This window comes from Bacteroides sp. CAG:633 (assembly GCF_000435115.1).
In the GTDB taxonomy this organism is placed as follows: domain Bacteria; phylum Bacteroidota; class Bacteroidia; order Bacteroidales; family Bacteroidaceae; genus Bacteroides; species Bacteroides ndongoniae.
This window is the reverse complement of sequence record NZ_FR883057.1, coordinates 1-56417: the sequence shown is the minus strand read 5'-3', so window position 1 is coordinate 56417 and position 56417 is coordinate 1. Positions and strand designations below refer to the sequence as shown.

Annotated in this window: 36 protein-coding genes, 3 tRNA genes and 1 pseudogene; 25 read left to right on the top strand and 15 right to left on the bottom strand. The window is 46.7% G+C overall.

Going from position 1 to position 56417, the window contains the following annotated elements; translation table 11 throughout:
• Window positions 1–337: pseudogene (locus QVP67_RS07095) on the top strand (hybrid sensor histidine kinase/response regulator); the annotation flags it as partial.
• 45 nt (window positions 338–382) lie between these two features.
• On the opposite strand, the gene QVP67_RS07090 reads toward QVP67_RS07095, so the two are convergent.
• Entirely contained in the window at window positions 383–1165 is a 783-nt protein-coding gene (locus QVP67_RS07090) for a response regulator transcription factor (protein ID WP_288179997.1), read from the bottom strand.
• A gap of 120 nt (window positions 1166–1285) precedes the next feature.
• Here QVP67_RS07090 and QVP67_RS07085 point away from each other — a divergent pair, with 120 nt between their 5' ends.
• The 10 genes from QVP67_RS07085 (at window position 1286) to QVP67_RS07040 (ending at window position 23135) form a co-directional block, all read left to right on the top strand.
• Window positions 1286–1939, top strand: coding sequence for a DUF1349 domain-containing protein (locus QVP67_RS07085; RefSeq protein WP_022162871.1), 654 nt, complete (start codon window positions 1286–1288; stop codon window positions 1937–1939).
• Between the two features lie 562 nt (window positions 1940–2501).
• A complete protein-coding gene (locus tag QVP67_RS07080; protein WP_288179996.1) occupies window positions 2502–7058 on the top strand; it encodes a translocation/assembly module TamB domain-containing protein in 4557 nt (1518 codons plus the stop codon).
• A 23-nt stretch (window positions 7059–7081) separates the two neighbouring features.
• Window positions 7082–9436 carry a translocation and assembly module lipoprotein TamL gene (tamL, locus tag QVP67_RS07075; RefSeq protein ID WP_288179995.1) on the top strand — a complete coding sequence of 785 codons (2355 nt, stop codon included), beginning with the start codon at window positions 7082–7084 and terminating at the stop codon, window positions 9434–9436.
• Window positions 9437–9587: 151 nt separating this feature from the next.
• Entirely contained in the window at window positions 9588–10499 is a 912-nt protein-coding gene (locus QVP67_RS07070; RefSeq protein WP_022162868.1) for a nucleotidyltransferase, read from the top strand.
• 221 nt (window positions 10500–10720) lie between these two features.
• Entirely contained in the window at window positions 10721–13609 is a 2889-nt protein-coding gene (locus tag QVP67_RS07065; protein ID WP_288179994.1) for a ligand-binding sensor domain-containing protein, read from the top strand.
• 219 nt (window positions 13610–13828) lie between these two features.
• The gene (locus QVP67_RS07060; protein WP_022162866.1) at window positions 13829–16303 is read left to right on the top strand and encodes a glycoside hydrolase family 31 protein; all 2475 of its coding nucleotides are present in this window, start codon (window positions 13829–13831) and stop codon (window positions 16301–16303) included.
• A gap of 38 nt (window positions 16304–16341) precedes the next feature.
• Entirely contained in the window at window positions 16342–19479 is a 3138-nt protein-coding gene (locus tag QVP67_RS07055; RefSeq protein WP_022162865.1) for a SusC/RagA family TonB-linked outer membrane protein, read from the top strand.
• A gap of 87 nt (window positions 19480–19566) precedes the next feature.
• Window positions 19567–21336: a RagB/SusD family nutrient uptake outer membrane protein gene (locus QVP67_RS07050; RefSeq protein WP_288179993.1), complete on the top strand. Its 1770-nt coding sequence runs from the start codon at window positions 19567–19569 to the stop codon at window positions 21334–21336.
• Window positions 21337–21364: 28 nt separating this feature from the next.
• Window positions 21365–22045, top strand: coding sequence for a DUF3823 domain-containing protein (locus QVP67_RS07045; RefSeq protein ID WP_022162863.1), 681 nt, complete (start codon window positions 21365–21367; stop codon window positions 22043–22045).
• Window positions 22046–22121: 76 nt separating this feature from the next.
• Window positions 22122–23135: a glycoside hydrolase family 43 protein gene (locus QVP67_RS07040; RefSeq protein WP_022162862.1), complete on the top strand. Its 1014-nt coding sequence runs from the start codon at window positions 22122–22124 to the stop codon at window positions 23133–23135.
• A gap of 361 nt (window positions 23136–23496) precedes the next feature.
• On the opposite strand, the gene QVP67_RS07035 is transcribed toward QVP67_RS07040, so the two are convergent.
• The 3 genes from QVP67_RS07035 to QVP67_RS07025 all read right to left on the bottom strand — a co-directional run bounded on the left by QVP67_RS07035 (window position 23497) and on the right by QVP67_RS07025 (window position 24840).
• Window positions 23497–23569 (bottom strand) — tRNA-Pro (locus QVP67_RS07035).
• Between the two features lie 19 nt (window positions 23570–23588).
• Window positions 23589–23661 (bottom strand) — tRNA-Phe (locus QVP67_RS07030).
• Between the two features lie 177 nt (window positions 23662–23838).
• Window positions 23839–24840, bottom strand: coding sequence for a malate dehydrogenase (locus QVP67_RS07025; RefSeq protein WP_022162861.1), 1002 nt, complete (start codon window positions 24838–24840; stop codon window positions 23839–23841).
• Between the two features lie 259 nt (window positions 24841–25099).
• Here QVP67_RS07025 and QVP67_RS07020 point away from each other — a divergent pair, with 259 nt between their 5' ends.
• Window positions 25100–25939, top strand: a complete 840-nt coding sequence (locus QVP67_RS07020) for a CvfB family protein (RefSeq protein ID WP_022162860.1) — start codon at window positions 25100–25102, stop codon at window positions 25937–25939.
• Window positions 25940–26135: 196 nt separating this feature from the next.
• Window positions 26136–26915, top strand: a complete 780-nt coding sequence (locus QVP67_RS07015) for a hypothetical protein (RefSeq protein ID WP_022162859.1) — start codon at window positions 26136–26138, stop codon at window positions 26913–26915.
• A 548-nt stretch (window positions 26916–27463) separates the two neighbouring features.
• On the opposite strand, the gene QVP67_RS07010 is transcribed toward QVP67_RS07015, so the two are convergent.
• The 6 genes from QVP67_RS07010 to QVP67_RS06985 all read right to left on the bottom strand — a co-directional run bounded on the left by QVP67_RS07010 (window position 27464) and on the right by QVP67_RS06985 (window position 35529).
• Complete coding sequence (locus QVP67_RS07010) at window positions 27464–29431, bottom strand: biosynthetic peptidoglycan transglycosylase (RefSeq protein ID WP_022162858.1); 1968 nt, start codon at window positions 29429–29431, stop codon at window positions 27464–27466.
• A gap of 61 nt (window positions 29432–29492) precedes the next feature.
• A complete protein-coding gene (locus tag QVP67_RS07005) occupies window positions 29493–30821 on the bottom strand; it encodes a TolC family protein (RefSeq protein WP_022162857.1) in 1329 nt (442 codons plus the stop codon).
• Between the two features lie 30 nt (window positions 30822–30851).
• On the bottom strand, window positions 30852–31967 hold the full coding sequence (locus tag QVP67_RS07000) for an efflux RND transporter periplasmic adaptor subunit (RefSeq protein WP_022162856.1): 1116 nt from the start codon (window positions 31965–31967) through the stop codon (window positions 30852–30854).
• A 148-nt stretch (window positions 31968–32115) separates the two neighbouring features.
• Entirely contained in the window at window positions 32116–33357 is a 1242-nt protein-coding gene (locus tag QVP67_RS06995; RefSeq protein WP_022162855.1) for an ABC transporter permease, read from the bottom strand.
• A gap of 167 nt (window positions 33358–33524) precedes the next feature.
• A complete protein-coding gene (locus QVP67_RS06990; protein WP_022162854.1) occupies window positions 33525–34784 on the bottom strand; it encodes an ABC transporter permease in 1260 nt (419 codons plus the stop codon).
• Window positions 34785–34812: 28 nt separating this feature from the next.
• Window positions 34813–35529 (bottom strand): ABC transporter ATP-binding protein, encoded by a 717-nt coding sequence (locus QVP67_RS06985; protein ID WP_022162853.1) that lies wholly within the window; start codon window positions 35527–35529, stop codon window positions 34813–34815.
• 177 nt (window positions 35530–35706) lie between these two features.
• Between QVP67_RS06985 and QVP67_RS06980 the strand changes: the two genes are divergently transcribed.
• Window positions 35707–36687, top strand: a complete 981-nt coding sequence (locus tag QVP67_RS06980; RefSeq protein WP_022162852.1) for an ROK family protein — start codon at window positions 35707–35709, stop codon at window positions 36685–36687.
• A 232-nt stretch (window positions 36688–36919) separates the two neighbouring features.
• Here QVP67_RS06980 and rplS read toward each other — a convergent pair whose 3' ends face one another.
• Window positions 36920–37273: a 50S ribosomal protein L19 gene (gene rplS, locus QVP67_RS06975; RefSeq protein ID WP_022162851.1), complete on the bottom strand. Its 354-nt coding sequence runs from the start codon at window positions 37271–37273 to the stop codon at window positions 36920–36922.
• A gap of 353 nt (window positions 37274–37626) precedes the next feature.
• Between rplS and QVP67_RS06970 the strand changes: the two genes are divergently transcribed.
• The 4 genes from QVP67_RS06970 to QVP67_RS06955 all read left to right on the top strand — a co-directional run bounded on the left by QVP67_RS06970 (window position 37627) and on the right by QVP67_RS06955 (window position 44976).
• Complete coding sequence (locus tag QVP67_RS06970; protein ID WP_071149340.1) at window positions 37627–38394, top strand: 5'-nucleotidase C-terminal domain-containing protein; 768 nt, start codon at window positions 37627–37629, stop codon at window positions 38392–38394.
• Between the two features lie 52 nt (window positions 38395–38446).
• A complete protein-coding gene (locus QVP67_RS06965) occupies window positions 38447–39298 on the top strand; it encodes a bifunctional metallophosphatase/5'-nucleotidase (RefSeq protein WP_022162849.1) in 852 nt (283 codons plus the stop codon).
• A 117-nt stretch (window positions 39299–39415) separates the two neighbouring features.
• Window positions 39416–41911: a serine hydrolase gene (locus tag QVP67_RS06960; RefSeq protein WP_441293831.1), complete on the top strand. Its 2496-nt coding sequence runs from the start codon at window positions 39416–39418 to the stop codon at window positions 41909–41911.
• A 23-nt stretch (window positions 41912–41934) separates the two neighbouring features.
• Window positions 41935–44976, top strand: coding sequence for a glycoside hydrolase family 3 N-terminal domain-containing protein (locus tag QVP67_RS06955; RefSeq protein WP_441293832.1), 3042 nt, complete (start codon window positions 41935–41937; stop codon window positions 44974–44976).
• 46 nt (window positions 44977–45022) lie between these two features.
• On the opposite strand, the gene QVP67_RS06950 is transcribed toward QVP67_RS06955, so the two are convergent.
• Both QVP67_RS06950 and QVP67_RS06945 read right to left on the bottom strand, forming a co-directional pair.
• Window positions 45023–46024, bottom strand: coding sequence for an aldo/keto reductase (locus QVP67_RS06950; protein WP_022162846.1), 1002 nt, complete (start codon window positions 46022–46024; stop codon window positions 45023–45025).
• Between the two features lie 470 nt (window positions 46025–46494).
• Window positions 46495–46568: transfer RNA gene (locus QVP67_RS06945), tRNA-Met, on the bottom strand.
• A gap of 257 nt (window positions 46569–46825) precedes the next feature.
• Here QVP67_RS06945 and QVP67_RS06940 point away from each other — a divergent pair.
• From QVP67_RS06940 to QVP67_RS06920, 5 genes are all read left to right on the top strand, one after another.
• Window positions 46826–47212: an START-like domain-containing protein gene (locus QVP67_RS06940; RefSeq protein WP_071149343.1), complete on the top strand. Its 387-nt coding sequence runs from the start codon at window positions 46826–46828 to the stop codon at window positions 47210–47212.
• Between the two features lie 76 nt (window positions 47213–47288).
• Window positions 47289–49190, top strand: a complete 1902-nt coding sequence (locus tag QVP67_RS06935) for an LptF/LptG family permease (protein ID WP_287642395.1) — start codon at window positions 47289–47291, stop codon at window positions 49188–49190.
• A gap of 11 nt (window positions 49191–49201) precedes the next feature.
• Complete coding sequence (locus QVP67_RS06930; protein ID WP_022162843.1) at window positions 49202–50416, top strand: bifunctional 3,4-dihydroxy-2-butanone-4-phosphate synthase/GTP cyclohydrolase II; 1215 nt, start codon at window positions 49202–49204, stop codon at window positions 50414–50416.
• A gap of 82 nt (window positions 50417–50498) precedes the next feature.
• Window positions 50499–51692 carry a pyridoxal phosphate-dependent aminotransferase gene (locus QVP67_RS06925; RefSeq protein ID WP_022162842.1) on the top strand — a complete coding sequence of 398 codons (1194 nt, stop codon included), beginning with the start codon at window positions 50499–50501 and terminating at the stop codon, window positions 51690–51692.
• 208 nt (window positions 51693–51900) lie between these two features.
• Entirely contained in the window at window positions 51901–52746 is an 846-nt protein-coding gene (locus QVP67_RS06920; RefSeq protein WP_022162841.1) for an MBL fold metallo-hydrolase, read from the top strand.
• A 76-nt stretch (window positions 52747–52822) separates the two neighbouring features.
• Here QVP67_RS06920 and QVP67_RS06915 read toward each other — a convergent pair whose 3' ends face one another.
• Entirely contained in the window at window positions 52823–52993 is a 171-nt protein-coding gene (locus tag QVP67_RS06915; protein WP_021846942.1) for a DUF362 domain-containing protein, read from the bottom strand.
• A gap of 275 nt (window positions 52994–53268) precedes the next feature.
• Window positions 53269–55107 (bottom strand): DNA polymerase III subunit gamma/tau, encoded by a 1839-nt coding sequence (locus QVP67_RS06910; RefSeq protein WP_022162840.1) that lies wholly within the window; start codon window positions 55105–55107, stop codon window positions 53269–53271.
• Between the two features lie 287 nt (window positions 55108–55394).
• Between QVP67_RS06910 and QVP67_RS06905 the strand changes: the two genes are divergently transcribed.
• The gene (locus QVP67_RS06905) at window positions 55395–55712 is read left to right on the top strand and encodes an FtsB family cell division protein (protein ID WP_022162839.1); all 318 of its coding nucleotides are present in this window, start codon (window positions 55395–55397) and stop codon (window positions 55710–55712) included.
• Window positions 55712–56053 (top strand): hypothetical protein, encoded by a 342-nt coding sequence (locus QVP67_RS06900; protein WP_022162838.1) that lies wholly within the window; start codon window positions 55712–55714, stop codon window positions 56051–56053. Before QVP67_RS06905 ends, QVP67_RS06900 begins: the two co-directional genes overlap by 1 nt.
• Window positions 56054–56417 lie beyond the last annotated feature (364 nt).

The following is a 56417-nucleotide window of genomic DNA, read 5'->3' as shown; positions in this document are numbered from 1 at the left end:
TTCACCGCATGGTTATAACTTCTCGGCACTGACCGCCTTTTCGGGTAACGATGCCGAGGCTTCGAAGTCCATCCTCGAAAGTTTTGCTACCGAGACCGGGCTGAATAGAGAACGCTTGAAGAAAGGCCTTGATGACGGTAATCTGAAAGAGGTTTCGGCCGTAGCGCATAAGATGATACCGCTGTTCACCCTGATTGGTGCGACGGAACTGGTCGTACGTTTGCGCGAGTTGGAGGCAGCCCGCGATGTACCTTTCACCGACCACCTGAAACAATGCACGGGAGAGGTACTCGCCAAGGTCGATGAGGTGTTGGAGCAGTTGAAGAAAGAATTCTGACGTCTTCCGGAAATTCTGTTGCAGGCTGACAGATTGGAAACGGGGCTATATAATTTTCATTTCTTTGGCTATTCTGCAGGCTTCGATGGAGTTCCTCACTTGCAGTTTGTTTAATATCTCCTGCCGGTGCCGGTTCACGGTGTTGATGCTTATGTACAGTTCGTCGGCGATGTCTTTGCTTGTTCTTCCCTGGCTGATCAGCTGAAGGACTTGCCTTTCGCGTCGGGAGAGGATATTGAGGTCGTTGTCGTCTTTCAGCTCGATTGTCTGTCCGCTGACGGCGTTGGCTACGATTCCTTTTGCCGATATGTCAAACAGAAGAGGGTTGTACAGACATAATGCCAGCCATAAGTTGTTGCTGGTAGGAGACATAGCGATGTAGAACAGTCTGTGCAGTACCCAGATATAGTTTCCGGCGAGATTTTTCATACGCAACTTGTTCATCAGAAAGAAGGACGATTGCTTGTCCTTGGGTTGTTTCCTTACGAAATGGAAAAAGCGGAGTTCTTGCAGGTATTTGCTGTTCAGGTCGTCCGGATGGATAAGCTGGAGGATTTTTTCTTCCCAGATGGAGTAGATCCGTTCGACTTTGCTGTCTTCTTTAAGGCCGAGGGTTTCCGCAAACTTGCCATAGTAAATGTAGCTAGTGTCTGTATGCATGTCGCTCAGTACGGCAATGGCCTGTTCGGTACAGGCGTAGCTTCGGGCAATGTCTTTGAAGTAGTTCAGTTCGTCGGGACACACTGGCATGCCGTCGGACGCTGGTTTGAGTAGTTCGTTGTTCAGCTGATGGATGATTTCCATGGCAAAATGGTTATTAATAGTCATTGTACAGTTGGATGCGAGACTGTATTTTTGCAAAAATAATCAATTTGTACAAAGACCGATCAGAAAAGTGCCGGAAAAGCTACAATCGGCCTTTGGCAATAGTTTTAAAACAAGTTCAAGATGAAAAAACGGGTATTATCAATTTTATTTGTTGCAATGTCTTTACAGTCGGCTATGGCACAGTCTTTGGAAAAAATGCAGTGGTTCAACGAACCGGAAGAATGGGAAATAGAGGGGCGTACATTGTCCATGTTTGTGACGCCTCAGAGTGACTATTGGCGTATTTCGCACTACGGATTTACAGTGGACGATGCGCCTTTCTACTACGCCACGTATGGAGGCGAGTTCGAAGCCAAGGTGAAGGTGACGGGAGACTATAAAGCGCGTTTTGACCAGGCAGGCCTCATGCTGCGCATCGATCACGAGAACTATATCAAGGCCGGTATTGAGTTTGTGGACGGAAAATTCAATTTGAGTACGGTAGTCACTCACAAAACTTCCGACTGGAGCGTCATTGCTCTGGATCAAAAAGTGGATTGTGTCTGGATAAAGGCCGTTAGACGACTTGATGCTGTCGAAGTGTTTTATTCTTTCGACGACAAGGAATATATACTGATGCGCAATGCCTGGATGCAGGATAATATCCCCATGCAGGTCGGACTGATGGGAGCCAGTCCCGATGGCGAGGGGTTCAAGGCTACCTTCGAGCACTTCAAGGTGAAACACTTGCCCGACCAGCGCAGACTGGAGTGGCTTAAGAAAAATGCCGAGTAAGTTTGCCTGTTTTTCCGATTAGGCTGCAGACACTACGATACGTGTATTTGCAGCCTTTCTACCACACTTGTGTCGCTCGTGTGGGACACTTGCACGGCTCGCGAGCAACACTTGTACGGCTCACGAGCAACACTTGCGAGCAACACTTGTACGGCTCGCGAGCCGTGCAAGTGTTGTATATCGGGGTTGCTGGGCTGTTGTAGGGAGTACTGTAAAAGGCTTTAATACAGAGTCTTGTATTTTGTATTGTTTTTGTTCCGGAGAGAACAATGTTTCTTTTATGCCGTACGCATGTTTGGAAGGTGTTCCGGTAGAGGCGTATGGGCATACTTTTTTCTTTCACAAGCGTTTCTATGGCGGTTGCTATGTTTCACGTTTCACCGTAAACGGCTATTTACCAGTTGGTTGCTGTGAAAGGTGAAATACTTTTCTGCCTCAGAGCAACAAATGTCGAAATTAATTGTTTACTTTGTGAATGTTTGTGAGGGAGGGATGTGGCTTGTGTAGTTTGGCATAGGTATGATTCGCCGTCCTTTACAGAAAAACACTTCGTATCTTGTGTATGGAAAAGAAAAAGAAATGGTTGAAATGGGTGGCCTGGATATTGCTCACGCCGGTCCTGCTGTTCGTTCTGCTGATGATATTGCTTTATGTGCCTCCGGTTCAGAATTTTCTGCGGAAGCAGATAACGTCTATTGCATCCGAATCAACGGGTATGGACATCTCCGTGGAGCGTATCGACCTGCGTTTTCCACTGAATCTGCTGGTACGTGGAGTGCAGGTGATACAGCCTGCTGACGTTTCGGCGGGAGTGATGAAGCCTGATACGTTGCTTACCCTGGAAAGTCTGAATGTGCATGTGCAGGCCTGGCCTTTGCTACGTGGGCAGGTCGAGGTGGACGACATTACGCTGAATCAGGCTACAGTCAATACTTCCAATCTGGTAGACGGAATGCTTGTCAAGGGGGTACTTGGAAACTTTTCGCTTAAAAGTCACGGTATCAACCTGATGAACGAAACTGTCGTACTGAACGATGTGGAACTGGCCGATACTCACTTGCAGGTGATGCTGGCCGACACAACCGAGGCTGTGCCCGATACGACTTCGACGCCTGTCAATTGGAAGGTGAAACTGAACACCATGCGGTTGAAAAACATATCGGTCGGCCTCGACATGCCGCTCGACTCGATGCAGCTGGCTGCCCGTCTTGAAGAAGTGGGATTGGAAGATGCCACTGTCGACTTGGGACGTCAGCTTTATGGCTGGCGCCGCTTTCAGCTTGCTGGAGCCACACTTACGTATGATTCCGGTTCGGCTCAGCCAGCCGAAGGTTTCGACGCATCGCACATAGCCTTGCGCGACATACGGATAGGAGTTGACTCGGTGTTGTATCATGGCAGAGATATGAGTGCTGTGATACGCGAATTTTCGATGAACGAGCGTTCCGGACTGAGTGTTACGTCGTTGACCGGACGCTTGCTGTCTGATTCGACTGTGATACGGGTGCCTTCCCTGCAACTGCAGACGCCCAACAGCGAAATGAACCTGACGGCGCAAACCTATTGGGAGTTGGTCGATATACCCACTACCGGACGCTTGTCGGCCCGCTTCAATGCCTTTATCGGTAAACAGGATGTATTGCTCTTTGCCGGTGGCCTGCCCGACAGTTTCAAGGAATCTTATCCCTTCCGCCCGTTGGTGATTCATGCCGGTACAGAAGGTAACCTGAAACAGATGCAGATTTCACGCTTTACGGCCGATCTGCCGGGAGCCTTCTCGCTGAGCGGCGGGGGCGAATTGTGGAACCTGACTGATAGCCTGACACGCACAGGAACGCTGGACTTCGAGATGCAGACGCACGACCTGAACTTTCTGGCCGACTTGGCCGGAACAGCTTCCGACGGTTCTTTTATCATCCCTGACAGTATGAACTTGGGAGCACGTCTCGATCTGGAAGGCTCACGCTATACAGCCCAGCTGAAACTGAACGAAGGACACGGGCTTCTCGATCTGAATGCTTTTTATGATACGTCTGCCGAGACTTACGAAGCTGATTTGGTGATAGACTCTCTGCAACTGCATCACTTCCTGCCGAAAGACTCCCTTTATCTGCTATCAGCTAAAGTACGTGCCAAGGGGCAGGGAACCGACTTTACTTCATATCGGACAAAGGCTACCGTACAGGCATCACTGGATAGACTGCAGTATGGCCCTTGGAACGTGTCGGGTGTACATCTGGATGCCGGGCTGAAGTCTCAGCTTGCTACGGTCAGCCTGACCAGTGACAATGCTTTGTTGCAGATGCAGGCCGATGCCGATATGCGCCTCGACCGTCGCTATTTGGACGGTAAACTGAAAATGGATGTGGCTCAACTCGATTTGCATAAATTGGGCATCGCCCCCCAGCCTCTGAAGCGTCCTTTTGCCTTTGCGGTAGGAGCGGAGGCCCGTCGAGACTCCATCAAACTGAATATGAATGCGGGCGATTTGAAGCTGAATTTCCGTGCCGAGAATACGCTGAAACATTTGCTTGATCAGTCCGATCGCTTCATGAAAGAGCTGACAGCCCAGATAGACAACCGTAAGCTGGATCATGCTGCCCTGCGCGAGTTGCTTCCATCGGCAGGCATGTATCTGACGGCAGGAAAGGAAAATCCTGTCAGCTATTATCTGGCAACGAAAAACATTTCTTACAATGATTTCAGTTTAGGCTTTGGGTTTACTCCCGAAATAGGTATCAACGGACGAACAGCGCTACACGGACTGCACGTCGACTCGTTGCAGCTCGATACGCTGTTCTTTGCCATCGCACAAGACACGACCCGCATGAAGCTGCAAGGAGGTGTCGTCAATGCTCCCGGCAACCCTCAGTTTGTATTCCGCAGCACGCTGACGGGCGAGATACGCAGCGAGGATGCCGAACTGACCGCTGACTTTGTGGATGGTGAAGGCCGTACAGGACTGTTGTTCGGCATTAATGCCCGTCCGCTGACAGAGGGAAATGGCAAAGGCAATGGAGTATTATTCCGCCTTACTCCGTCGGAACCTGTCATTGCTTTCCGTAAGTTTCATTTTGCCGATGAGGCCAACTGGCTGTATCTGCACAAGGACATGCGTCTGTACGCCAATGTGGATATGGATAGCGACGATGGTATGTGTTTCCGTATGCAGTCGGCCAGGGACGATACAGTGTCGTTGCAGAACATGAATATCGAACTCGATCGTTTCCGGCTGAGCGAGCTGACTGCTATCATGCCTTATATGCCTCGCATAACAGGACTGTTCTCGGCTGAGGCACACTATGTACAGACTGCAACTTCCCTGCAACTGTCGGCCGAGGCAAACATCAAGCAACTGACGTACGAGAAACAGCCGGTAGGCGATGTGGGATTGGGTGCTACCTGGCTGCCCGGTGAAACGGGGCAACACTACCTCAACTCTTATCTGATGGTGGACGATGAGGAAGTAATGACTGCCGACGGAACCCTTACTCAGAAAGGCGAGAAGGAATCGCTGGACGTAATGGCTACGTTGGAACGTTTCCCTCTGCAAATAGCCAATGCTTTTGTGCCCGACCGTATGGTACAGCTTAGCGGACATGTGGGCGGCGGATTGCATCTGGAAGGCTCGTTGGATACACCTGTGCTTAATGGTGACATTTCTTTGGATAGTGTGTCGGTATATGCCCGTCAGGCGGGAGCAAAGTTCTGGTTTGACAACCGCCCGATACGTTTCGAAAACAATCGGTTGTTGTTCAATCAGTTTGCCATTTATACGACCAGCCGCAATCCTTTCACGATAGACGGTAATGTTGATTTCCGCGATATGAACCGGCCTACTGCTGACTTGAATCTGCGGGCAAAGAATTATACATTGCTCGATGCTCCGCGCACCCGCGAAAGTCTGGTGTACGGCAAGGTATGTGTCGACCTGATGGCCACCGTACGCGGTCCGCTGGATGCGTTGGTGATGCGAGGCAATATGAATCTGTTGAGCAACACCGATGTGACATACGTCATGACCGATTCGCCGCTGACGGTACAGGACCGTCTGGAGGGTCTGGTAACCTTTACCTCGTTTTCCGACACGACCACTGTCCGGCAGGCCGAGGTACCGACGTTGTCGCTGGGCGGAATGGATATGGTTGTATCGGTTCACATAGACAACTCTGTGCAGTTGCGGGCCGACCTCAATCCCGACCGCAGTAATTACGTAGTGCTGGAAGGCGGCGGCGACCTTACGCTGCAATATACCCCGATGGGTGATATGAATCTGAACGGGCGCTATACGCTGTCGGGAGGAAGACTGAAGTATTCGCTTCCTGTCATTCCGTTGGAAGAATTCCAGCTGACAAATGGCAGTTATGTGGAGTGGAGAGGCGATCTGATGAATCCTATCCTGAACCTGAAGGCAACAGAGCGTAAACGTGCTTCGGTGGCCAGCGATGATAACGGCGGGTCGAGGATGGTCAGCTTCGATGTTTCCATCTCTATCAAGAACCGCTTGGAAGCACCCGATCTGGTGTTCGACATTACGGCTCCTGAAGATGCAACGGTCGAGAACGAACTGCAGGCTATGGGAGCCGAGGAGCGTAGTACGCAGGCCATTGCCATGCTTGCTACGGGTGTCTACATGAAGAACGGCGGCAAAGGAGGCGGCCTGAATATGGGTGCCGCGCTGAACAGTGTGCTGCAGAGCCAGATCAATGCTCTTGCCGGTTCGGCGTTCGAGAAGATGGATGCCAGCTTCAGCGTAGGCATTGAGGACCGGACGGCAGCCGAAACTGGCGAGAAACAGACCGATGTAAGTTTCCGCTATTCGCAACGCTTCTTCAACGACCGCGTACAAATTGTGATTGGCGGCAAGGTATCGACCGGAGCCAATGCCACCAATGATGTAGAATCGTTCATTGACAACATCTCGCTGGAGTATCGGTTGGATGCTTCAGGTACCCGTTATGTGCGTGTGTTCCACAACAAGAACTACGAGAGTATTCTGGACGGTGAAATTACAGAAACAGGTGTCGGTCTTGTACTTCGCCGGAAAATGGACCGCTTGGGCGAGCTTTTCATCTTCAAGCGTAATAAGAAGAAGGACGAAAAACTGGTAGAAGAGTGACAAGAAGAATGAGGAGAAAAGATATGAAACGACTGATATTATATATAATAGGTGTGGCTTTTCTGTCGGCATGTTCTACAACGAAACATCTGCCCGAAGGAGAAATACTCTATACGGGACAGAAGCCGATGATCGTGGAAAACCGCAGCACTACGCCGGTAGGCGAGACGGCTATGGAAGAGATTGAAGCTGCCCTTGCCACTGCTCCGAACAATTCCTTTTTCGGCAGTTCGACCGTGCGCATTCCGTTTCCTTTTGGCCTGTGGGTATACAATGGGTTTGTGAAGTACGAGAAAGGCATCGGCCGCTGGATATTCAATAAGTTTGCAGCCAAGCCGGTATTGCTTTCCTCAGTCAATCCCGATATCCGTCAGAAAGCGGCGAGCAATCTGTTGCGCGATTATGGTTATTTCAATGGTACGGTGAGTTATCAGACTTTTATCGACCCGAAGGATTCGCTGAAGGCCAAGTTGCAGTATACGGTCGACATGCGCAATCCTTATGTGATTGATACGGTGACCTATCACGGTTTCAGTGAACGTACGCTGCGCATCATGGAGGCGAGCCGTCGCCGGTCGCTCATCAGTCCGGGCGAGCAGTTTAATGTACTCGATCTGGATGGTGAACGTACTCGCATCAGTGATTTGCTTCGCAACGTAGGATGTTATTATTTCCGTCCCGATTATCTGGTATACCAGGCCGATACTACGCTGATGCCCGGTGGGCATGTGGCTATGCGTATGGTACCGGTTGCTGGCATGTCGAAACAGGCAGAACGGCCTTTCTATGTGGGGCGGAAATCATTTTTCCTGATGGGAAGACAAGGAGAAATGCCCAATGATAGTGTGGAGTACAAAGGTCTGAAGATTTATTATCATGACAAGTTAAAACTTCGTCCCAATATGGTGTACCGATGGACGAACTATCAGGGTTATCGCATGAAGCGTCAGGTGCAGGACAGTACCGGTATCACACGTCGTCGCTCTTTCGAAGGACTGTATAGCGCTTACCGTCAGAGCCGTGTGCAAAGTCGTTTGTCCAACGTTGGCATTTTCCGTTATGCCGATATTCAATATGTGCCTCGCGATACGGCACTTGTTTCCGATACGCTCGATGTTAAGATTGTGGCTATGCTCGACAAGCCTTACGATGCTGAGTTCGACTTCAATGTAAAGATGAAAAGTAACAACCAGACTGGTCCGGGAGCATCGTTTACGTTGACGAAGAACAATGTGTTTGGTGGTGGCGAGACGTGGAATGTGAAGTTGAGCGGGTCTTACGAATGGCAGACGGGTAAAGACCGTTCTTCGCTGATGAACAGTTACGAAATGGGCCTATCCACGTCGTTGATGTTTCCGCGTGTTGTTTTTCCCCGGATGGGCGATCGTGAGTATGACTTTCCGGCTACGACAACTTTCCGTCTGTATGTTGATCAGCTGAATCGTGCCAAGTACTATAAATTGCTGGCTTTTGGCGGAAACGCTACGTATGATTTTCAACCCAAGCCTACCAGCAAGCATAGCTTTACACCTTTCCGGCTAACCTTTAATGTGCTGCGTAATCCTACAGAGGCGTTTCAGAATCTGCAGGCAGAAAATCCGGCTCTGTATGTCAGCTTGCGCGACCAGTTTGTTCCGGCCATAGAGTATACTTATACATACGACAACGCTTCATTGCGTTCGGTACGTAACCCCATCTGGTGGCAGACAACCGTAGCATCGGCAGGTAACCTGACTTCTGCGATTTACCGAATGTTTGGTGAACCTTTCAGTAAAAGGGATAAAACGCTGTTGGGGGTACCTTTTGCCCAATTCCTGAAGTTGAATACGGAGTTTCGTTATCATTTCCGGATAGACAGAAATCAGATGATTGCTTCACGTATAGCTGCCGGTGCCATTTGGTCGTATGGCAATGCTATTACGGCACCTTATACCGAACAGTTCTATATCGGTGGTGCCAACAGTGTACGTGCTTTTACGGCGCGTAATATCGGTCCTGGTGGCTATCCGCCCGATGAAGACAATAAGTACTCGTTCATCAATCATGTGGGTGATATCCGTTTCGAAGCCAATGTGGAGTATCGTTTCCGTATTATCAGTGATTTACACGGAGCTTTGTTCCTCGATGCGGGTAACGTGTGGCTGATGCGTAAGGACGATTCCCGACCCGGTGGTGAACTGACTCTGAAAGATTTTGCCAACCAGATAGCTTTGGGCACGGGAGTCGGTTTGCGTTACGATTTGGATTTTCTTGTTTTCCGTGTCGACTGTGGTGTCGGACTTCATAATCCTTACGACACTGGCAAGTCGGGTTATTATAATATTCCGAAGTTCCGCGATAGCTTGGCTGTACATTTTGCCATTGGTTATCCGTTCTGATAGTTTGTTACAATAAGTAGGTCTGTTTGTGGGGTGTAGGTTATTTTGGTTGTATTCCGGCAATTTTATTGGATTATTCCAGCAAAATTCTTTAACTTTGTCGCATTATCTATGCAAAACGATATACTAACCTATTTTTAATATAACTGATATGAAACCAACTTTATTTTTGCTGGCTGCTGGTATGGGTAGCCGTTACGGAGGCTTGAAACAATTGGACGGACTGGGTCCGAATGGTGAAACCATTATGGATTATTCTATCTACGATGCAATCAAGGCCGGATTTGGCAAGCTTGTTTTTGTTATCCGTAAGGATTTTGAACAAGATTTCCGTGATAAGATTCTGTCTAAATACGAAAATCATATTCCGTGTGAATTGGTATTCCAGTCATTGGACGCACTGCCCGAAGGTTTTACTTGCCCTGAAGGCCGTACGAAACCGTGGGGTACAAACCATGCAGTAATGATGGGCGCCGACGTTATTAAGGAACCTTTTGCTGTAATCAACTGCGACGACTTCTACGGACGTGATTCTTTCCAAGTAATGGGTAAATTCCTTGCTAACTTGCCGGAAGGTTCCAAGAATGTATATTCAATGGTTGGTTTCCGTGTAGGTAACACACTGAGCGAAAGTGGAACTGTATCACGTGGTATTTGTACTACAGACGACAAGCATCTGTTGACTTCTGTAGTAGAACGTACTAAGATCCAACGCATTGACGGTGAAGTGAAGTATATTGATGACAACGGTGAATGGACAGCTACAGCCGACACAACTCCGGTCAGCATGAACTTCTGGGGCTTTACTCCCGATTACTTTGCTTATAGCGCAGAGTTCTTCAAGACTTTCCTGAGCGATCCGAAAAACATGGAAAATCTGAAGAGCGAGTTCTTTATTCCGTTGATGGTAGATAAACTGATCAACGAAGGCACTGCTACTGTAGAGGTATTGGATACTACCAGCAAATGGTTTGGCGTTACCTATCCGGAAGATCGTCAAAGCGTAGTTGACAAGATCAAGGCATTAGTTGATGCCGGTGAATATCCAGCTAAGTTGTTCTGATCATATAGTTAGACAAAATGATATAAAAGCGTGAACCTGTAGAGGCTTCACGCTTTTTTTGTTGTCCTTTTGCTTGCTAATATCAGAAAATCTTGCGAATATTGCAGTAATTTATACTTGAAAAACGCCAAATTTCCATACAGAATGCAGCATGCTGCTGAAGTTCCATATATGATGTATAGCGCAGCTTTAGCTGATATTAAAATGAAGTTGAGATTGATATGAAAAAGCAGATGAAAGTTTTCTCTTTATTAGGTTGGATGCTACTTTGTTGTTTTGGTTTATATGCGCAAAACATTAAAATGACTAGAATTCCCTCTGTTCCTCAATTGCCGGTGAGTGCTTTACATCGTATTTTTCAAGATAGTGAAGGATATATGTGGTATGGTACTGTTGATGGATTATGCAGGGATGATGGTTATCAGATAAAGGTTTTCCGTTCGGACTTTGAGACTCCTAATTTATTGAATGATAATACAGTGCAATGCATCGCTGAGGCAGATGATGGTAGGATTTGGTTTGGAACCGATCATGGTGCTTATATTTTGGATAAGAAAGGATACAGTATCGTACCTTTGGATACAACGCATCTTTCGTCTTCTTTCATTATGTCAATTTGGAATTCGGATGGATTTATGTGGGTATCAAAAACAGGGATGCTTTTAAAGTATGATATGAAAGGTACTTTTGTAAAATCTTATCCGATAACCAATGATGATGGTTTTCCATCTCATGTCAACGGATTCTGTAAGACACGTCAGAAAGATATTTGGGTGACAATCTCGAATAATGGAGTTGCCAGATATGATAAAACAAACGATACTTTTGTCATTTTTAAGCGTTCGTATTTATCGTATACAGTAACTTCGATTATTCAGGACGTAAAGAACGACTTCTTTTGGTTGGGAACGTGGGCGCATGGGGTGGTGAAATTTGATCCTTGGGCTTCGGAGGAGGAAATGTATAAAAGCTCTCCCTTACCGGTTAACTCTCAGGGACAGCAGGAAACAAGAGTGCTGTATCTCGCTCAAGATGAGGAAAATGGTGATCTTTGGTTTACGACCATGTCCGATCTGATTTCAATGAGGTATAATAAGCAGACAGGAACTTTAGAACAGATGCATCCCCAAAATATGTTGTCTCCATTCAATAAAATGTTGAATGACATTATACGTGATAAAAATGGGAATATTTGGGTGGCAGCTTTTGATATGCCTAGTTTTATTATCAGTTTTGTGAATAAACAGCCGATTGAATATTCGCTTGATGCACTGCGCAACAGGGTTGGATTTAATCCGGCAATCATGGCTGTCTGCGATGCTGGTGAAAATTACGTGTGGCTATCGCAGGAAAGAACAGGATTGTGTCTTTATAACTTAAAGAGTAATGATGTATCTTTATTTGTCGATTATCCGGATATTGCCCGGGTTCCGCTTTGGGCAGTGAAACAGATGGCTCCTTCACAACGGAAAGGAAATGTATGGGTAATACAGGAAAACTCTTCCATGTTATTCGAACTTTCTCATTCTGGTCAATCGATGAGGCTTGATAAGAAAATATCATTGCCAAGCGATTCTTATTCGTATTTCACGAAAGTATACGAGGATAATAACAATTTGTTGTGGATAGGAACGGACAAAGGTTTAATAGGTTATTCGCTGTCGGAAGATACGATACGCTACAGCTTTCCCCAACTAGGGTATGTCTCTGCTATTTTATCGGATAAGAAAGGGGGAATATGGGTAAGTACATTGAAAGATGGAGTATATAAGATAAAGGAAGACAAAGTATTGAAATGTTGGAATGAGGTAAAGTCGGTTTCGTGTATGGATCTCTCTGGGGATGGAAACCTATGGATTGGTACCACTGAGGGAAGCGTACTGTTGTACGACGGTGTAGCAGATACTTGCGAGGACTATACAATTGTATGCGGGCTAAACGGAGATGCGGTCAATCAGATTGTTGCTGATGTTTATGGCCATTTGTGGGTGTCAACTAATCAACGGTTGATAGAATATAACCCTCGGAATAATGCGCAAGATTCGTATTTAACCAGAGATAAATCATTCTTGCTTGACCGGTTTATTCCTACTACGATGTGCAGGATGCTGGACGGTAAACTGGCATTTGGCGGTATTCCGGGATTGTGTCTGTTTACTCCCTCTGATAAATTGGACAAAGTGGGAGAAAATGTGAAAACTGTTATTACCGATGTAGTTGTCAAAGACCGTTCATTGTTGTTTCAGGAACCGGGAACCCGACTCGAAAAAGGGATTACTTTGACAAGAAATAGCAATAACATCAAATTTAATTTCTCTTCTTTGGATATTCTGAATGCTAAAAAAATAAGATATGCATATCGGATGGCAGGTCTGGAAAAAGAATGGAGCTATACGGGTATTGGAGAAAATGCAGTTTCTTATAAGCATCTGCCCAAAGGTGATTATATTTTTGAGGTAAAAGCCACGGATAAGTATGGCGTATGGAGCCAGAATGTGACTTCTGTCCGTGTAACTTGTCTTCCTGCTTTTTATGAGACGTGGTGGGCTAAAATGTTTTATGTCCTGTTTGGATTATCGCTGATTTTGCTTTGGGCAAGATACGATATAAAGCGGCGTAACTCGAAGAATGAGGAACTGTATGCCGATAGTGTCGAATTGGCGAAGATGCGCGATTATTTGAGAATGCCGGGAAATGACAAAGTCAAAGCTGAGATAGAAATTTCGGATATGGAGGTTGTGCAGCTTGATGAATTATTACTTCAGAAAATTCTGAAAGCTGTAGAAGATAATATTTCAGAACCAGATTTTGATGTGTCGATACTTGCAGAGAAGGTTGGTATGTCCAGATCCTCTTTGACAAGAAAATTGAAATCCATTACCGGACTTACTCCGCTTGAATATATCAAGAAGGTTAAAATGAAGCATGCCAAGATTCTGTTGGAAGACCGTAATAAAAACGTGTCTGATGTTTCCTTGTTCTTAGGCTATTTTAACCGGAAACATTTTACAAAATGCTTTAAGGATGAATTCGGAATGACTCCAAGCGAATACCAGAAAAGTATCTTTGATAGGGTAGAATCCGTTCAAAATAGCGGTGGAAATGAGTAAAACCACCCTCTGAAGCAATAGAGTCCTGTTATTGATTCAAAAAAACAGATTACTTACTTTTTGCATTGTTTCCTTTGCATCCAGAGAATTGGCAGGAAAGAATCGGTTAGCGTTATTGATATTTCTGCAAAGAAATACGAGGCTTATGCCCTGTAGCGTTATCAGATTTGTTTCTGTTTGGATTCTTTTTTTGGAAACCTAAATAAAGTAAGTTAATCTATGAATCGTAACTATTTTTTAGTAGCTGCCTTTCTGGCTGCAACTTCTCTTACGGCACAAACCGTTGAAAAGACCGCTACAGGAGTCAAGTTCTCGACAGCACAGCCTGTGCTTAATGGAGAAGTCGTTTTTTATTCTCCTTCTATTGTACGTGTGGTCAAGTATCCTTCGGCCGAAATGCCGGAAAAGAAAAGTTATCCTGTGATAATGACTCCGCAGGAAGTGAATATCTCTTTCGAACAGAAAGGGGAAGATATGGTGATGAAGACGGCCAATATGGAGGTGGCTCTTGATACGAAAACCGGTCAGGTAGAGTATCGTAACCTGAAAGGAGAGACTCTTCTGGCAGAAAAGCCTTTTGGTACCAACTTCCTGCCGCGTAAGGATGTCAATAAAGACTCGTATACGATAAGTCAGTCGTTTTTGCTGCAGCCCGATGAGGTTATCTATGGACTGGGGCAGCGTCAGACTGGGGCAATGAATCATCGTAACCAGCAGATTGAGTTGCGTAACGTCAATACCAACATCTGCATTCCTTATTTCACTTCTCACAAAGGTTACGGAGTATATTGGGATAATCCGGGTATCTCACAATTCAACGATACACCTTATGAAACTTCGTTTTCATCGCAGGTAGGACTGATTTCCGATTATTATTTCCTTTATGAGGACGGAACGATGGATGGAGTGATATCTTCGTTGCGCGATTTGACCGGAAAGGCTACCATGTTTCCGCTTTGGACAATGGGTTATTGGCAATGTCGCGAGCGCTATAAAAGTCCGGATGAGCTTTGTGGCGTTCTCGATAAATATCGTGAGCTCAAAGTTCCTCTCGACGGTATTGTGCAGGACTGGCAGTACTGGGGATGTGACTCGAACTGGAATGCCATGAAGTTCATGAATCCCAATTATATAAATAAGATTGGTGATGAAAAATGGATGAAGTATATGCCGAATGGCGAACAGCCTAAAAAATTGGCAAAAGAACCTCGCATCAAAAGCCCGCAGGAAATGGTAGATTATGTGCACAAGCAGAATGCTCATCTGATGATTTCTATTTGGGCCAGTTTCGGACCATGGACCGACCAATATAAGGAATTGAAAGAGATGAACGCTTTGATTCCTTTTGATACGTGGCCGGCTAATTCTGGTACAGCTCCTTACGATCCGTTTAATGAAAAGGCACGTGATCTCTATTGGAAGTATCTTACACCGATGTATAACATGGGAATGGATGCCTGGTGGACGGATTCGACTGAACCGGATCATTTTAATGTGAAAGAAAGCGATTTCGATATGATGACGGCCGATGGTTCGTTCCGTTCAGTCCATAATGCTTTTCCGTTGGTGACAAATAAGGGTATTTACGAACATCAGCGTGAAGTATCCGATGACAAACGTCTGTTCCTGATGACTCGTTCCTCTTACTTGGGACAACATCATTACGGTTCGTTCAGTTGGAGCGGTGACGTTGTGTCGAGCTGGCATACGATGCGTCAGCAGATTCCGGCCGGTCTGAATTATATGCTTTGTGGTATTCCTTTCTGGACTACTGACCTTGCAGGATTCTTCGGTTGGGAGTATAATAACGATTGGAACAATGTAGCTTATCAGGAATTGCATGTACGCTGGTTCCAGTGGGGATGTTTCCAGCCCATGATGCGTAACCATTGTTCTTCTCCTATGTTGAACGAGATATGGTTGTTTGGCAAAGAAGGCGACTGGGCGTACGATGCTCAGAAACGTATCATCGAACTCCGTTACCGTCTGTTACCTTATATATATAGTACGGCAGGTGAGTCTGTTCACAAAGACGGCGTGATGATGCGTCCGCTGGTGATGGATTTCGCTTCGGACCGCAAGGCTATTCTGCTTGACGATGAATATCTGTTCGGACGTAATATTCTGGCTTGTCCTGTTACCGAGCCTCTTTATACTAAGAAAGTCGAGAACAACAAGGGTGTGACTACTGTTCCCGATGTGGCTAAGGCCAGCAAACCTTTCGAAGTCTATTTGCCTAAGGGTACGAAATGGATTGATTTCTGGACCAATGAGGTATTGGAAGGAGGACGTGATGTGAAGCGTGAATGCCCCATTTCTATCATGCCAGTTTACATCAAGGCCGGAAGTATCATGCCTTTAGGCCCTGCAGTGCAGTATGCCGAAGAAAAGAAGTGGGACAATCTGGATATCTGCGTCTATCCGGGTGCCGACGGTGAGTTTACACTTTACGAAGACGAGTTCGACAACTACAACTATGAGAAAGGCATGTATTCTACTATCAAGTTTGTCTGGAATGATGCAGAACGTACACTTACGATTTCTGACCGTCAGGGCGAATATCCCGGTATGCTGAAAAAACGCAATTTCAACATCACTATTATGGAGCCTGGCAAACCGTCAGCCGAGAAAGTCATTAAAGCGGCCGACAAGAAAGTACGCTATACAGGCAAGCAGGTGGTTGTGAATTTATAAATCGGAAAGAGAGTTAACTGTTTAAATCAAATAATTTTATGAGGAATAATGAACATTACAAAAGCGCGTTGCTTTTGTGCAAAAGATGGTTATACCTGTTTTTTGCATTATTTGTAGGGATTGACCTTTGTGCCCAAAACATAAATGTTAAGGGTAAGGTGGTCGATGAAAATAGTTTGGCTATTATCGGAGCAAATATCGTTTCGAAAGAAACCAAGAAAGGAACGATATCGGATATTGATGGTAATTTTGAGTTGTCTGTTCCTGTAGGTGATAAACTGGTCATTTCTTTTATTGGTTATGAGACAAAAGAGATAGCTGTGAAATCTGCGATGACAGATCTGACAATCGTTCTTAAGGAGAATCTGTCTATGCTGGACGAGGTTGTTGTGACAGGTTTTGGTTTGGCACAGAAAAAGGCTACCGTTACGGGTGCAATTTCTTCAGTAGGTTCGGAAGAAATTGCCCACTCTAAAAGTGTGACGGCTACAGGAGCCCTTGTCGGTAAGTTGCCGGGTATTAACTTCCGTCAGGATAATGGTCGGCCAGGTGCTGCACCTAATATCCAGATTCGTAATATGGGTACTCCGATGGTGATCATCGACGGTGTGCAGAAAGATGTTGCCACGCTGAATCAACTGAATTTTAACGATATCGAATCGGTGTCTGTTCTTAAGGATGCTACAGCAGCCATTTATGGTATGCAGGCTGCAAACGGAGTTGTTGTGGTTACCACGAAAAAGGGGGCCAAGAATCAGAAACTCACAGTTAATCTGAACGGTTACTATGGCTGGCAGTTGCCCTCCAATTATCCGAAACCGGCGTCTGCACAGGATTATCTGGCTGCCATCATCCAGACTGAGACAATCAATGGTACACCCCGTACAGTGACAAAAGAAGAGTATGACAAGTGGGTGAATCAGGTAGACCCTGAACACACTTCTTTTGACTGGTACAAATACATTTGGGTGAAAGCACCTCAGGCCTATATCAATGCCAATATATCGGGTGGTACCGAAAAGGCAAGATATTATGTCAGTGTAGGTCACATCAGTCAGGAAGGTACGATACGTGGTTTCAACGGATTTGACCGTACGAATATACAGTCGAATATCGATTTTGATATTAACGATAAGTTAAGAGTCGGTATGTCTATCAACGGACGTTTAGAGACTACTGATAATCCCGGTTTGCCTGGCGACGACTACAACCTGCCTATTAATGCGGCTTATAATAACTTGCCTACATTGAAGCCTTATGCCAACGATAATCCCAATTATCCGGCCATTTCGGCACCGTGGGCACAAGACAGCTTCGGTTGGATGAACTATCAGCATGCCGGAAAAATGACTGACCAATGGGCAGTAATGCAGGTGAATGGAACAATTGAATATGAAATTATCAAAGGATTGAAAGCCAGAGGATTGTTCAGCTATTCATTAGCCAACAGAAGACTGGAAAACAGAGAATATTCTTATAAATTCTATGAATATGATGAAGAGAATGATTCTTATAATGTAGTAGAAGCTGGAACTGGGCGTTACATTGAGCGTAATATGACGATGAATCATGAAATGACTTCCAATATTCAGTTGTCCTACGAGAACACTTTCGATCAGCATCACATCAATGCTGTGCTTGGTTTCGAAGCCAAAAAAGCCAGGTATCCTTATATGTATATGTTGGGTAATCCGGAGGCCAACGGTATTCCTTTCCTTGATTTGACAAGTTTGTCCAACATTACTGATGGTATCGGTAATCCTCAAACCAGAATGGGATACATCGGAAGGTTGAATTATGACTATGCCAATAAGTATATAATAGAACTTTCCGGCAGATATGACGGATCGTATCGCTACAAAGAAGGAAAACGTTGGGGATTCTTCCCTTCCGGTTCTGTCGGTTACCGTATTTCGGAAGAAAACTTCTGGAAAGAGAATGATTTCCTGTCGAATTATATCGACAACTTCAAGATTCGTGCTTCGTATGGTGTACTGGGTGAGGAATTAGGTACAGCCTTGAGCCATATTGTAGGTTATAATTATAACAGTGGTGGTGCAGTTCTGGATGGAGCGCTGGTTACAGGAAGTCAGGTTACAGGATTGGCTACCGACAATATTTCTTGGGGACGTTCGAAGATTTTGAATATCGGTTTTGATTTGGGATTGATGAACAACAGACTGAATGCTTCTATCGATGTATTCCGCAGAGACCAGACCGGTTTGTTGGCGAGTCGATATGATGTGAAGATTCCAGATGAAGTTGGATTTACTCTTCCACAGGAGAATTTGAATTCTAATTACGCTAAGGGTATTGATGCCTCTGTCAACTGGAGAGACCGTGTGAATGATTTGAATTACTTCTTCAGTGGAAATATTTCTTATTCAAGATGGTATGTGGGCGACAGATACAAACCCCGTTTCTCAAGCCAATGGGATATGTACAGATATCAGGCAGGAAACATTACCGGACGATATACCGATGTGGCCTTTTCGCTTGTTTCGGACGGACAGTTCCAAAGCTGGGAGGAAATTGCCAACCATCCGGTCGATCAGGATCATCAGGGTAACAAGACACTGAAACCCGGTGATGCGAAATACAAGGATATGAATGGCGATGGTTTGATCAATGATGCCGACTGGCGTCCTATCGGTTATCGTCAGGGTGGTACTCCGTGGGTAAACTTTGCTTTCAATTTAGGCTTTGACTGGAAAGGCATCGATTTCCGTGCAGAGTTTGTGGGCGCAACAGCTTATACTTACGAACAGCAGGGTTTCTTGCGCTACTTCGACCAGAATAAGAACATTTCACAATATTTGTGGGATCATTCTACAAGACTGGCCGATATATGGGATCCTAACAGCGAATATATCATCGGTGATTATCCTATCGCTTTGCGAACACGTAACAGCAGTGATTGTACGCAATGGCCCAGCGACTTCTGGTATACCAATGTTACTTATCTGAAAATGCGTAATATCGAACTTGGCTATACCCTTCCTAAGCAGTGGACCTCTAAGGTTGGTATTTCTAAATTCAGAGTTTATGTAGCCGGACAGAATTTGCTTTCGTTCGATAACATTAATTTTGATATTGATCCTGAAATTACAGCAACCAACGGTATGGCTTATCCTAATATGAAAGTTGTGAATGTAGGCTTTTCTATGGACTTTTAATTTATTGCGAATATGAAATTTAGATCATTAAAATACGCATCCATGTGCTTGCTTTTAGCAGGTATGTGCAGTTGTTCAGAATCTTTTTTGAATCAGGAACCCGAAAATGTTATTCCTGAAAGTGAAATTTATAACGACCCTCAGCTGGTTCTGTCGGTTTTGTCCAATCTTTACGGCAAGGTGAATTGGGGACAGAATAATGGTGATTATGGAAGTTACAATCAGTTGGATGAGGCCAATACCTGTTATGGCAGTCCGTGGATTATCTTTACCGAGTATGACCGCAATTCCTGGCGGGTACGCGATTATGGTTTTGTAAGATCTGTCAATCTGTTCCTTCAGGGTATTAGAGGCAGTCAGAACATTCCAGAGAGCGATAAGATGTCTTTCGAGGCCGAAGCCCGTTTCCTTAGAGCATGGTATTACTTCTGCTCCGCCCGTTCGTTGGGTGGCATGCCGATAGTAGAGGACAATGTGTATACGTATGACCCGAATGTGCCTATCGAAACGTACCAGTTGCCACGGTCTACCGAAAGCGGAATCTACGACTACATTATCGACGAATGTACTCAGATTGCGTCTTATCTGTCTGACGAGCCTACTGTGAATGCTGCCCGTGCCAACAAATGGGCTGCTTTGATGCTGAAAGCACGTGCTGCTGTCTATGCGGCTTCCATTGCTAATTATGGAAACTCGAAAACTCCCGATCTGAAGACCGATGGAGGTGAAGTCGGAATTCCTGCTGACAAAGCGAAGGGTTATTACGAGCTGGCTTTGACTACGGCCCAACAGATTATAAATGAAAGTCCTTACAAACTGCAAATCTCCGATCCGAACAATTTGGGTCTGAGCTTCTATCAGGCAATCTGCCAGAAGTCCGATAACAAAGAAGTTATTTGGGCACTCGACCGTTCGGTGGAAGATAAGGTTACTACCAACTTTACTTCGTGGTGTATGCCTTTCTCAATGAAAGACGGTGTTCAGGGCAATGCTTTGGGAGCTTTGCTGAACCTAGTTGAGGCTTTCGAAAACAGAGACGGAAGTGATCCGGAGATCAAGACTACTGATGAAAGTGGCAATTATGTATTTTACGACTCGGCCGATCAGCCTTTCCTGAATAAGGATGCACGTCTTTGGGGAACAGTGATCTATCCTTCGGCCACATATCGGGATGAGCCGGTAGTTCTGCAGGCCGGACTTTTGATGAATGAAGGCGGAACTTGGAGTAAGAAAATCAGCAATCTGGGCGAAACGTTGGAGGACGGAACTCTCATCACAGCTTTAGATGGTCCTATGGCTACGGCTGGTGAAAAGTTCAATAAAACAGGTTTCCTGGTCAGAAAGTTCCTTGACGAAACACAGAATGCCGGTTCCGAAACACGGAACAGCGACATGTGGTTCCCCCGTTTCCGTTTTGCTGAAGCATTGCTGATTGCTGCCGAGGCTTCATTCGAACTGGGTAATAAGTCTGATGCTGCTAAATATATCAATGAGGTACGTAAGAGAGGTGGCATTAAGGAATTGACAGCAGAAACGATTACTTTCGACCATATAGTCAATGAATATCGTGTAGAATTTGCATTCGAGGACCATCGTTGGTGGGACCTGAAGCGTTGGAGACTTGCTCATGAAGTATGGGACAATGAGATCGGTGGAAAAACTTCTCAGATGTATGCTCTATTCCCCTATCGGGTTTATGCTCCGGGTGACGAGAACGACGGTAAGTGGGTTTTTGAGAAAGTGGATTCTTATATGGCTCCTAACCCACGTAACTTTACTATGAAGTGTTATTACGGGTCGATAGACGATGGTTGGATCAGTAATAATCCGAAACTGGTGAAGAATCCTTATCAATAATAGTAGACTAATATAAATGCAAGATCGTATGAAACTGAAATATTTGTTTGCAATGCTACTGACCTTGAGTATGTTCAGTTGCGAGATAGATAATTTTGATGCACCTTCGAATCAGTTCAATGGCCGATTTACCTATAATGGCGAATCTTTGCAGCTGAGAGGAACCGGAGGCGATGGAGACAATATACTGTATGCCATTCAGAAAGGTAGTGAATATGAAAATTCCGGAACGATTCCTTTGTATGTCAATTCGGATGGTGAATTTAATTCACTGATGTACGACGGACATTATCAGATTGTCTTGAGACAGGATAGAGGTCCCTGGGTTCCTATGAAAGATACCATTGAAGTGGATATTCAGGGAGCACAGACACTGGACATCGAGGTTACACCTTATTATATGTTGCGGAATTCCAGCATCTCCTTTAACAATAATGTGATAACCGTCAGTACGGAAGTCGATCAGATTGTAGAAGATGCGGAAATAGACAAATTGACTTTGTTTGTCTCTTCTACGATGTTTGTGGACAATGTGGCCAAGATTGCAGAATATTCTTGTTCTGACGCACAAGTGGGTACCAATGAGTTCAGTTATGATATTAGCGACAACGCCGAGACGAATAATGCCAAATTCCTGTATGCGCGGGTAGGCCTGAAAGCGAAAGCTTCCAATGATTATATCTTCTCGGAAGTGGTGCAGCTGAGATAATTCTTTTGTTAATGAAGGGTGTATCGGGAGCAATGACAAACTTTCTCCTGATACACCCTTTTCCTTTTTTATGTGTATGAAAATTGTAAATCGTTTATTGGCACTTTGTGCTGTTTGTATCATCGTGCTTACGGCCTGTTCCAATCAGGCGGAAAAAGACAAGTATGTGGGATATTTGTTTGCATACTTCGAAGGTAGCGGTACTCCCGAGCTTCAGGAGCAGTTGCGTTTTGCTGTCAGTACGGATGCGGTTCACTGGATGGCTTTAAATGATAATAAGCCGATTATTGCGTCGGATACCATATCCAAGAGTGGAGGCATCAGAGATCCTCATATCCTGAGAGGAGAAGACGGGAAAACTTACTACATCGTGGCAACGGACATGTTTACCGCAAAGAACGGTTGGGGAGAGAATCCTGGCATTGTCCTGATGAAGTCGGACAATCTTATTGATTGGTCTCATGCTTATATAGAGCTTGCAAATGATTATCCGGAGCATTTTGGAAACGCCCACTGGGTATGGGCGCCGCAGACTATATACGATCCTGTAGCCAAGAAGTATATGATCTATTTTACGCTTAACAGAAAAGAAGTCGGAGGGTTGGTCACTTACTATGCTTATGCCAACGAAGACTTTACCGGATTCGAGTCTGAACCGAAGGAGCTGTTTAGCGCAAAGTTCGGTTCCATCGACAACGATATCATTTACAAGGACGGTGTGTGGCACCTGTTTTATAAAGGAAATACCAAAGACGAAAGCGGTAAGGAAATAAAAAACGGTATCCAAAAGGCTACTTCGACTTGCCTGCAGGGGCCTTGGACAGAAGACTTCAAGTACTACGATGCTTATGCAGGCAAGACGCCTGTCGAGGGATCGAGTATATTTAAACTGAACGATTCGGAAACTTATATTTTGATGTACGATTTGTACACGTCGGGTAAGTACGAGTATCAGTCAAGTCATGATTTATGCGAATTTGACTCTATTCCTAAAGCTTTCGTGAAAGACTTTTTTCCGAGACATGGCAGCGTGATATCTGTTACTCAAAAGGAACTGGATGTGCTGCAGGCCAAGTGGGGAAAAAAGTAACGAAACAGTGATTTTCTCCGGTTGAATACTTTTTGATAGAAAAGGACAGCCGCATCAAAGCAGGCGGCTGTACCTACTCGCTAACTAACGGCCTGAGTAATGGATGGCTAAGACTTAACGGCTGGTTACAGTTCCCAGTTATCCCTTGTTAGTGCAATAACTGGTGCACTCACAGTGCAGTAGTCAGTGCACTCACAGTGCAATAGTTAGTGCACTTGCAGTGCAGCAGGCAGTGCACTGGAATGGCACAGTATACGCATTATCTTTTCCTGATTTAGTTAGATGCTTTTTCGTGCGGATGTGAAGATACAGTATAAAATAAAAAGAGAGGCACATATTTTATGACCTCTCTTTATTTGTGTCGGAATGAGGCGACTCGAACGCCCGACCCCTACGTCCCGAACGTAGTGCGCTACCAACTGCGCTACATTCCGATACCTTATTAAAAAAAAGTGGTGTCACCAGGAATCGAACCGGGGACACAAGGATTTTCAGTCCTTTGCTCTACCAACTGAGCTATGACACCATTGCTTATCTTTCGATTGCGGGTGCAAAGGTAAGTCTTTTTTTTGATACTGCAAATTTTTAGCGGGAAAAAAGTGTAAAAAGATGTTCTTTGGAGAGGATACAGCACTTCTGGAGCAGTTTTATAAAAAAGGGCCGCTCGTGGGCGGCCCTTCTTATGATAGTTTTCATCTGCTTATCAGTCGATGTTCGGGTTGATGCTGTGCCATTGGTCGATAGTAGGCAGAACACCCATTGCGATTACTTCGTCACGCAGAGCGCACAAGTGTTCGTAGCTCTTGTCCAAAGCAGCTTGTTCTTCGGCAGTTCCGCTCAAAGCAGCGCAGTGGCAGCCTTCAGTGTCGATAGAAGTTTCCCAAGCCATCATGATGTGGTCATACTTATCGTTTGATACGTATGTACCTGCAGGCCAACGGAATGCTTTACCACCCATAGCAGCACCGATCATTTCGATAGAAACGTATGCCGGGCTTTGGAATGAAGAACGTCCGCGGAGGTTGATGATGTTGGCACCACCTTTTGTTACCTTCTGCTGGATTTCAGCCCATTGTTCTTTAGTCAGAGCGTCAGTACCGATGATGTCGGTCAAAGCCTTACCGTTTACTTTAGCTGTAGAAGCGAATACGGCCATCTGTTCGCCGTGGCCACCGTATGTACGGCAGTTTTCAACAGCGTCCATAGAGATGCCGAAGTGTTTAGCCAATTCGCTGCGCAGACGAGTAGAGTCGAGAGCGGCAAGTGTAGTTACCTGACCCGGTTTCAAACCAGAGTACAACAGAGTGATCAGACCGGTGATGTCGGCCGGGTTGAAGATAACAACGATATGTTTTACGTCGGGGCAGTATGTCTTAACATTCTTACCGAATTCTTCAGCGATAGCAGCATTGCCTTTCAGCAGGTCTTCACGAGTCATACCAGCCTTACGGGCAGCACCACCAGAGTTTACGATATATTTAGCACCAGTCAAAGCTTCCTTGATATCGGAAGTGAAAGTGATGTTTACACCTTCGAAACCGCAGTGGAACAGTTCCTCAGCAACACCTTCCAGACCAGGAGCGTACGGGTCGTACAAGCAGATGTTGTTAGTCAAGCCCATCATGATGGCAGTTTGAGCCATGTTCGAACCAATCATACCGGCTGCGCCGACGATGGTCAGTTTCTCGTTAGTTAGAAATTCCATAATCTTTATTATTTAAAAGTGAATATAAAGGTCTCTTTTTATATTTCTCGCCACAAAGATAATAAAATTAGCATAGACTTGTTCATAGAAGAAAGTTATCTTTTAGATTGAAAAGTTATAATTATATTCAGTTTACATTCGCCGGCAGGTTTTAGGTGGGGAGTATGGGGTGTTATTTTGTCTGTTCGGCCTAAAAATGAGCTTCCCGATTTTGTTCTGCCTGCTGTTTCCATTATCTTTGCCCGAAAAGTAGAAGATTATGAGCATCGAATTAGGAAAATTCAACAGACTGAAGGTCGTGAAGCAGGTGGATTTCGGTATGTATCTCGACGATGATATAGAGGGTGAGATTCTTCTGCCCAAACGCTACGTGCCGCAAGATTGCAAGGTAGGCGACGAACTGGATGTCTTTATCTATCTGGACAACGAAGAACGTCTGGTGGCCACTACGCAGCAACCGCTGGTGCAGGTAGGTCAGTTTGCTTGTCTGGAGGTAGCCTGGGTCAACCAGTATGGAGCTTTTCTGAACTGGGGCTTGATGAAGGACCTGTTTGTGCCTTTCAGCGAGCAGAAGATGAAAATGCAGGTGGGCAAGCGTTATGTCGTTCACGTTCATCTGGACGAAGAAAGTTTCCGGATTGTGGCTTCGGCTAAGGTAGACCGTTATTTGTCGAAGGAAAAAGCCGACTATGTGCCGGGACAGGAAGTGGAAGTGTTGATCTGGCAGAAGACCGACCTGGGTTTCAAGGCCATTATCGAGAACCGTTTCGGAGGATTGCTCTACGACAGCGAGATATTTCAGCCGCTGCATACCGGTATGCGCCTGAAGGCATACGTGAAGCAGGTGCGCGACGACGGCAAGATAGACCTGATGCTTCAGAAGCCCGGCGCAGGCAAGGTGGACGACTTTGCAAAGACGTTGCTCGAACATATCCGCAGCAACGGCGGACGCACGCCGCTGAACGACAAGACGCCGGCCGAAGAGATATATGCGATGTTCGGCGTCAGCAAGAAAACGTTCAAGAAAGCAGTGGGCGACTTGTACAAGAAACGCCTGGTGGTGCTGCAGGACGACGGCATTGTGCTGGCAAAAGAATAGGGATTTCCCTACCAGGGAATAGAGTATGTGACGAGGGAGGGGAATTTTCTCTCCCTATTTTTGTGCCATGAGCAAGGCACCGGAGCGGAAATGACCGGCGTTTGACAGGCTTCGCACCAGAGAGTAGAGAGAACGGAGCCGGAATCCTTGCCGATAGTAACATGAAGAAATCAATACTTTAAAAAAGGAGGGAACCATGAAACGATTTATCATCCTGTTTTGTACCGTTCTGGCAAGTACTGTTTTGTGTAGTGCTGCGATGAGCAGCAGCCGTGTGCGTCTTGAAGCCCGTTTCCTGACGGACAAAATGGCTTACGAACTGAAGCTGAGCAAAGCGCAGTATAACGATGTGTACGAAATCAACTACGACTTTATCGCGAACATCGGTTCGTTGATGGACAATGTGCTTCGTGGCGAAGAGTGGGCATTGAACCGCTATTACGATTGTCTGGACATCCGCAACGACGACTTGCACTGGGTGCTCAACCGTAGCCAGTACGGCCACTTCATTCAGGCAGCCCATTTCTTCCGTCCTGTTTATGTATCGGGCGGACGTTGGAATTTCCGCATTTATCTGACTTACACCAACCATAAGCATTTCTATTATCCGTGTCCTCCACACTATAAGACGTATTGCGGTGCACATGCTCGCCCTCGTCACAACCATGTGAGTTATTATAAAGGACGTTACCATCATGCGTTTTACGCGGGCAATTTTCGCATCCGCGATGGTAAGCACTATCATTCCAGCCGCCGTTCGGACTTTGGAAGCATCCGCTTGCGTCCCGGTTCGTCAAAAGCTCCCGACTGGAAAGCACCGAGTCGTCCGAAACCCAAACCCGAAAAGGCTCCGGTGAAAGTCATTCGCCCTAAAAAAGACAAGGATAAGGCCCCGGCTCACCGCCCTTCAAGAGAGCCTTCGAGAAAGGAACAGAACGACCGTGCTTCGTCCAACTCCATACGAAAAAGGGCGTGAAATGTACGATTTTTGCCGGCGATGTTACGTAGAGTGAAGTTTTTGTTACCAGAATGCAAGTGATGAAGAATGCTTTCAGAAAATGTATGAAGCGTTACAAAAACGTGACAATGACTCTGTAACTTGCTGATTATGACGATTGTCAGTTTTTGTCAGTTACTTTTTCTTGTGTGTAATTCCCATTTTATTTAATTTTAGACACTGATACAGAGGGGCTTCGAGCAACGCTTGTGTTGCTCGTGAGCCACACTTGTGTCGCTCGTGAGCCGTGCAAGTGTTTCTCGCGAGCCGTGCAAGTGTGGCTCACAACGGCTACAGGTAGTTCTTGGTGCTGAAGTAGATGTTTGTGTTCGCCATGTGCCACTTGGTGGTTGTAAAGTCCTTCTTTGTATCAGCTGTTAGGGGAAAAGAAAGGTGAAAGGGTGAAGGCTGTAGCCGGAAACAACACTGTCTGAAGACAGATGTTTTTCTCTCCTTTCACGCTTTCACCGGCTTCTAACTGTTGATTATCAGTGGAATGTGGTGAAAGGTGAAGTCTCACACTGGCTTCACAATTCTTTTGATTCACTTTCCATTTCTTCTTCCCCTTCCTCAGCCTGTGTATGGAAACTTGCAAGAGCTGCACCGCGCAGTGTGACATTGGCTATGTCCACTTTTGCGGCCTGTTCCTCGCTGATAAGCCCTTTCTTGGCCAGTCGTTCGGCGATGAGGCGGAAGTAGCCTTCCTGGCTGTCGCGCAGACGCCCGTCGGGAGTGAAAGAACTCTTGTAGTGTTTGGGCTTGGGGATGATGGATGCCAGGAAGATACACTCTTCCAGCGAGAGCTGTGAAGGCCGTTTGTCGAAGTAGAAGTCGGCTGCTTCGTGAATACCATAAATCAGAGGACCCCATTCGGCAATGTTCAGATAGACTTCGTACATGCGTTCTTTGGACGTGAGGTGTTGCCCTTCGATCAGCCAGACTATGAGCGCTTCTTCCAGCTTGCGGGCTATGTTCTTGTTGCGGGTCAGGAAGACGTTCTTGACCAGTTGCATCGAGATGGTGCTGCCTCCCCGTGCAAACTTGCGTACCTTGAGGTCGTGTATAAGGGCTTCGCGTAGTGCGTCGGGCAGGAATCCGTGATGATAGAAGAAGGCACCGTCTTCGCTTTGCATGACGGACATCTGCAACAGGTCCGGTACTTCGGCCAGGGGAGTGAAGTGCTCCCACGAAGGTCCTACAGGGAAAGTGCGGACAGGACGGCCGTCTTCGTAGGCCGTGTATTCAAATTCGTCGCTCATCTTGTTCAGCGGAGTGTGGCCGAATTGGCGGATGCGGAAGTTTCTGCTCTTCAGATCCGATTCAAGGCGGAGGCTGTCCAGTTGGGCAAAGTCTACATCGAGCAGAAAATGATAAGCCAGTTCGCCTTCGGTGCGGATGCCTTCCAGGTTCTCGAACAATCCCTTGGGAAGCGAGCTGAACAGTTCTTCGGCCGGAAACCAGGGCTTGTCGACGGATGCAGTGAAGTGCCACGTTGGCTCCGCTCCCGATTGTTGCGGGTGTTCTATCCGCATGTAGGGGTGAAAGGTGAGTGCATTGAAGCGTACCAGACTGGCACTGTCCAGATCGACGGATTGCGGTGCCACATCGACGTGGAAGCGAAGTTGGCCGTGGTCAAGGTTGATCTTATCGGTGGACAGACGCTTGTGATAGACGTGCAGGCCGCGCACTTCGGCTTCTCCTACAAGGCAAGCAAGGCTGTTGTCGCTTTTCTCTTGTGACAGACGGCACGTGAGGCTGTCAAACTGTACCTCGGCTCCAAAACGTCGGCGGATGTAGGGGACGGTGAGCTGGGGAGCAGTGAGCGTGGCATGCAGGCGGCGGTCCGACGGATTCAGTTCGCCACTGATGTTCCACTGTTGCCTTAGACTGTCTTCCTGAATGAGCATTTGAGACTGGAAGCGTCGGTCGGAAATGTGCAGTCGGGGGATGTGGAAAGCAACAAAGTTGCTGTCGTTTCGTTCGTAGATATGAAGGTTGTTCAGTTCGCCGTTGCCCGGAAGCAGACCGAAAAGGAGGTCGAGCAAAGTGTTGACGCGGCGGGCGTAGTTTCTCTTTGCTTTAGGTACTTCGGGTTGGGAGTCTTTCGAGGAGGGAAGGAACAGAAAATCGTAGTTGGCTTTGCCATCCTGCTTGATGAACCGGAGCGAGAGTCCGTCCATACCGACGTGACGGACATTGATATTGCCTCCAAGCAGTGCCCACAGTCCGATGCGTACGTCGAGTGACTGCAGGGACAACAGTGTATCGCGTCCTGCGGGAACAACGGTCAGTCCTTCGACAGCGATGGTCCGGAGCCCTTTCATGTGCAGCTTTTCATAGCCGATGTCGAGTCCGTAGCGTTGCTCTAAACGGGCCATGTGTTTGCCGGCTACGTGTCGTAACAAGTTTCCGCGGCTCAGGAAGGCCACTGCGGCAACCAACAGAAATAGCAGCAGTATGGAGGCTGCTGCTACTTTTACATGTTTTTTGTTCATATCTTTATGCTTATAGTCTCGTCTAAATCCTTTTCGGGCACAAAGATACGACTATTTTACGTCATTCTATCGGTATGCCTTGATAGAAGTCCAGAATCTTGGTGCGGAACAGATAGTCGTACTTGGCTTGCAGTTCGTCGCTTTGGGCTTTCATCAGGTTTTGTTTGGCTTCGTTATACTCGACGGCTGTTGCCTTACCGTTGATGTACTTCTCGTTCATCAGCTGGAAGGAAGCCTGGCTGGCTTCGGTGGCGGCACAACTGCTGGTGTATTTGCTTTCGGAAGCGGTAGCGTTGTACCAGGCCTGTTGAATCTCCTTGTAGAGGGTCTTCTTGGCATTGTCCAGTTGCAGGGCATAACTCTCGCGTTGCAGGCGGGCTGTGCGTACCCGGTTGCGGGTGCTCAGCCGGTTGAATATGGGTACGCTCAGGCTGAGGCCGATGTACTTGCTGAAGTTGTCACCCATCTGCTGGTTAAACGTACGGTTGATGGTCGAGTAGTAACTGGTGCCCAGGCTTCCGTTCAGGTTGATTTGCGGATAGAAACCGCTCTGTGCGATGCGGATGCTGTGACGGCTGCCTTCCAGACGATACTGGGCTGCCTGTATGGCGGGCTTGTTGACTACGGCATTCTGGTAGATTTCGTCAGGAGGCGTCAGCGGAGTTATTTCCAGCTGGACGGAAGGTTCTTCCAGTGCGAAGCCTTCGGGCGTTTCCAGTTCGATGAGCTGGCTGAGGTCGAGCAGGGCCAGCTGATAGTCGTTGTTGGTCTGCACGGCAGTCATTTCGTCTTGTGCCACACGTGCTTTAGCTTCGGCCACTTCGGCCGGTGAGGCTTTTCCCACTTCGGCCAGGCGGCTGATGCGTTGCAGCTGTTCTTTGCTCAGGGCTACCTGTCCTAAGGCTACCTGATGCAGTTCTTTGTTGAACAATACTTGCAGATAGTACGATGCCACGTTGATGGAGATGTCTTCTTTGGCTTTCTCCAGGTCGGCAGTGGCGGCTTTCAGATTCAGTTTGGCCAGTGCGTACTGGTGCGGAATCTGCAGTCCGGTGAACAGGGGAACGCTGGCACTGAGTGACATGTTGGTACCGTTGCTGCTGGTGTTGACGTATACGGTGGAGTAGTCGCCGGTGCTTTCGTCGGGCACGGCGGTTTGCGTACGTCCCCAGTTCCAGCTTTGGTTGGCGCTACCGTTCACGCTGGGCAGTCGTGCCCATTTGGCTGTATTTACTTCTACTTCGCTTTGGCGGGCGGCGTTTTCGCTTTGCCTGATGTTGATGTTGTGCTCGATGGCGTATTCGATGCAGCGGCGCAACGACCAGGTGTCTTGTGCCTGCAAGCCGGTGGCAGCACAGGCTATGCAGGCTATGATGAGTAATCGTTTCATAAGAATTGTCTCGGATGGTTAGGTTAGTGGTTAATTTTCTTCTTCATCGTTCTTGTTGGCATTGCGTATCAGGTCGTTGGTAGTGATGCCTTTCTTGACGGCTATCTTTATGCCGTCGCTCATACCTACTTCGATGGGCTGACGACGGAACTGCTGCTGTGGTACGCTGTCGGTCAGTACATAGACAAAGGTACTGTCGTCCTTGAATTCGACGCAGCCTTCGGGAATGGCGAGTACCTGGCTGGCACGTTCGAGTACGATTTCACCGTTGGCCGAATAGCCTGAGCGGATAACCACTGTGTCGGGCACAGTAACGGCTGCCTTGATTTCGAACTGATTGGCACCATTGGCTTCGGTCGACTTGGGGGCGATGTACTCCAGTTTGGCTTGGAAGGTGAGGTCCTGCAAGGCACCGATAGTGATTTTCACCGGCATGCCTTCGCTGACACGGCCCACTTCGGTTTCGTCGATATTGCCACGGAAGATGAGGTCGTTCATGTCGGCCACGGTAGCGATGGTGGTTCCGTCATTGAAGGTATTACTCATGATGACGGAGTTACCTACCTTGACGGGTACGTCCAGGATAAGTCCTTCGATAGTAGAGCGTATCAGGGTGCTGGAGAAGGAGGCACTGTTTTGGGTGATTCCCTCTTTTACAATCTGCAGGTTGTCCTTGGCGGCCTGCAGTTCTTCGCGTGCCTGGCGGACGGTGACTTCGCCTTTCTCATATTCTTCGGCACTGATCAGTTTGTCCTTGTAAAGTTTCTCTAAGCGGGCAAAGTCGGTTTCGGCCTGTCGTCCGTTGATTTCGGCCAGGCGGACACGGCTTTCGGCAGCATTCAGTGTGCCCAGTTCGGGGATGACTTTTACCTTGGCTATCACTTCGCCCTTCTTTATCTTCTGTCCGGCTTCTTTGTAGACTTCTTCGATGATGCCCGAAATCTGGGGCTTGATGAGGACCTCGTCCCGTGGTTCTATCTTACCGGTGACGACGGTAGTCTTTTCCAGGTCGGCCACAGCGGGACGGACTGTTTCGTATACGGTGACTTCTGGTTTCGACTTCTGGTAAAGGAATACGAAGGTCCAGATGAAGATGCCGGCAACGATAACCAGCAATGCGCTTTTCAGAATCTTTTTTGCTTTCATATTTGATGCTTGTTGTTAGTTTATATTCTTATGTTGGGTGATCGGTTTTCGAGCGATCATTCGAAAGGGTATCGAACGGTCGTTCGAAAGTCGTTGGTATGTTCGTTCGAACGGCTTTGAAATCCGCATTTCAATGCCGTTGGAATTACTATTCGTCGCGTATTGCCTCTATCGGTTTGATGGCCATGGCACGGTAGGCTGGTGCCAGCCCTGCCAGTACGCCAAGAGCGATGAGCAGGATGCAGGTGCCGACGGCCATGCCGAAGCTGACCTGATAGTGCGTTTCGATGACTCCTTGCGGATTGGCGGCTGCCTCAAGAACCTGCAGTACCAGTACGGCCAGCGAGATGCCAGCCATACCCGCTACGGTAGTCAGTACCATGCTTTCGGAGAGAATCTGTTGCAGGATGTCGCGCGGACGGGCACCGATGGCACGGCGGATGCCTATTTCGGTGGTACGTTCGCGTACGGTCACCATCATAATGTTCGACACGCCGATGGCGCCGGCGAAGAGGGTACCCAGACCTACCATCCAGATCAGGATATGCACGCCCGTCATCAGGGCATCCATCATGGAGAACATGGCTTCGACGTTGAGCATCATCACCGCCTGTTTGTCGTCGGGCGAGATGTAGTGAGCCGCTTTGACGGTCTGTTTCACTTGTTCTTCCACATCGGCCACCTTTACACCCGGCTTCATGGTGAAACAAATCAGTTCTACGGTATTGCCCAGGTTGTACATCTTCCGCATCGTAGTGTAAGGCAGGGTGACGGCTTCGGAAGCCTGCCCCTGGATGTTGACATTGCCCTCGGACGAGCACATGCCTATTACCCGATAGTAGATACTGTCTACCTGTATGTATTTTCCGCAGGGGTCACCTCCTTTGGGGAAGAGACTTTCGTAGACACGTTTGCCAATCACACATACTTTGCGCGCTTCACGGATGTCCACGTCGTTGATGAACCGTCCATAAGCAATCTCCTGATGCTCTATCTGTTCGTAGTCCGGATAGAGACCTTTGACGCTGCAATCGTATTTGTTGCCTTCGTAGATGGCAGTCTTGCCCCATTGGGCCACCGAAGGAGTAGCACTCTCTATCTTGCTCAACTTACCAATTCGTTCGACATCGGCCATTTCCAGGTCCCAGCTTCGTCCTTTGCGGAAGCCTTTGTACGCTTCGCCTGTCGGTTGAGCGAAAATAAAGCCTGAATTGGTGGCAAATCCTTCGAACTGTTTTCGCAATTCCTGTTCCATGCCTTGCCCACCTCCTATGAGAGCCACAAGCATGAAGATACCCCAAAATACGCCGAAAGCTGTCAGCAGGCTTCGCGTCTTGTTACGGGTGATGGTGACGAGGATTTCCTCGCAAGTGTCTTTGTCTATTTTCATAATGAATAAGAAGCCTCACCTCCGGCCCCTCTCCCAAGGAGAGGGGAGTAGGAGGTGATACTTTATGATGAATGTATTATACCATATTATATATTAATCTCTATTTTTAAATTCTATGTCTTTTTCTCCCCTCTCCTTGGGAGAGAGGCTGGGGGTGAGGCTTCCCTTTAATCCGCCCTCAACGCCTCAATCGGTTTAATCTTCGTAGCCTTGCGGGCGGGGAAGAATCCGGCCAGCGTACCGGCAATGACCAGCGTCAGTGTGGCTTGTATGGCGATGTGCAGGTCCACCGTAGGGTCGCTGAACATTTTGGCCTGGAACATACTGGCATCCATTGTCTGGTTTCCGAAGGTATTGTCCATCCACTCCGTCACTCCGATTCCTGCCACCATACCGATGTAGCCGAACAAGGTAGTGATGGTAATACTTTCGATGATGATGAGCCACAGGATAGAGGCCGGTTTGGCGCCCAGTGCCTTACGGATGCCAAACTCGTGGGTTCGTTCGCGTACGGTGATGAGCATGATGTTCGACACACCTACAATACCGCTCAACAGAGTGAAGATACCAATCACCCAAATGGCTGTGCGTAGGATGCCCATGGCATTCATGGTACGCAGGTAGTCGGTGAAGCGGTTCCATATCCAGATAGCGCTGGTGTCGTCGGGCGAGAAGCGGTGGTTCGCACCGATTACACGGCGATATTCTTGTTCGAAGGCTTCGTTGCTTTCGATGGAAGTCAGGCCGTTGGTAGTCAGTAAGATGTTGTTCAATTTATTTCCTTTGTTGTAGATGGTTTGTAAGGTGCTGAAGGGGATGTAGGCTTCGCTGGGCTCACTATTGCCCTGATCGTTGTAAAGCCCTACAACCTGATAGACCACACCGCTGGCATTGACAAACTGACCAATAGGATTGGTATGTGTCTTACCAAAAAGAATATCAGCAGATTTCTTATGGAGGACAATGACCTTACGTCGTTCTTTCAAGTCGGTGACGTTGATAAAGCGTCCTTCTGCAGTTTTGATAGCTTCAATTTCGGTGTAGTTGGGGTGTACTCCCAGCAATGATAAATTGACATATTCTTTGCCGAAACTGATGTTGAGGCTGCTCTGGCGTACAGTGGCACCCACGCTGGTCACGTTTTCGGGGAATTGTGTCTCGGTATCTGTCAAGTCTCGGTTGTCTAACTCAATGCGTCGTCCTTCTTTCAGTCCGTCATACGACAGAGTGGTCCAACCAGGAAAGATGCGGATAGAGTTGAGCGCCCGCTCGGACGAATTCTGTTCGAAGGCATGGATGAGGCCGTTGCCTGCTCCCAGGAGGACGATGAGCATAAAGATGCCCCATGCCACGGCGAATCCTGTCAGGAAAGTGCGGAGTTTGTTGCGCTTCAGGGTGCCGTATATTTCTTGCCAAAGGTCAATCATATTTGTCTTTTTTAGAAGATAGAAGATGTCATTTCATAAATCCATTTTTTCCGAACGGAGAAGCATCGTGATTCAAATTCTCTTCGATGGTGCCTATGATGCCGTCCTTAATGTGGATAATCTTGTCTGTCTGGTTGGCAACGCCGCTTTCGTGGGTCACGACAACGATCGTCATGCCTGTCTGATGAAGATCTTTCAGAATCTGCATCACTTCGACTGAGGTTTTACTGTCAAGGGCACCGGTCGGCTCGTCGGCCAGAATGATTTGCGGGCGGGTGATAAGAGCGCGGGCAATGGCTACACGCTGTTTCTGACCACCTGACATTTCGTTGGGCATGTGGTTGGCCCAGTCTTTCAGTCCCAGACGGTCAAGGTATTCCAATGCCAGGGCGTTGCGTTTCTTCCGGCTCACTCCCTGATAGAAGAGGGGAAGGGCTACGTTCTCGACTGCATTCTTGAAAGAAATAAGGTTGAATGACTGGAAAATGAAACCAATCATACGGTTACGATACTCGGCGGCACGCGTCTCACTCAGATTCTTGATAAGGGTACCATTCAGGTAATATTCACCTGTATCGTAGTTGTCCAATATACCTAATATATTAAGTAAGGTGGATTTTCCAGATCCTGAAGCACCCATAATGGATACAAATTCTCCTTTCTCGATGTGCAGGTTTATGCCTTTGAGTACATGCAGTGGCGCGCCATTGTTGTAGGTCTTATTGATGTCTTTTAGTAGTATCACGACTCTCTTGATTTAATGTTTGCTCTTATTAATTTTTACTATTAGACGCACAAGTGTTGCGAAAAGTTGCAAATCGGCTGAATTTTTTTAAAAAAAGATTTTGTAGTGTCGTTTTTCTTTGTGACTTTTGTAAACATAAACATTTTAACAACTAACCCTTTAAAAACAATTAATATCATGAATTCAACCATGGAGAAGCCCTACGTAGTAGGTATTGATATAGGCGGAACAAATACAGTTTTCGGTATTGTTGACGCGCGTGGAACGATTGTGGCTACAAGTTCTATTAAAACAGGAGCATATGCCGATGTCAACGATTATGTGGACGAAGTATGCAAACACCTGTTGCCGTTGATTATAGCCAACGGTGGTGTAGAAAGAATAAAGGGTATCGGTATTGGTGCTCCTAACGGCAATTATTATAGCGGTACAATTGAATTTGCTCCAAATTTGCCTTGGAAAGGTGTAATTCCATTGGCTAATATGTTCGAAGAACGTTTGGGAATTCCTACGGCACTGACCAATGATGCCAATGCTGCTGCTATCGGTGAAATGACATATGGCGCTGCGCGCGGAATGAAAGATTTCATTATGATAACATTGGGCACAGGCGTTGGTAGTGGAATTGTGGTCAATGGTCAGATGGTATATGGCCACGATGGTTTTGCCGGTGAGTTGGGACATACCATTATTCGCCGTGAGAATGGCCGTGTTTGTGGATGCGGACGTCGTGGCTGTCTGGAAACATACTGTTCGGCTACGGGTGTGGCACGTACGGCACGCGAGTTCCTTACTGCACGTACCGAACCTAGTTTGCTTCGTTCTATCCCAGCTGAGAATATCACTTCGAAGGACGTGTACGATGCAGCAGTAAAGGGTGATAAACTGGCTCAGGATATTTTCGAGTTTACAGGAACACTCTTAGGCGAGGCATTGGCCGACTTTATTGCTTTCTCCAGTCCGGAAGCGATTGTACTGTTTGGCGGATTGGCTAAATCTGGTGACTATATCATTAAGCCTGTTCAGAAAGCTATTGATGAAAATGTACTTAATATCTATAAAGGAAAAACGAAATTGCTTATTTCGGAACTCAAAGATGCAGATGCAGCTGTGCTGGGTGCCAGTGCATTGGGCTGGGAACTGAAAGAGGTAAAATAAGCAGATTCGATTTATAAGAAACTATTAGAACGAAGAGAAGGGTGTGTTTATTGGAAAATAACATGCTCTTTTCTTTTTTTATTGAATTGCGCTGATTTTTGTGGACGATCAGGCTTAAAGCGTCTAGGTTTTACTTGTGTAGCTTAAGTTATGATATGTGGCTGATAAGTGTGGAAACAAAAAAGAGTGTATCGTTGCGGATACACTCTTGTTCGATAGCGGTTCAAAATGATTAGCCGTTAGCTCTTTTTTCTTTGATTCTTGCTTTCTTACCAGTGAGGGCACGCAAGTAATACAATTTGGCACGACGTACTTTACCCACTTTGTTCACTTCGATGCTGTCGATAGCCGGTGATTCAATCGGGAAGATACGCTCTACACCTACGGTACCTGACATTTTGCGTACAGTGAAACGCTTCTTTTCGCCATGACCGGAAATCTTGATAACAACACCACGGTACAGCTGTACACGTTCCTTGTTACCTTCGATGATACGATATGCTACTGTTACTGTGTCACCTGCCTTGAAGCTCGGGTGTTGCTTGCCGGTAGCAAATGCTTCTTCTGCAATTTTAATTAAATCCATTGTTTTTATTATTAAATTGTTTGATCGTTACAACGCAACATACCAGGCTTCTCTCGGTGTGTCCTGACAGCGATTGCGCGAAAGCGGTGCAAAGGAACGAATTATTTGTCAGATACACAAATGTTTTCGGCTTATTTTTGTTTGAAGCGTCTTTTCTCTAAGTTTGGAGAGGACGGTATTCTTTTCCTGCAGTTTTTCCGGTGGCGTGTCCCGGTTTTTTTAAATAAGTTTTTGCCTTGTTTATTTTTCCTTTTGCAATACTTGTTGTTCGTCAAGAAAAAGTATCTTTGTGGCAATAAAGAAAAAAAATAAGTATGTGTCCGTTTAGCGGATTTTCAGTAAAACAAATGCAGATGAAAAAGAATTATTTGAATCTTCTTTCAGGGACGGTGCTGGGTACTGTCTTCTTTTTAATGTCGTGTCACTCTGCTTACGAGGTAATAAAGGTTGAGGGGGAAAGGGTGGCAATTGATTCTTCGTGGGATGCTCGTTCCGATGCGGATGCGCAGGCGTTGCTTGCTCCTTATAAGGCTACGGTGGATAGTATTATGTATCGGGTCGTAGGTACGGCAGATGTGTCGATGGACCGTAAACGTCCGGAAGATCTTTTGTCGAATCTAGTAGCCGATGTGTTACGCGAATCGGCGGTACCGGTTTTGGGTAAACCGGCAGATATGGGTCTTGTCAATATAGGTGGTTTACGCAGTGTGCTGACAGAAGGACCTATTAGTTGTGCTGAGATTTATGAGATACTGCCTTTCGAAAACGCGCTTTGTGTACTTACGATAAAGGGGACCTATTTAAAGCAACTGTTTGAAAATATTGCAGCCCGTGGTGGAGAAGGTGTTAGTGGTATAAATCTGGAAATCACGTCTGATGGAAAGTTGTTGAAGGGCACGATAAGTGGCTGTTCAGTAGAGGATGAGAAACTGTATACGATCGCAACAATTGATTATCTGGCAGAGGGAAATGATGGTATGACAGCATTGATACAGGCTGAAAAACGGGAATGTCCCGATGGGGCACGTTTGCGTGACCTTTTTATGCAGTATGTAGAGAAACAGACGGCTGCCGGGAAAGTGATTACATCACGTATGGAAGGTCGGATTGTCGTAAAATGATGTCTGAGTATGATTTTTCAGTTGTTCAATCTTTAAAGTTTTGATGAGTCGTATGAAACGTTTTTATATTGTCGGCCTGCTGTTGGTTTGTATGGCCGTTGTTGTCTCGGCACAACAGAAAGAGTTGTTTATTCTTCAGACTAGCGATACGCATAGTCGTATTGAACCTATTCCCCCGCATACAGCCGATCCGGCTGCCGGTATGGGTGGAGTAGTGCGTCGGGCTACATTTGTGAAAGAATTCCGTAATGAGCATCCTGATGTATTGCTTTTCGATTGCGGTGATATCTCGCAAGGTACACCTTATTATAATTTGTTTAAAGGGGAAGTTGAGATAAAGTCTATGAATCTGATGAAGTATGACGCTATGACCATCGGTAATCATGAGTTTGATTTTGGCATGGATAATATGGCGCGCTTGTTTCGTATGGCCAATTTCCCGGTTGTTTGTGCTAATTATGACATGACAGGTACTGTTCTTGAAGGTATTGTGAAACCTTACGTTGTTCTCGAACGTAGTGGATTGAAAATAGGAGTATTCGGCATCAGTCCGAAACTGGAAGGCTTGGTTCAGGCTGACAAGTGCGAAGGTGTGGTCTATAAAGATCCTGTGGCTACAGCTCAGGAGATGGCTGATCTGTTGAAGAACAAAGAGCATTGCGACGTGGTTATCTGTCTTTCGCATTTGGGTATTCAGCCAGGAGCTGCTGACTTGGAAGAATATGACAACAACCTTGTAGCCAAGACACGTAATATTGATGTGATTTTGGGTGGCCATACCCATACCAATATGGAACATCCTGCGATCTATCAGAATGCTGATGGAAAAGATGTTCCTATTATGCATGTTGGCAAGAGCGGTGTTTATGTTGGTAAGATGAAGTTGACACTACAAGCGGAATAATCTTTTTCCTTAAAGAGTGAGGATGTGTAGATGATGAAAAAGAAGATTCAGATATATTTGTTAGAGGCTGTTCTATTGTTATCGGAAATTTTTGTACTGCCTGTGTCAGCACGAAGTGTGGAATATACACAGGTCGCAACAAAAGATGAGGCTTGCAGTCAGTGGGTCGATTCTGTTTTTTCCCGGTTAACACGGAACGAGAAGATCGGACAATTACTGGTGGCTACGTTGCCGGCTGAGGCAAGCCGCCAGAATAAAAAGATGGTCCGTACGTTGGTTAGAAAATACAAAATCGGTGGATTGGTATTCGATGGAGGTACTCCGGAAGAACAGGCTATTCTGACTAATCTGGCACAGGGCGGATCTGAACTCCCCTTGTTGATTACGACACGGGGAAGACGCCTGTCGGATCGTCTTTCGGGAGTCCCTGTGTTCCCTAATGAGGCAGCTTTGCAATGCATGACAGATACAATACTGATGCAGAAGTATCGTACTGAAGCCTTACGTGAGTTTCATGAACTGGGGATGTTTGGTGATATTTTGCCAGCAGAACTGGAAGGCGAACGTTTTCTGGAAGGTATGGTTGTGTCTTACGGAAATGCTTTGCGCGAACATGATGAATTGGTGAAAGCATTGCAGTCGGGCGAACTGACAGAAGATGAGTTGGAGGAACGCTGCCGAAAAGTGTTGGCACGTAAATATATGTTGGGTTTACGTGGACGGCAGCCGAAATTGCAGGTCAGTGGCATCAGTTATCGTATTAATACTGAATCGGCACAGGCTTTGGCTGCCGATTTGCGTCGGGCTGCGGTGACGGTAGTCAGCAACTATTTTGGAGTTTTACCTTTGGCGCCGGTTGAAGGAGATATTGCGGTGCTTAGTATTGGCGAAGCAGGAAAAGACTCGGCTTTTGTGGAAAGATTGAAGGAGAGTGCCGGGATTGTCCGTTATCAGTTGGCTGCCGATGCTGATGCGGCGGCGTGTGAATCGGTAAGGTTAGAGTTGCAGCCGTTTCGTCGTATGATTGTCAGTATCACAGGACAGGGTTTACAGATATTGGGTCCTGAAGTGCAGAACTTTCTGGAAAGCCTGGAAGTACAAGCTCCGTTGGTCTATGCGTTCTTTGCTCCTTTTCAGTCAACATATGCGTTGGAGCAGGCTTTGGCAAGGTCCAGTGCGTTAGTGTTGGCTCATTCTCAAGAATCTGATTTGCAGCAGTATGTAGCCGATGTTTTGTTTGCGAAGGCTTCGGTAACGGGGCGTCTGTTTGTCAATATAGGCCGGTCTTTTCCGGTGGGAGCAGGATGCAGTATTGCAACGGGAATGAAACCGGTACGGATGTTACCCGAAGATATCGGAATGAAGTCGTACGTTTTGCAGCAGATAGATAAAGTGGCCATAGACGGGCTGAAAAAAGGTGTATATCCAGGGTGCCGGATTCTGGTCTGGAAAAATGGCCAGGCTATTTATGACAGAGGTTTCGGAACGCATTCTTTGCAGGACACGACTTCGGTTCGGCAGACTGATATGTTCGATTTGGGTGCATTGACTATGCCTATGTCTACTGTGTTGGCGGTGATGAAGTTGTATGAGGAAGGACGATTGAAACTGGATGCTAAAGTATCTTCTTATCTTCCTTTTTTGCGCGGCAGTAATAAACGCAACATTACGATTCGTGACCTGTTGTTTCACGAAGCCGGATTGGCACCTCATTTACGTTTCTACATTGAAACGATCGATCCGCGTTCTGTACACGGACCATATGCCCAAAGTTGGGCAGACCAGTGGCATCGGACACGGGTCAGCGAGCACAGCTATTTTTGTACAGATTTTAAGTTTAAGAAGGGGTTGATATCGTCTTCGCGGACGTCTTCACATACATTGCAGGTGGCTGATGGACTGTGGCTGAACAAAAGTTTTAAGAATACTATGTTGCAAATGATTGCCAAAAGTGATCTGATAGGCAGGCGTTCGGTGTACAGTAGTCTGGCTGGAATCCTGTTGCAACAGGTGGTGGAATCAATAACACAATTGCCGCTGAATCTGTATGTGGCAAGAGAGTTTTATGCTCCGATGGGGTTGCAGCGTACAATGTATTTGCCATTGTCGCGTTATGATAAGTCGGAAGTAATGCCGACTGCCTTCAATGATTTCTTATGCCGGCAGGATTTGTGCGGATACGTTTATGATAAGACAGCAGCCTGTATGGGTGGTGTGTCGGGCAATGCCGGATTGTTTTCGACAGCCGGTGAGGTGGCTACTGTTTTCCAAATGCTGTTGAATGGTGGAGAATGGAACGGAAAGCGCTTCTTGAACGAACAAACTTGTCGTCTGTTTACTACCGAGACGTCGAAGTACAGTCGTCGTGGTTTGGGCTTTGACCGTCCTGACGCTTCGGTTGCATTGCGTAGTCCTTGTTCGCTGTCTACGCCGGCAACGGTTTATGGACATACAGGTTCTACCGGAACATGCGCTTGGGCCGATCCGGAGAACGGGTTGGTATATGTATTCCTTAGTAACAGTCTTTGTCCGAATGCTTGGAATACGAAACTGGGCGATTTGGATATCCGTGAAAATATTCAGGAACTGATTTATCAGAGTTTGAAGAAATAGATAAAAATATCTTGTGGATTATGATGAAACGATTGCTATTCTTCCTTTTAGTCTTTATGGTTTGTTGTGGACATGTGGCTTCCGATAGGAGCTTGTCTCTTGTTCCACCCGAACCGACTGCACCGGTGGAACCGTTGATGATACGCCCTTTTGCGGATGATGTGCGTTGCAGGCAGTGGGTGGATTCGGTGATGGAAGAGCTGACTTTGGAAGAACGTATCGGGCAATTGTTTATTTATACCATCGCACCGCAGCCTACGAAGAAGAACAGGGAACTCTTACGTAAGGTCGTAAAGGACTATAAGGTTGGCGGTCTGCTCTTTTCGGGCGGACAGTTACAGAATCAGGTGACACTGACTAATGAAGCACAGCGGATGGCTGAGGTTCCACTGTTGATGACTTTTGATGGGGAATGGGGGCTGGCAATGCGCTTGCGTGGTACTCCTTCGTTTCCTAGGAATATGGTGCTGGGATGTATTCAGGACGACAGCCTGATTTATGAATATGGCCGTGAAGTGGCCCGTCAGTGTCGCGAACTTGGAGTGCAGGTCAATTTTGCACCGGTAGCCGACGTTAACATCAATCCGGAGAATCCGGTTATCAATACTCGCTCTTTTGGCGAAAGTCCGGTAAACGTAGCAAGTAAAGTGATTGCTTATGCCACTGGACTTGAATCGGGTGGCGTATTGTCTGTCAGCAAACACTTCCCCGGGCACGGTGATACTGATACCGATTCGCATAAGGAACTTCCTTTATTACCTTTCAGCCGTGAGCGTCTGGACAGTGTGGAACTGTATCCTTTTAAGAAGGCTATCCGTGCCGGTGTAAGCGGCATTATGGTGGGGCATCTGGAAGTACCTGTTTTCGAGGTACGTAACGGATTGCCTTCGTCGTTGTCGCGTAATGTGGTGTACGACTTGTTGACGAGAGAACTGAAGTTTCAGGGACTTGTTTTTACGGATGCACTTGCCATGAAGGGGGTAGGCGAGAGTGCAACGCTTTGTCTTCAGGCGTTGAAGGCTGGTAATGACTTGTTGCTGGTGCCGCGCCGTATCAAAGAGGAAGTGGCCGCTGTGCATGCAGCTGTGAAGCATGGCGAACTGTCGCGTGAAGAGATTGATGCCAAATGCCGGAAGGTGTTGACTTATAAATATGCTTTGGGCTTGAGCAAGAAGCCTCATATCCGTCTATCTGGACTGACCAATCGGATTGACCGACCGCATACGCGTGACCTGATACGACGTCTCAATCTGGCATCTATTACAGTACTGGGCAATGATTCCGAACTGTTGCCTCTTGATCCGGTAGTAAAAAAGGTTGCGGTGCTGAATGTTGGCGAACCAAATGGATTGAAGCCTTTCTTGAAGGAGCTATCGGTTTATACTCAACCGAAGGAGTTCTGTCTGACACAGAATATGACGGAGGAAAACCGGAAACAACTGATGGATTCGTTGGCAAACTACAAGCGTATCGTGGTAGGCATTACTGTACGAAAACTGTCAGCCTATAAGTCTTTCTTTGATAATTTTGCGCCCAGTGTGCCGGTTGCTTTTGTGGCATTTGTTTCTGGAAAGGAACTTGTTCCAATAGAAAAATGTATGGCAAAGGCCGGTGCGGTAGTGCTTGCTCATTCGTCGGAAGACGATGTGCAATGTCAGGTGGCAAAGATATTATACGGAAAGGCTTGTGCCAATGGCAGGTTGTCGGCAAGTATCGGCAGTCTGTTTGCAGCAGGAGCCGGGACAGATGTTGGGCCACGAACGGTGCCTCATTTCATTCCAGAAGAACATGGCATGAACTCGCAAAAATTGGCGTGTATCGACTCGATTGCCCAGGAAGGAATCCGTAGAGGGGCTTATCCGGGTTGCCAGATTGTGGTGTGGAAGGATGGTAAGGAAATGTACAACAAGGCGTTTGGAACACACGGGCGGATGAGCCGGAACGGAACTGCAGAAATTCCAGTGAAGCCGACCGATGTGTACGACATTGCCTCGCTGACCAAAACAACGGCTACCCTGCTGGCTGTGATGAAGCTGTACGATGAAGGTAAATTGAATCTGACTGATCGGATAGGAGACATTTTGCCTTTTCTGAAGAATACCGACAAGCGCAACATTACCATTCGCGAACTGCTGTTGCATGAATCGGGACTTCCTTCTACCTTGCTGTTCTACGGAGAAGCTATTGATAAGGATAGCTATCGGGGCGGACTTTACAAACAGAAGCCGGATAAGTTGCATTCGGTACGGATAGGAGCCAGCACATGGGCCAATCCGAATTTCCGTTTCAAGAAAGGGCTTGTCTCCAAAGTACGTACGTCGTCTCATGTCTGGCAGGTGTCCGACAGTCTTTGGCTTGACAAGTCGTTCACGCAGATTTATTTGCAGAAGATTGCGGATGCACCTTTGAGGGATAAGCGCTATCGCTACAGTTGTGTAGGTTTTATCGTACTTCAGCAAGTAGTCGAAACTTTGTCTGGCCTGCCGTTGGATGCATATCTGGAGAAAGTGTTTTATGCTCCTATGGGATTGACGCATACAGCTTATTTGCCGCTTCGACGGTTGCCGAAAGAAGAATTTGTACCTTCATCTTCCGATCCGTTTCTGCGGAAAACGGTTCTTCGCGGATATGTGCACGATGAGTCGGCTGCTTTTCTGGGAGGAGTGTCGGGCAATGCCGGACTGTTTTCGAATGCCGGTGAGGTGGCAAAGATTTATCAGATGCTGCTGAACGGTGGAGAGTTGGACGGAAAACGTTATCTGAGCAGGGAGACATGTCGTTTCTTTACGACCAGTGTTTCTAAAATAAGTCGCCGTGGACTGGGCTTTGACAAGCCAGATAGTCGGCATCCGGAAAAGAGTCCTTGCGGTAAGTTGGCTCCGGCTTCGGTTTACGGCCATACAGGGTTCACCGGCACGTGTGCCTGGGTCGACCCGGATAACCGTCTGGTGTATGTTTTCCTCAGTAACCGCATTTATCCGGATGTATGGAATACGAAGCTGATGAAGCTGGATATCCGTACTCGCATACAGGATGCAATCTACCGCTCACTGATAAAAGAATGAGCGGTGGGTTGTCCAGTTTAATCGGCTTCGTACATGTTTGAAGCAATCACGCAAGAATGTTTTCTATCAGACTTAGTTCTTCCTGGGTGAAAGATGTGTTGTCGAGAGCTTTCAGATTGTCTGCCAGTTGGCCTACAGAGCTGGCACCTATAATGACCGAAGTTACCGATTCGTCTTTCAGCAACCATGCCAGCGACATTTCAGCCAGCGTTTGTCCGCGTTGCAAGGCCAGGGCGTTCAAGGCTTTGATCCTGTTCAGGGTTTCTTCTGTCAGGACTTCTTTTTTCAGGAATCCACCCCGTGCCATGCGTGAATCTTCCGGAATACCGTTCAGATAGCGGTTAGTCAGCAGGCCTTGGGCTAGCGGTGAGAAAGCGATAAAGCCGCTACCGTTCTCTTGTGCCTGTTTCAGGATGCCTGCTTTTTCGGGTTCGCGACTGAAGAGGCTGTATCTTCCTTGATAGAGTAGGCAGTGTACGTCTCTTTCTGCCAGATATTGGTAGGCGAAGGCTGCCTTTTCGGCGGGATATTTGGAGATACCTACATAGAGCGCTTTTCCCTGACGAACAATGTCGACAAGGGTTTGCAAGGTTTCTTCGAGCGGTGTGTTGGGGTCGTAGCGGTGGGAGTAGAATATGTCCACGTAGTCTAGATTCATTCTTTTAAGGCTTTGGTTCAAGCTGCTCATCAGCGATTTGCGCGACCCCCAGTCGCCATAGGGACCAGGCCACATTTCATGCCCGGCTTTGGTCGATATGAACAGTTCGTCGCGGTAGGGCATGAAAGATTTCTTCATGATTGTGCCGAAAGTTTCTTCAGCCGAGCCAGCGGAGGGGCCGTAATTGTTGGCAAGGTCGAAGTGGGTGATGCCTCGGTCGAAGGCGTAGTAGGCCATGGCTTGTGAATTGGCAAATGTGTCCACATCGCCGAAGTTATGCCACAGTCCCAGTGAGATTTCGGGTAACAGGATGCCGCTGCGTCCGCAACGGCGATACTTCATTCCGTTATTATACCGGTTATCGTCAGGTCTATAGTCAAAGGGTTGCATGGTGATTATTCTTTTTAGTGTCTTTAAATAGGGTTGCTCAGGCTTCATTCGAAAACGTTTGGAAGAATGAGTGTCTGGAATAGGTTTGCCTGTTACAAAGGTAATGATAAAATATGAATTTGCATTGCTTTTCTTCGACACTTCATATAGCCTTAATAGACACTTGCACGGCTCATGAGCGACACTTGTACGGCTCGCGAGAAACACTTGCGCGGCTTATGAGCCACACAAGTGTGGCTCGGATGCTATGTTTTTATGGTGAAATCAGATATTGTTGGAGCTGATTTTGCTTTATTTGCTATTGTTGAAAGGAATTCTGCTTATTCCTTTCACGCTTTCACCTGTGAGTTAATTTGCTGATAGGTAATGGGGTATGGTGAAACTTCACGTTTCGTGCACCTTTCACAGGCGCATAAAACAAAAAAGACCGCCAAGAGTGGAAGCCTCTCAACAGTCTTATCTTATTAGAGTAGCGGGACCCGGGATTGAACCGGGGACCTCATGATTATGAATCATGCGCTCTAACCAGCTGAGCTATCCCGCCATCATTTCTCGATTGCGGGTGCAAAGATAGAGCATTTATTTGAACTACCAAAACTTTTCGTGCCTTTTTTGTGTATTTTTTCTCTGAAACTTCAATGAAGCATGTGAAACATCTTTTTTTATCTCTTTATTTTGTATTGATTATCAGTTTGTTGTGGTGAAATATGCTCTTCTGTGGGAACAAAAAGCATAGATTCCTTTTTCTAATTAGAAAAAAGTATTTATCTTGGCAACGCAAAAGAAAGCTGAATAATGACTATGGAAAGAAAGAAAATACACCTGGAATACCTTTTGAACGCGACTTCTAAAAGCATCCTTTGGTCTGCCATCAGTACTCCTACCGGCTTGGAAGGCTGGTTTGCAGACAGAGTGCAGTCGGATGATAAGATTGTAGACTTCTTTTGGGGTAAAACGGAAAAGCGAACCGCCGAGATTGTGGCTGTACGTGCTTATTCATTTATCCGTTTCCGTTGGTTGGACAATGAAATCCCTCGCGAGTATTTTGAACTAAAGATGACAAATAGCGAACTGACCAATGACTTTGTACTCGAAATTACTGACTTTGCTGCCGCCAACGAGGTGGATGACGTACGTGAGTTGTGGGAGTCGCAGGTGGAGACATTACGGAGAACGTGTGGTTTTTAGTTAACTTTCGATTAAAAATTTTCCGTACTCCTTTTTTTGTGCTACTTTTGTGTCTTCAATGCATGATACGAATAAGATGCTGCGCATAAAAAAGTTAGATATATTTATATTGAAGAGTTTTTGCCTGCTGTTTGTAGGCACTTTCTTTATCTGCCTTTTCATCTTCATGATGCAGTTCCTGTGGAGGTATGTAGACGAAATGGTAGGAAAGGGACTGGAAATTTCAGTCTTGGCTCAATTCTTTTTCTATTCGGCACTGACGTTGGTACCGGTGTCGCTTCCTTTGGCCATTCTGTTGGCTGCCCTGATCACGTTCGGAAACTTTGGTGAGAGGTTCGAGTTGCTGGCTATGAAGGCGGCAGGTATTTCTCTGATCAAAATCATGCGTCCGCTGATTGTATTCATTTCGCTGATTTGTTGTGTATCCTTTTATTTTCAGAACGTTGTGGGTCCTAAGGCACAGACCAAACTGTGGACGTTACTTCTTTCCATGAAACAGAAATCGCCCGAGTTGGACATTCCCGAAGGCGTGTTCTACGACGAGATAGAGGGTTACAACCTGTATGTGAAGCACAAAGACCGTAAGACCGGTATGCTGTACGACGTACTGATATATAATTTCGAGAAAGGATTCGAGAACGCACAGATCATCAAAGCCGACTCCGGACGCCTGGAGATGACAGCAGATAAACAGCACTTATATTTGCATCTGTTCAGTGGCGAGCAGTTCGAGAATCTGAAGTCGCAGAGCATGAACCAGAAGAACGTGCCCTATCAGCGCGAAGCTTTCCGTGAGAAACATGCCATCATAGAGTTCGACTCTGACTTCAACATGGCCGACGAAGGCTTTATGAGCGGGCAGTCGAGCAGTAAAAATATGGCAACGTTGGAGGCGGACATTGATTCGATGAAGGTGCTGAACGACAGTGTGGGGCGGGCTTATTATAACGAAGCGATGGAAGCTACTTACCGGCCTGTACCCCATCTGACAAAGTCTGATACGACCAAGATAGAGAAAGCCGTACTTTCCAGTTTCAATGTAGACAGTCTGTTTGATGCGGCAACGCTGATGGAGAAACAGAAGATCATTTCATCGGCTGTGAGCCGTGCCGAGTCGGCAGCAAGCGACTGGAGCTTCAAAGGTTTTAATATACAACAGACTGAGTCTTCCCTTCGAAAGCATATGACTGCTTGGCACGAAAAGTTTACCCTTTCGTTGGCCTGCCTGATATTCTTCTTCATCGGTGCTCCCTTGGGCGGTATCATCCGCAAAGGTGGTTTGGGTATGCCGGTGGTAGTGTCGGTGCTGATATTCATTATCTATTATATCATTAATAATACGGGCTACAAGATGGCGCGCGATGGCAAGTGGATTGTCTGGATGGGTATGTGGACCAGTACAGCCATTCTGGCACCGTTAGGAGCTTTCCTTACTTACAAGTCCAACAACGACTCTGTAGTGCTGAACGCTGATGCCTATATTAATTGGTTTAAGAAGATTGTCGGTATCCGCAGTGTGCGGCACATGTTCCGTAAGGAAGTCATCATTCACGACCCCGATTATGACAGAATCCCCGGTGACTTGCAGCAGCTTTCGGACGATTGTCGCGACTATGTGGCAAGAAATGACCTGAAGCATGCTCCAAATTATTTCAGACTGTGGATGAACGATAAGGTGGACGAGGAAGTAGAGAAGATCAACGAACGTATGGAGGCGCTGATTGACGAAATGTCGAACACGCGTGCCATGTCGTTGCTGACAGCTTTGAACAATTATCCGGTGATACCTGTTCATGCTCATGTACGTCCGTTCCATAATTATTGGCTGAACCTGGCCTGCGGAGTCGTGTTCCCGGTAGGACTGTTTTTCTATTTCCGTATTTGGGCGTTCCGCATACGGTTGAGTAAGGATATGGAGCGTGTCATAAAGACAAACGAAGATGTGATATATATCATAAAGAATCTCAGGGATAAATAAATAATAACGATATGGAAAATGTAAAACTGAATACCATAGAAGAAGCCATTGAAGAATTCAAGGCTGGTAACTTTGTCATCGTAGTAGACGATGAAGATCGTGAAAACGAGGGCGACCTTATTATCGCTGCCGAAAAGATTACCCCCGAGAAGGTAAACTTCATGTTGAAACATGCGCGTGGTGTGCTGTGTGCTCCGATTACCGTGTCGCGTTGCAAGGAATTGGACTTGCCACATCAGGTGCTCGACAATACTTCCGTACTGGGAACTCCTTTTACGGTGACTATCGATAAACTGGAAGGCTGTTCAACCGGTGTATCGGCTGCCGACCGTGCTGCTACCATTCAGGCGTTGGCCGATCCGGCGTCGACTCCTGCTACTTTCGGTCGTCCCGGTCATATTAATCCGCTTTATGCTCAGGAAAAAGGCGTACTTCGCCGTGCCGGACATACCGAGGCTACCGTTGATATGTGTCGTCTGGCAGGACTCTATCCGGCTGGTGCGCTGATGGAGATAATGAACGATGACGGAACCATGGCCCGTTTACCTGAGTTGCGTAAAATGGCCGATGAATACGGACTGAAGCTTATCTCTATCCGTGATATGATTGCTTACCGTCTGAAGCAAGAATCTATTGTTGAGAAGGGGGTAGAGGTGCACATGCCTACCCAGCATGGTGATTTCCGCCTGATCGCTTTCCGTCAGAAATCCAACGGGCTGGAGCACGTGGCCTTGTTCAAGGGCGAGTGGGAACCGGACGAACCGATTCTGGTACGTGTACACTCTTCGTGTGCTACGGGTGATATTTTCGCTTCCAAGCGTTGCGACTGTGGCGAGCAGCTTCACAAAGCGATGGAAATGATTGAAAAGGCAGGCAAGGGAGTGGTCGTTTATCTGAATCAGGAAGGCCGTGGCATCGGATTGATGGAGAAAATGAAAGCCTATAAGTTGCAGGAAGACGGTATGGATACGGTGGATGCCAACATCTGTCTGGGCCATTTGGCCGATGAACGCGACTACGGTGTGGGTGCTCAGATTCTTCGTGAGCTGGGCGTACACAAAATGCGTCTGATGACCAACAATCCTGTGAAACGTGTAGGCCTTGAAGCTTACGGACTGGAGATTACCGAGAATGTTCCTATCGAAACGACTCCCAATCCTTACAACGAGCGCTACCTGCGTACGAAGAAAGAGCGCATGGGGCATACGCTACACTTCAATAAGTAATTTGACTATTTGTTTTTCCGTGTCGGGAAAAATCTGTTATTTTGCAATCGGAATATAACAACCTTCTAAATATAGAAATAAGATGAATCAATTATCTGACCGTTTGAACAGTCTGTCGCCGTCGGCGACATTGGCCATGTCTCAGAAAAGTGCCGAACTGAAGGCACAGGGCGTGGATGTGATTAACCTGAGTGTCGGTGAACCTGACTTCAATACTCCCGACCACATTAAAGAGGCTGCTAAACAGGCAATCGACGAGAACTATTCCCGTTATTCTCCCGTAGCCGGATATCCAGCCTTGCGTAATGCTATCGTGGCCAAACTGAAAAACGAAAACGGTCTGGACTATACCGCTGCCCAGATTTCGTGTGCCAATGGTGCTAAGCAATCGGTGTGCAACACTGTTTTGGCACTTGTCAATCCGGGTGATGAAGTCATTGTTCCTGCTCCTTACTGGGTTAGCTATCCGGAGATGGTGAAACTGGCCGAGGGTACACCTGTTATTGTAACGGCTGGTATCGAACAGGATTTTAAAATGACTCCTGCTCAGCTGGAGGCTGCCATTACACCAAAGACTAAAGCATTGATTCTTTGCTCTCCGTCCAATCCGACGGGTTCGGTCTACAGTGCCGAGGAATTGGCCGGACTGGCTGCTGTGCTCGAAAAGCACCCGCAGGTAATCGTTATTGCCGACGAGATTTATGAACATATCAACTATATTGGCCGTCATCACAGCATTGCCCAGATTCCGTCGATGAAAGACCGTACGGTTATCGTCAACGGTGTATCAAAAGCATACGCTATGACAGGCTGGCGTATCGGTTTCATTGCCGGTCCCGAATGGATTGTAAAAGGCGTGAACAAGTTGCAGGGACAGTATACTTCAGGTCCTTGCTCTGTATCGCAGAAAGCAGCCGAAGCAGCTTACACAGGTACGCAAGCTCCGGTAGAAGAGATGCGTCAGGCTTTCCAACGCCGTCGCGATCTTATTGTGAAGCTGGCTAAGGAAGTACCGGGCTTCGAAGTGAATGTTCCCGAAGGTGCTTTCTACCTCTTCCCCAAATGTAGTTCGTTCTTCGGAAAGTCGGCTGGTGACCGTAAGATCAATACTTCCGATGATTTGGCTATGTACCTGCTCGAAGTAGGTCACGTGGCTTGTGTAGGCGGAACTTCTTTCGGTGCGCCCGATTGCATCCGTATGAGCTATGCTACTAGCGATGAAAACATTGTTGAGGCTATTCGCCGCATCAAGGAAGCATTGGCTGCACTGAAGTAAGCTGTAGTTATACAAATAATTATTATAAATCCTCTTGCCGGATTCCTTTTTCGGGTACGGCAAGAGGATTTTTCTTTTATCTTTGTTTTTATATTGGGAGACAGTAATATTGGATGAGGTAGAGCTGTATTCTTATTCTGGTTTTGCTTGCGTGACTGTTTGGACTAATGGATAAAAAGAACATAGATTGACTAAAATAGCAGTGATTATGAAAAGAAGTTTGTATTTATTGGCTGGTGTGCTGGCTGCTTCTTTGATGGGAAGCAGTTGTGGCAGTGGTGCGCAGAAAAAAGCAGCAGCAGAGAGTGAAGAACAAGCTCTGTTTGTTTGTATGGACACTATTACGATGGAACGTGACGGAGTGAAACTGACGTGGATACGTGATAATGCTAAAGAACGGCTGATGCCGGTGAGTCTGTTTGGCGATGTGCCGCAACAGTTGGTTGACAGTTTGGGAATAGCCGATGGAATACCTTCGTCAGTCAGTGCTTTTCTGGTGGAAGCTGATGGAAAGCATATTTTGTTTGATACGGGGATGGGAGCACCCGACAGCCGTCTGATGAAGGGATTGGAGGCCGCTGGTTTATCGCCTGCCGATATTGACTGTTTATTCCTGACCCATTTGCATTTCGATCATATAGGGGGAATGGTGAAGGCTGACAGTGCTGTATTCCCGCATGCTGAAGTATATGTTGCGCGCCAGGAATACGATGGTTGGATGCAGATGCCCGACGATCAGAAGGCAAAGGTTGTTGCTACGATGTCGGTTTACAAAGACCGGTTGCATTTGTTCGAATATGGTGATACGTTGCCGGCGGGGGTGGTAGCTTTGAATGCCGAAGGGCATACACCCGGTCATACGGTCTATCAGCTGGGTGGTTTTCTCGTTGTGGGCGATTTGATGCATGGAGCAGCTCTCCAGTTGGTGCGCCCAGACTTCTGTGCTTCTTATGATATGAATCCGGAAATGGCTGTCAAGAACCGTAAATACTATTTGGATTATGCCCGTCAGAATGGCTTGCTGATGGCTGGGATGCATCAGCCGACACGATGAATGAGGGTGGACTTATATGAAAAAAGGGATGCACCAGCAATGGCGTATCCCTTTATCTTTTCTGAATAGGATTGTATTATGCTCCCGGGTGAATTGCTTCAGAAGGACAAACATCTGCGCAAGTACCGCATTCTGTACATGCTTCAGGGTCGATAGAATACTTATCACCTTCAGAGATAGCGCCTACCGGACACTCGTCGATACAAGTTCCGCAAGCAATACAATCGTCACTAATTACGTAAGCCATTTTCGTTAGATTTTAAATTATTATTAGTACTAATTACGGCGACAAAAATAATGGTTTTCTTGGTTACTTGTTCCCTACTTCGTTTAAAAAAGATCTAATTTGTATGCTGTCTAAATAGAGTCGCTTTCGAAGCTTTGAGGAAGCTTAAAAGGCGGGTGTTGATTATCAGTTGATTAATTAGGAAAAATGAGAGCTGAATTTTCCCCAGTTAGAGAAAAATATTTTCCCAGTTGGGAAAACTTTTTTTCCTAACTGGGAAAATATAAAATCGTTTTTTATGAATATAATTCCAACCCAAATTCATCTTTCAGTTGGAGCAAGGCTTGGTTTTTCTGAGCCATCATTTGGAATTTTTCCACTCGCCCGTAAGCACGGACTTTCTCTGTTGGTGCGCTGATGCGTACGGTCATGGTGACTTTTCTGTTTTTCAGTCGGTTGCGCAAGTAGTCTTGTATGACGGGTATCATTCCGGTAAACTCCTTGGCAACGATTTCATTGTCGACTACTGCTTCGAAAGTCGTATCGTTCAGTAAGTTAAGATGCATGTTCTGCATTCGTTTGGCGATAGCGACCTGCTCTTTGGGCATTTGGCCGGCATATTCCTGCCAGTAGTAGTTTACGTCACGCTCGTTGAAGATATAGTCGTCAACAGGTTGGAATGTGGATGTCGTAGACGTATTGGAAGAAGGCGTAGTAATTTCCTTTTTCTCTTCTTCCTGACGCGGACGCTTGATGGAAATCCCCAATTTCGACATTTGGGTTACAGGGATTTTCTTCTCCTCTTTACCTTGTGCCAGCAGCACGGCGGTTGGTGTAGCATGTACTGGTGCTTCTTGGCGTGCATTGTTTGTAGCAGGAGCTGCTTGTTGCTGAGGTTGCACTGATGGTTGCTGTGGAGCAACAGTTGCCTGCTGTTGGGGCATGGCAGGGGTAGCCTGTGGCTGCTGAGCGGCGGCAGGCTGGTTGAATATAGGTTTTATGGCTTGTTTAGGGCTACGCCCACCACTGGCATCGTCCTCCCCGGCGGTGAGTTGCCCTACTTGAATCAATGTAAGTTCTACCAGCAGGCGTTTGTTTTTGCTCATTCGGTAGTTAAGGTCGCAATCGTTGCAAAGTTTCATTGCTTTGTACAGGAAGGGAACAGGGCATTTCTGTGCCTGTGCCTGATAACGGTCGCGGATGCTGGCGCCAACTTCGAGCAGTGAAGTGGTGGCAGGGTCTTTGCTGACCAACAGGTCGCGAAAGTGTGATGCCAGTCCGGTAATGAAATGACTGCCGTCGAAGCCCTTGTTCAGTACGTCGTTCAGCAATAACAGGGCATCGCTTATTTTGTTTTCAAGGAGCTGGTCGGTCAGTCTGAAGTAGTATTCATAGTCCAGTACATTCAGATTTTCGATAGCGCTTTGATAGGTAATGTGCCCTCCGGTGAAGCTGACTACCTGGTCGAAGATGGATAGGGCGTCGCGCATACCGCCATCGGCTTTCAGTGCGATTACGTTAAGTGCTTCGGGTTCGGCAGTGATGCCTTCCTTCGATGCTACGTATGCGAGGTGTGCAACAGTGTCTTCCACGCTGATGCGGCTAAAGTCGTATATTTGACAGCGCGAAAGGATGGTAGGCAGAATTTTGTGTTTCTCGGTCGTGGCAAGAATGAAAATGGCATGGCGGGGTGGCTCTTCCAATGTTTTCAGAAAAGCATTGAAGGCCGATGCCGAGAGCATGTGTACCTCGTCGATGATGTAGACCTTGTATTTGCCTATCTGTGGCGGAATACGTACTTGTTCTACCAGTTGCCGAATGTCATCAACTGAGTTGTTCGAGGCGGCGTCCAGCTCGTGTATGTTGTACGAACGTTGTTCGTTGAAAGCGGTGCACGACTCACATTCGTTGCATGCCTCGCCTTCGGCGGTGGGGTGCATGCAGTTGATGGTCTTGGCAAAAATACGGGCACAAGTAGTCTTGCCTACGCCTCGCGGTCCGCAGAAGAGGTAGGCATGTGCCAGTTTGCCGGTGGCAATGGCATTTTTCAGAGTAGTGGTCAGAGCCCGTTGTCCAACTACCGACTCGAAGGTCGAAGGACGGTACTTGCGGGCTGATACGATATAATTTTCCATATTTGGGAGTTTCTTGTCACTGTGGCCGGGATTCCGCGTACAAAATCTGGCTCCATTGGTCATACTGTGCAAAGATAGCACATACAAATCGAAAATCTCTATATTCGGTCAGACAAATTTTGCTTGTCGGTAATGTTGGGCTGGATGAAGATTATCTGTGTTTTGCAATTTTTTATTATCTGGTTGCTGCCGTTTCTCGCTTATTCCTTTTATCTTTGTGGCTGTAAATATTGGCTGTAAACATTTGTTGTATCGGCCGATTGTAGTCTTTTAATAGTTAAGGGCAGATGGATAAACTTGCTTCGCTTTGGGCTTACATCCGTAAGAACCGTTTTTTCAATAAATATCTGGTGACTTTAGTCATCTTTGCTGTGATATTGGGGTTTCTAGACGAGAATAATCTGATGCGTCGTTTTCAGTATGCGCGTGAAGAAAGTCGTTTGCGCAGTGAGATCGAAAAATATCGTAATGAGTATGAAGAGAATACGGAACGACTCAACGAGTTGGCTGTTGATTCGGGTGCTATCGAGCGTATTGCTCGTGAAAAGTATCTGATGAAGAAGCCCAATGAAGATATTTATGTATTTGAAGAAGATATAGAATAATGAAACAACTGATACCTGCTTTTTTTGTTGTAGGAGCCGTTATGGCTCTGACGGGTGCTGCCGTGTATATCACCGGATGGGAACTTGCTCCTTATATTTATACGATAGGGGCGGCTATGGTGGCGCTTGCGCAGATTAATTCTCCGTCCAAAAGTAAAAGTCCGAATGTGAAACGTTTGCGGCGTCAGCAGATTTTTGGAGCAATATTGCTGGTGCTGACGGGCGCTTTTATGTTCTTTACGCATGGCAACGAGTGGATTGTGTGTATGACGATTGCTGCTATTCTTGAACTTTATACTTCTGTGCGTATTCCACAGGAAGAAGCTAAAGAAGGTCTTTGAGTTTTACCGCTGCAATATTGATGTGAGGAAAGCTTTATGGGGAGAATAATGTACTGTTCTTCTGCTGAAGACTACATATTTTTTTGAGGGCGAGCTGCTGTTGATGCAACTCGTCTTTTTATTTTTGCTTGATCTGTCCCTTCTTCTTTTCTCCTCCTAGTCCTTTCCTTTGCGCCTCTTAGTCCCTATCTTTCCCCCTTTTTCCCTTTTTCTCCCCTTTTTGCTTCTTTTTCCCCTCGCGCGCGCACATGTGAATATATAATGTGTGCCCTTTTCTTTTCCCTACAATACCTTTTATAAAAACATGTTCTACAACATATCTATAAATCAGCTATTTAGCAAAAACTTCATCAAAAACATGAAA

Bases quoted from the DNA above. Each gene is read 5' to 3' on its own strand.
- QVP67_RS07090 (WP_288179997.1), bottom strand. From the start codon at position 1,165: ATGACTATTAATAACCATTTTGCCATGGAAATCATCCATCAGCTGAAC.
- QVP67_RS07085 (WP_022162871.1), top strand. From the start codon at position 1,286: ATGAAAAAACGGGTATTATCAATTTTATTTGTTGCAATGTCTTTACAG.
- QVP67_RS07080 (WP_288179996.1), top strand. From the start codon at position 2,502: ATGGAAAAGAAAAAGAAATGGTTGAAATGGGTGGCCTGGATATTGCTC.
- tamL (WP_288179995.1), top strand. From the start codon at position 7,082: ATGAAACGACTGATATTATATATAATAGGTGTGGCTTTTCTGTCGGCA.
- QVP67_RS07070 (WP_022162868.1), top strand. From the start codon at position 9,588: ATGAAACCAACTTTATTTTTGCTGGCTGCTGGTATGGGTAGCCGTTAC.
- QVP67_RS07065 (WP_288179994.1), top strand. From the start codon at position 10,721: ATGAAAAAGCAGATGAAAGTTTTCTCTTTATTAGGTTGGATGCTACTT.
- QVP67_RS07060 (WP_022162866.1), top strand. From the start codon at position 13,829: ATGAATCGTAACTATTTTTTAGTAGCTGCCTTTCTGGCTGCAACTTCT.
- QVP67_RS07055 (WP_022162865.1), top strand. From the start codon at position 16,342: ATGAGGAATAATGAACATTACAAAAGCGCGTTGCTTTTGTGCAAAAGA.
- QVP67_RS07045 (WP_022162863.1), top strand. From the start codon at position 21,365: ATGAAACTGAAATATTTGTTTGCAATGCTACTGACCTTGAGTATGTTC.
- QVP67_RS07040 (WP_022162862.1), top strand. From the start codon at position 22,122: ATGAAAATTGTAAATCGTTTATTGGCACTTTGTGCTGTTTGTATCATC.
- QVP67_RS07025 (WP_022162861.1), bottom strand. From the start codon at position 24,840: ATGGAATTTCTAACTAACGAGAAACTGACCATCGTCGGCGCAGCCGGT.
- QVP67_RS07020 (WP_022162860.1), top strand. From the start codon at position 25,100: ATGAGCATCGAATTAGGAAAATTCAACAGACTGAAGGTCGTGAAGCAG.
- QVP67_RS07015 (WP_022162859.1), top strand. From the start codon at position 26,136: ATGAAACGATTTATCATCCTGTTTTGTACCGTTCTGGCAAGTACTGTT.
- QVP67_RS07010 (WP_022162858.1), bottom strand. From the start codon at position 29,431: ATGAACAAAAAACATGTAAAAGTAGCAGCAGCCTCCATACTGCTGCTA.
- QVP67_RS07005 (WP_022162857.1), bottom strand. From the start codon at position 30,821: ATGAAACGATTACTCATCATAGCCTGCATAGCCTGTGCTGCCACCGGC.
- QVP67_RS07000 (WP_022162856.1), bottom strand. From the start codon at position 31,967: ATGAAAGCAAAAAAGATTCTGAAAAGCGCATTGCTGGTTATCGTTGCC.
- QVP67_RS06995 (WP_022162855.1), bottom strand. From the start codon at position 33,357: ATGAAAATAGACAAAGACACTTGCGAGGAAATCCTCGTCACCATCACC.
- QVP67_RS06990 (WP_022162854.1), bottom strand. From the start codon at position 34,784: ATGATTGACCTTTGGCAAGAAATATACGGCACCCTGAAGCGCAACAAA.
- QVP67_RS06980 (WP_022162852.1), top strand. From the start codon at position 35,707: ATGAATTCAACCATGGAGAAGCCCTACGTAGTAGGTATTGATATAGGC.
- rplS (WP_022162851.1), bottom strand. From the start codon at position 37,273: ATGGATTTAATTAAAATTGCAGAAGAAGCATTTGCTACCGGCAAGCAA.
- QVP67_RS06970 (WP_071149340.1), top strand. From the start codon at position 37,627: ATGAAAAAGAATTATTTGAATCTTCTTTCAGGGACGGTGCTGGGTACT.
- QVP67_RS06965 (WP_022162849.1), top strand. From the start codon at position 38,447: ATGAAACGTTTTTATATTGTCGGCCTGCTGTTGGTTTGTATGGCCGTT.
- QVP67_RS06955 (WP_441293832.1), top strand. From the start codon at position 41,935: ATGAAACGATTGCTATTCTTCCTTTTAGTCTTTATGGTTTGTTGTGGA.
- QVP67_RS06950 (WP_022162846.1), bottom strand. From the start codon at position 46,024: ATGCAACCCTTTGACTATAGACCTGACGATAACCGGTATAATAACGGA.
- QVP67_RS06940 (WP_071149343.1), top strand. From the start codon at position 46,826: ATGGAAAGAAAGAAAATACACCTGGAATACCTTTTGAACGCGACTTCT.
- QVP67_RS06935 (WP_287642395.1), top strand. From the start codon at position 47,289: ATGCTGCGCATAAAAAAGTTAGATATATTTATATTGAAGAGTTTTTGC.
- QVP67_RS06930 (WP_022162843.1), top strand. From the start codon at position 49,202: ATGGAAAATGTAAAACTGAATACCATAGAAGAAGCCATTGAAGAATTC.
- QVP67_RS06925 (WP_022162842.1), top strand. From the start codon at position 50,499: ATGAATCAATTATCTGACCGTTTGAACAGTCTGTCGCCGTCGGCGACA.
- QVP67_RS06920 (WP_022162841.1), top strand. From the start codon at position 51,901: ATGAAAAGAAGTTTGTATTTATTGGCTGGTGTGCTGGCTGCTTCTTTG.
- QVP67_RS06915 (WP_021846942.1), bottom strand. From the start codon at position 52,993: ATGGCTTACGTAATTAGTGACGATTGTATTGCTTGCGGAACTTGTATC.
- QVP67_RS06910 (WP_022162840.1), bottom strand. From the start codon at position 55,107: ATGGAAAATTATATCGTATCAGCCCGCAAGTACCGTCCTTCGACCTTC.
- QVP67_RS06905 (WP_022162839.1), top strand. From the start codon at position 55,395: ATGGATAAACTTGCTTCGCTTTGGGCTTACATCCGTAAGAACCGTTTT.
- QVP67_RS06900 (WP_022162838.1), top strand. From the start codon at position 55,712: ATGAAACAACTGATACCTGCTTTTTTTGTTGTAGGAGCCGTTATGGCT.